The 53,238-nt window shown below is 68.6% G+C and carries 50 protein-coding genes, 1 tRNA gene, 1 pseudogene and 1 riboswitch; of the genes and pseudogenes, 30 read left to right on the forward strand and 22 right to left on the reverse strand.

Annotation, left to right across the window (positions count from 1 at the left end):
• From RMP08_RS06965 to RMP08_RS06985, 5 genes and pseudogenes are all read left to right on the forward strand, one after another.
• Positions 1-379: pseudogene (locus RMP08_RS06965) on the forward strand (hypothetical protein); the annotation flags it as partial.
• Between the two features lie 120 nt (positions 380-499).
• On the forward strand, positions 500-2,524 hold the full coding sequence (locus RMP08_RS06970) for a calcium-binding protein (RefSeq protein WP_310468271.1): 2,025 nt from the start codon (positions 500-502) through the stop codon (positions 2,522-2,524).
• A gap of 64 nt (positions 2,525-2,588) precedes the next feature.
• On the forward strand, positions 2,589-5,246 hold the full coding sequence (alaS, locus tag RMP08_RS06975) for an alanine--tRNA ligase (protein ID WP_310468272.1): 2,658 nt from the start codon (positions 2,589-2,591) through the stop codon (positions 5,244-5,246).
• A 141-nt stretch (positions 5,247-5,387) separates the two neighbouring features.
• Entirely contained in the window at positions 5,388-5,762 is a 375-nt protein-coding gene (locus RMP08_RS06980; protein WP_310468273.1) for a DUF559 domain-containing protein, read from the forward strand.
• Between the two features lie 261 nt (positions 5,763-6,023).
• Positions 6,024-6,512 (forward strand): hypothetical protein, encoded by a 489-nt coding sequence (locus tag RMP08_RS06985; RefSeq protein ID WP_310468274.1) that lies wholly within the window; start codon positions 6,024-6,026, stop codon positions 6,510-6,512.
• 147 nt (positions 6,513-6,659) lie between these two features.
• Here RMP08_RS06985 and RMP08_RS06990 read toward each other — a convergent pair whose 3' ends face one another.
• On the reverse strand, positions 6,660-8,414 hold the full coding sequence (locus RMP08_RS06990; RefSeq protein WP_310468275.1) for a cation:proton antiporter: 1,755 nt from the start codon (positions 8,412-8,414) through the stop codon (positions 6,660-6,662).
• 220 nt (positions 8,415-8,634) lie between these two features.
• Between RMP08_RS06990 and RMP08_RS06995 the strand changes: the two genes are divergently transcribed.
• Positions 8,635-9,816, forward strand: a complete 1,182-nt coding sequence (locus RMP08_RS06995; protein WP_310468317.1) for an FAD-dependent oxidoreductase — start codon at positions 8,635-8,637, stop codon at positions 9,814-9,816.
• On the opposite strand, the gene RMP08_RS07000 is transcribed toward RMP08_RS06995, so the two are convergent.
• Positions 9,813-11,042: an NADP-dependent isocitrate dehydrogenase gene (locus tag RMP08_RS07000; RefSeq protein WP_310468276.1), complete on the reverse strand. Its 1,230-nt coding sequence runs from the start codon at positions 11,040-11,042 to the stop codon at positions 9,813-9,815. The genes RMP08_RS06995 and RMP08_RS07000 overlap by 4 nt on opposite strands.
• A 109-nt stretch (positions 11,043-11,151) precedes the next feature.
• On the opposite strand from RMP08_RS07000, the gene RMP08_RS07005 reads away from it, so the two are divergent.
• Both RMP08_RS07005 and RMP08_RS07010 read left to right on the forward strand, forming a co-directional pair.
• The gene (locus RMP08_RS07005) at positions 11,152-11,883 is read left to right on the forward strand and encodes a phosphatidylserine decarboxylase (RefSeq protein WP_310468277.1); all 732 of its coding nucleotides are present in this window, start codon (positions 11,152-11,154) and stop codon (positions 11,881-11,883) included.
• Positions 11,880-12,671 (forward strand): phosphatidylcholine/phosphatidylserine synthase, encoded by a 792-nt coding sequence (locus RMP08_RS07010; protein WP_310468278.1) that lies wholly within the window; start codon positions 11,880-11,882, stop codon positions 12,669-12,671. Before RMP08_RS07005 ends, RMP08_RS07010 begins: the two co-directional genes overlap by 4 nt.
• On the opposite strand, the gene RMP08_RS07015 is transcribed toward RMP08_RS07010, so the two are convergent.
• On the reverse strand, positions 12,613-12,843 hold the full coding sequence (locus RMP08_RS07015; protein ID WP_310468279.1) for a hypothetical protein: 231 nt from the start codon (positions 12,841-12,843) through the stop codon (positions 12,613-12,615). The genes RMP08_RS07010 and RMP08_RS07015 overlap by 59 nt on opposite strands.
• A gap of 259 nt (positions 12,844-13,102) precedes the next feature.
• Here RMP08_RS07015 and rpsB point away from each other — a divergent pair, with 259 nt between their 5' ends.
• The 11 genes from rpsB (at position 13,103) to fabZ (ending at position 24,042) form a co-directional block, all read left to right on the forward strand.
• Positions 13,103-13,858, forward strand: coding sequence for a 30S ribosomal protein S2 (gene rpsB, locus RMP08_RS07020; protein WP_310468280.1), 756 nt, complete (start codon positions 13,103-13,105; stop codon positions 13,856-13,858).
• A gap of 131 nt (positions 13,859-13,989) precedes the next feature.
• A complete protein-coding gene (gene tsf, locus RMP08_RS07025; protein ID WP_310468281.1) occupies positions 13,990-14,934 on the forward strand; it encodes a translation elongation factor Ts in 945 nt (314 codons plus the stop codon).
• A gap of 205 nt (positions 14,935-15,139) precedes the next feature.
• Positions 15,140-15,862, forward strand: a complete 723-nt coding sequence (gene pyrH, locus RMP08_RS07030) for a UMP kinase (protein ID WP_310468282.1) — start codon at positions 15,140-15,142, stop codon at positions 15,860-15,862.
• A 3-nt stretch (positions 15,863-15,865) separates the two neighbouring features.
• Positions 15,866-16,426, forward strand: coding sequence for a ribosome recycling factor (gene frr / locus RMP08_RS07035; RefSeq protein WP_310468283.1), 561 nt, complete (start codon positions 15,866-15,868; stop codon positions 16,424-16,426).
• Positions 16,427-16,446: 20 nt separating this feature from the next.
• Positions 16,447-17,181 carry a polyprenyl diphosphate synthase gene (gene uppS / locus RMP08_RS07040; protein WP_310468318.1) on the forward strand — a complete coding sequence of 245 codons (735 nt, stop codon included), beginning with the start codon at positions 16,447-16,449 and terminating at the stop codon, positions 17,179-17,181.
• The gene (locus RMP08_RS07045; protein ID WP_310468284.1) at positions 17,178-17,810 is read left to right on the forward strand and encodes a phosphatidate cytidylyltransferase; all 633 of its coding nucleotides are present in this window, start codon (positions 17,178-17,180) and stop codon (positions 17,808-17,810) included. Before uppS ends, RMP08_RS07045 begins: the two co-directional genes overlap by 4 nt.
• Complete coding sequence (locus RMP08_RS07050; protein ID WP_310468285.1) at positions 17,807-18,970, forward strand: 1-deoxy-D-xylulose-5-phosphate reductoisomerase; 1,164 nt, start codon at positions 17,807-17,809, stop codon at positions 18,968-18,970. The genes RMP08_RS07045 and RMP08_RS07050 overlap by 4 nt, the downstream gene beginning before the upstream one ends.
• Complete coding sequence (locus RMP08_RS07055; RefSeq protein WP_310468286.1) at positions 18,970-20,100, forward strand: M50 family metallopeptidase; 1,131 nt, start codon at positions 18,970-18,972, stop codon at positions 20,098-20,100. Before RMP08_RS07050 ends, RMP08_RS07055 begins: the two co-directional genes overlap by 1 nt.
• Before the next feature lie 74 nt (positions 20,101-20,174).
• Entirely contained in the window at positions 20,175-22,976 is a 2,802-nt protein-coding gene (bamA, locus tag RMP08_RS07060) for an outer membrane protein assembly factor BamA (RefSeq protein ID WP_310468287.1), read from the forward strand.
• A 41-nt stretch (positions 22,977-23,017) separates the two neighbouring features.
• Positions 23,018-23,566 carry an OmpH family outer membrane protein gene (locus tag RMP08_RS07065; RefSeq protein ID WP_310468288.1) on the forward strand — a complete coding sequence of 183 codons (549 nt, stop codon included), beginning with the start codon at positions 23,018-23,020 and terminating at the stop codon, positions 23,564-23,566.
• Between the two features lie 53 nt (positions 23,567-23,619).
• A complete protein-coding gene (gene fabZ, locus RMP08_RS07070; RefSeq protein WP_310468319.1) occupies positions 23,620-24,042 on the forward strand; it encodes a 3-hydroxyacyl-ACP dehydratase FabZ in 423 nt (140 codons plus the stop codon).
• On the opposite strand, the gene RMP08_RS07075 is transcribed toward fabZ, so the two are convergent.
• From RMP08_RS07075 to RMP08_RS07090, 4 genes are read right to left on the reverse strand one after another with little or no spacing between them, the layout of a single operon-like run.
• Complete coding sequence (locus RMP08_RS07075; protein ID WP_310468289.1) at positions 24,008-24,736, reverse strand: ABC transporter ATP-binding protein; 729 nt, start codon at positions 24,734-24,736, stop codon at positions 24,008-24,010. The genes fabZ and RMP08_RS07075 overlap by 35 nt on opposite strands.
• Positions 24,733-25,695 carry an iron ABC transporter permease gene (locus tag RMP08_RS07080; protein WP_310468290.1) on the reverse strand — a complete coding sequence of 321 codons (963 nt, stop codon included), beginning with the start codon at positions 25,693-25,695 and terminating at the stop codon, positions 24,733-24,735. The genes RMP08_RS07075 and RMP08_RS07080 overlap by 4 nt, the downstream gene beginning before the upstream one ends.
• Positions 25,692-26,441: a hypothetical protein gene (locus tag RMP08_RS07085; RefSeq protein WP_310468291.1), complete on the reverse strand. Its 750-nt coding sequence runs from the start codon at positions 26,439-26,441 to the stop codon at positions 25,692-25,694. Before RMP08_RS07085 ends, RMP08_RS07080 begins: the two co-directional genes overlap by 4 nt.
• Positions 26,410-28,224 (reverse strand): TonB-dependent receptor domain-containing protein, encoded by a 1,815-nt coding sequence (locus tag RMP08_RS07090; RefSeq protein ID WP_310468292.1) that lies wholly within the window; start codon positions 28,222-28,224, stop codon positions 26,410-26,412. The genes RMP08_RS07085 and RMP08_RS07090 overlap by 32 nt, the downstream gene beginning before the upstream one ends.
• A 97-nt stretch (positions 28,225-28,321) precedes the next feature.
• A riboswitch (cobalamin riboswitch) is annotated at positions 28,322-28,462 on the reverse strand.
• A gap of 103 nt (positions 28,463-28,565) precedes the next feature.
• Here RMP08_RS07090 and rpmE point away from each other — a divergent pair.
• Both rpmE and RMP08_RS07100 read left to right on the forward strand, forming a co-directional pair.
• A complete protein-coding gene (gene rpmE / locus RMP08_RS07095; protein WP_310468293.1) occupies positions 28,566-28,796 on the forward strand; it encodes a 50S ribosomal protein L31 in 231 nt (76 codons plus the stop codon).
• A 4-nt stretch (positions 28,797-28,800) separates the two neighbouring features.
• Complete coding sequence (locus tag RMP08_RS07100; RefSeq protein ID WP_310468294.1) at positions 28,801-29,370, forward strand: GNAT family N-acetyltransferase; 570 nt, start codon at positions 28,801-28,803, stop codon at positions 29,368-29,370.
• On the opposite strand, the gene RMP08_RS07105 is transcribed toward RMP08_RS07100, so the two are convergent.
• The 12 genes from RMP08_RS07105 to RMP08_RS07160 form a co-directional block, all read right to left on the reverse strand.
• Positions 29,329-31,224 carry a DUF2207 domain-containing protein gene (locus RMP08_RS07105; RefSeq protein ID WP_310468295.1) on the reverse strand — a complete coding sequence of 632 codons (1,896 nt, stop codon included), beginning with the start codon at positions 31,222-31,224 and terminating at the stop codon, positions 29,329-29,331. The genes RMP08_RS07100 and RMP08_RS07105 overlap by 42 nt on opposite strands.
• A complete protein-coding gene (locus RMP08_RS07110; RefSeq protein ID WP_310468296.1) occupies positions 31,224-31,796 on the reverse strand; it encodes a LemA family protein in 573 nt (190 codons plus the stop codon). Before RMP08_RS07110 ends, RMP08_RS07105 begins: the two co-directional genes overlap by 1 nt.
• An 84-nt stretch (positions 31,797-31,880) precedes the next feature.
• Positions 31,881-32,321: an SRPBCC domain-containing protein gene (locus RMP08_RS07115; protein WP_310468297.1), complete on the reverse strand. Its 441-nt coding sequence runs from the start codon at positions 32,319-32,321 to the stop codon at positions 31,881-31,883.
• Entirely contained in the window at positions 32,321-32,626 is a 306-nt protein-coding gene (locus RMP08_RS07120) for a metalloregulator ArsR/SmtB family transcription factor (protein ID WP_310468298.1), read from the reverse strand. The genes RMP08_RS07115 and RMP08_RS07120 overlap by 1 nt, the downstream gene beginning before the upstream one ends.
• 60 nt (positions 32,627-32,686) lie before the next feature.
• Positions 32,687-33,877, reverse strand: a complete 1,191-nt coding sequence (locus RMP08_RS07125; RefSeq protein WP_310468299.1) for an acyl-CoA dehydrogenase — start codon at positions 33,875-33,877, stop codon at positions 32,687-32,689.
• Between the two features lie 46 nt (positions 33,878-33,923).
• Entirely contained in the window at positions 33,924-36,050 is a 2,127-nt protein-coding gene (locus RMP08_RS07130) for an outer membrane beta-barrel protein (RefSeq protein WP_310468300.1), read from the reverse strand.
• A gap of 140 nt (positions 36,051-36,190) precedes the next feature.
• The gene (locus tag RMP08_RS07135; RefSeq protein WP_310468301.1) at positions 36,191-37,087 is read right to left on the reverse strand and encodes a hypothetical protein; all 897 of its coding nucleotides are present in this window, start codon (positions 37,085-37,087) and stop codon (positions 36,191-36,193) included.
• Between the two features lie 116 nt (positions 37,088-37,203).
• Positions 37,204-38,895: a M56 family metallopeptidase gene (locus tag RMP08_RS07140; RefSeq protein WP_310468302.1), complete on the reverse strand. Its 1,692-nt coding sequence runs from the start codon at positions 38,893-38,895 to the stop codon at positions 37,204-37,206.
• Complete coding sequence (locus tag RMP08_RS07145) at positions 38,895-39,299, reverse strand: BlaI/MecI/CopY family transcriptional regulator (RefSeq protein WP_310468303.1); 405 nt, start codon at positions 39,297-39,299, stop codon at positions 38,895-38,897. The genes RMP08_RS07140 and RMP08_RS07145 overlap by 1 nt, the downstream gene beginning before the upstream one ends.
• Before the next feature lie 65 nt (positions 39,300-39,364).
• Positions 39,365-40,684 carry a lipopolysaccharide biosynthesis protein gene (locus RMP08_RS07150; protein ID WP_310468304.1) on the reverse strand — a complete coding sequence of 440 codons (1,320 nt, stop codon included), beginning with the start codon at positions 40,682-40,684 and terminating at the stop codon, positions 39,365-39,367.
• Between the two features lie 10 nt (positions 40,685-40,694).
• Complete coding sequence (locus tag RMP08_RS07155) at positions 40,695-42,329, reverse strand: GMC family oxidoreductase (protein WP_310468305.1); 1,635 nt, start codon at positions 42,327-42,329, stop codon at positions 40,695-40,697.
• 232 nt (positions 42,330-42,561) lie between these two features.
• Positions 42,562-42,651 (reverse strand) — tRNA-Ser (locus RMP08_RS07160).
• A 132-nt stretch (positions 42,652-42,783) separates the two neighbouring features.
• On the opposite strand from RMP08_RS07160, the gene RMP08_RS07165 reads away from it, so the two are divergent.
• The 9 genes from RMP08_RS07165 to mazG all read left to right on the forward strand — a co-directional run bounded on the left by RMP08_RS07165 (position 42,784) and on the right by mazG (position 51,246).
• Positions 42,784-43,914 carry a lytic murein transglycosylase gene (locus RMP08_RS07165; RefSeq protein WP_310468306.1) on the forward strand — a complete coding sequence of 377 codons (1,131 nt, stop codon included), beginning with the start codon at positions 42,784-42,786 and terminating at the stop codon, positions 43,912-43,914.
• Between the two features lie 26 nt (positions 43,915-43,940).
• Entirely contained in the window at positions 43,941-45,116 is a 1,176-nt protein-coding gene (locus RMP08_RS07170) for a D-alanyl-D-alanine carboxypeptidase family protein (protein WP_310468307.1), read from the forward strand.
• Positions 45,113-45,739: a dTMP kinase gene (gene tmk / locus RMP08_RS07175; RefSeq protein ID WP_310468308.1), complete on the forward strand. Its 627-nt coding sequence runs from the start codon at positions 45,113-45,115 to the stop codon at positions 45,737-45,739. The genes RMP08_RS07170 and tmk overlap by 4 nt, the downstream gene beginning before the upstream one ends.
• A complete protein-coding gene (locus RMP08_RS07180; RefSeq protein ID WP_310468309.1) occupies positions 45,736-46,707 on the forward strand; it encodes a DNA polymerase III subunit delta' in 972 nt (323 codons plus the stop codon). Before tmk ends, RMP08_RS07180 begins: the two co-directional genes overlap by 4 nt.
• A 47-nt stretch (positions 46,708-46,754) precedes the next feature.
• Positions 46,755-48,266 (forward strand): methionine--tRNA ligase, encoded by a 1,512-nt coding sequence (gene metG, locus RMP08_RS07185; protein ID WP_310468320.1) that lies wholly within the window; start codon positions 46,755-46,757, stop codon positions 48,264-48,266.
• Positions 48,263-49,042: a TatD family hydrolase gene (locus tag RMP08_RS07190; RefSeq protein WP_310468310.1), complete on the forward strand. Its 780-nt coding sequence runs from the start codon at positions 48,263-48,265 to the stop codon at positions 49,040-49,042. The genes metG and RMP08_RS07190 overlap by 4 nt, the downstream gene beginning before the upstream one ends.
• A complete protein-coding gene (locus RMP08_RS07195) occupies positions 49,039-49,806 on the forward strand; it encodes an MBL fold metallo-hydrolase (protein WP_310468311.1) in 768 nt (255 codons plus the stop codon). Before RMP08_RS07190 ends, RMP08_RS07195 begins: the two co-directional genes overlap by 4 nt.
• Positions 49,803-50,390: a TIGR02281 family clan AA aspartic protease gene (locus RMP08_RS07200; RefSeq protein ID WP_310468312.1), complete on the forward strand. Its 588-nt coding sequence runs from the start codon at positions 49,803-49,805 to the stop codon at positions 50,388-50,390. Before RMP08_RS07195 ends, RMP08_RS07200 begins: the two co-directional genes overlap by 4 nt.
• Before the next feature lie 118 nt (positions 50,391-50,508).
• A complete protein-coding gene (mazG, locus tag RMP08_RS07205) occupies positions 50,509-51,246 on the forward strand; it encodes a nucleoside triphosphate pyrophosphohydrolase (protein ID WP_310468313.1) in 738 nt (245 codons plus the stop codon).
• Here the strand turns inward: mazG and hflX are convergent.
• From hflX to RMP08_RS07220, 3 genes are all read right to left on the reverse strand, one after another.
• The gene (gene hflX / locus RMP08_RS07210) at positions 51,234-52,541 is read right to left on the reverse strand and encodes a GTPase HflX (RefSeq protein WP_310468314.1); all 1,308 of its coding nucleotides are present in this window, start codon (positions 52,539-52,541) and stop codon (positions 51,234-51,236) included. The two genes, mazG and hflX, sit on opposite strands and share 13 nt — an antisense overlap.
• Positions 52,538-53,023, reverse strand: a complete 486-nt coding sequence (gene hfq / locus RMP08_RS07215; RefSeq protein WP_310468315.1) for an RNA chaperone Hfq — start codon at positions 53,021-53,023, stop codon at positions 52,538-52,540. The genes hflX and hfq overlap by 4 nt, the downstream gene beginning before the upstream one ends.
• An 11-nt stretch (positions 53,024-53,034) precedes the next feature.
• Positions 53,035-53,238 (reverse strand): helix-turn-helix domain-containing protein (locus RMP08_RS07220; protein WP_310468316.1); only part of this gene is annotated, 204 nt, incomplete at its 5' end.

The following is a 53,238-nucleotide window of genomic DNA, read 5'->3' on the forward strand; positions in this document are numbered from 1 at the left end:
CGCCGACACCGTCCTGCTGTCGACCGCGGTGTTCACCGGTATCGCGGCGGGCACGCTGAGCGCGGCGGCATTCCAGCTCGGCACTGCCGCCAACGACGCCGGCGACCGCATCGTCTACGACAGCGCGACGGGACGCATCTATTACGACGCCGATGGCAATGGCGCGGGCGCGCAAGTGCTGTTCGCGCGGGTTACCGCCGGCACCGCGCTGACCGCCGCCGACTTCGTTGCGCAGGCCCCGGCGGCCGAGGCGGCCAAGACCGACGATGTGCCTGCCGGGCTCGACCTGTGGCGCGCCGGGGGCGGAGCGGGCGATGCGTTCGGCGCGATGACGGCGGGCGAGCGCCCGTACCAGCCGCTCGACTATTTCTTTGCCTGAGCGCACGACAGCGCCGAGCCGCGCGGCGCTAACATGCGATCATCCCTGGGACTGCGGCGGCGCGGTCGCGATTCGCCCGGCGATTTGAACCTGTGAGAGGAATTCTTTGTGCCCAGCCAATTGTGGACCGAATCTGCGACATCGGGCGATGACTTCCTGCTCGGCTTCAGCAACGACAGCCTGAGCGGCGGCGATGGCGACGATTTCATCCTCGGCGACAGCAGCGGGCAATACAACACCGGCACGCTGAACTCGCCGCTCTCGCCATACGGCCTGGACAGTTCGACGGCCCCGTGGTCGCTCGACGAGAACCCCTTCATCGCCAACAGCACGACCACCCCGCACACCTCGCTCTACGTGCTCGCCGATGCCGGCCAGATGCACTTCTCGTCGGTCACGGTCGGGGCCGGCCAGACGATCACCATTGATGTCGACTTCGGCTTCCATCCGATCGGCAGCGACACCGACGTCATCATCGACCTCTACGACTCGCTGGGCACCCTGATCGCGTCGAGCGACGATGAGACGCAGAGCCTCGGCGCAGGGGGCAGCGTCTCGGCCTTCGACCCCTACCTCAGCGTGACCAACACCAGCGGCGCCGCGCAGACCGTGGTCATCCGTTTCCGCGAAGCGGACAACGACCTGTTCGAGGGCGGTGAAACCTTCGTCGCCCATGTCTCCGTCAGTGGGCACGCGGTCGCCGCCCCGACCACGATGGGCAATGACACCATCCACGGCGGTGACGGCGACGATACCATCGCCGGGCAGGGCGGGAACGACATCCTGTATGGCGACACCGCAAACGACACCTTGTTCGGCGGCAGCGGCGCCGATTCGCTGGTGGGCGGGGCGGGCAACGATATCCTCGACGGGGGCAGCGGCACCGACGTCGCATATTACGCCGCCGCCGCCGCCGCGGTGACGGTCAACCTCGGCTTGGCGGGCGCACAGAACACGCTCGGAGCGGGAGTCGACACGCTGGTCGCGATTGAGAACGCCACCGGCTCGGCGTTCGCCGACACGCTGGCCGGCAACGCAGCCGCCAACACGCTCAACGGCTACCTCGGCAACGACATCCTGCGCGGGCTCGGCGGCAACGACACATTGCTTGGCGGGGAGGGCGCCGACGCGCTCGACGGCGGGCTCGGCAACGATGTCCTGAACGGCGGCAACGGCGTCGATGTCGCGACCTATTCCGCGGCGACCGCCGCGGTCAGCGTCAACCTCGCTTTGGCCGGGGCGCAGAACACCCTCGGCGCCGGCAGCGATGCGTTGACCGCGGTCGAGAATCTGATCGGCTCGGGCTTCGCCGACACATTGACCGGCAACGCCGGCGCCAACAGCCTCAACGGCTATCTCGGCAACGACATCCTGCGCGGCGCCGCCGGCAACGATTCGCTGATCGGCGGGGAGGGCGCCGACGCGCTCGACGGCGGGCTCGGCAACGATGTCCTGAACGGCGGCAACGGCGTCGACGTCGCGAATTATGCGACGGCGGCGAGCGCGGTCTACGTCAACCTCGGCATCGCCGCCGCGCAGAACACATCGGGCGCCGGCATCGACACGCTGGCCGGGATCGAGAATCTGATCGGCTCGGGTTTCGGCGACGTGCTCACCGGCAGTTCGGGCGCCAACACACTCAACGGCTATCTCGGCAACGACAGCATCAACGGCCGCGGCGGCAACGACACGCTGGTCGGCGGCGCGGGGATCGACATCTTCCAGTTCGACAGCGCGCTCAACGCCGCCACCAACGTCGACACCGTCACCGACTTCGTCGTCGCCGATGATTCCTTCTATTTGTCGCACGACATCTTCACCGGGCTCGGCGGCAGCACGGTCAGCACGGCCGAATTCCAGCTCGGGGCGTCCGCCAACGATGCCGCCGACCGCATCATCTACGACAGCGCGACCGGCCGCATCTATTACGATTCGGACGGCACCGGCGCGGCGGCGCAGGTGCTGTTCGCGCGCGTCACGCCGGGCACCGCGCTGACCCATGAGGATTTCCTCTCGCCATTGCCCGGCGCGGAAACCGCCCAGGCGCCGGTGCACGAGTCGATCGGCGCGCGCCCGTGGCTGGCGCTGGGCTCGGGGTTCAACGCCGCCGTCGCGCTCCATCACCCCGACTATCTCTTCGCGTGAGGCGATTGGCGGAGGCCGGCGCGGCTCCCTTGCCGCACCGCAGCATCCACCGTAAATCGCCGCGATGACCTCGACCAACGACATCCGCCGCGGCTTCCTCGATTATTTCGATGCGCACGGCCATGCGCGGGTCCCGTCGGCGCCGTTGGTCCCCCACAACGACCCCACCCTGATGTTCGTCAACGCCGGCATGGTGCCGTTCAAGAACGTCTTTACCGGCCTCGAAACGCGCCCCTACGTAACCGCCGCCTCGGCCCAAAAATGCGTGCGCGCCGGGGGCAAGCACAACGACCTCGACAATGTCGGCTACACCGCGCGCCACCACACCTTCTTCGAAATGCTCGGCAATTTCTCGTTCGGCGACTATTTCAAGGACCGCGCGATCGAACTCGCATGGACCCTCCTCACCAAGGAATGGGGCCTCGCGCCCGACCGCCTGACGGTCACCGTCTACCATAGCGACGACGACGCCCACGCGCTGTGGAAAAAGATCGCCGGCCTGCCCGACGAGCGCCTGATCCGCATCGCCACCAAGGACAATTTCTGGGCGATGGGCCCCGACGGCCCGTCCGGCCCGTGCTCGGAGATCTTCTTCGACCACGGCGACCATATCCCCGGCGGCCCGCCCGGCAGCCCCGACGAGGACGGCGACCGCTTCGTCGAGATCTGGAACCTGGTGTTCATGCAGTTCCTCCAGGCCAATGACGAAATCGTCTCGGACCTGCCCAAGCCATCGATCGACACCGGAATGGGGCTCGAGCGGATCGCCGCGGTGCTCCAGGGCGTCCACGACAATTACGACACCGACACGTTTCGGGCCCTGATCCACGCCTCGGAAGAACTGACCCGCACCAAGGCCGAGGGCGAGCAACAGGCGTCGCACCGCGTCATCGCCGACCACCTCCGCGCCGCGGGCTTCCTCGTCGCCGACGGCGTGCTCCCCGCCAACGAGGGCCGCGGCTATGTCCTGCGCCGGATCATGCGCCGCGCCATGCGCCACGCGCATTTGTTGGGTGCGAGCGAACCGCTGATGCACCGCCTCGTCCCCGCCTTGGTGGCGGAAATGGGCGCCGCTTACCCCGAGCTGGTGCGCGCCCAGCCGCTGCTCGAGGCGACCCTCGCCCAGGAGGAAACCCGCTTCCGCCAGACCCTCGTCAACGGCCTCAAGCTGCTCGACGAAGCGACCGCCGATCTATCCGAAGGCGGTACCCTCGCCGGCGAGACCGCGTTCAAGCTCTACGACACTTACGGCTTCCCCTACGACCTCACCGAGGACGCCCTGCGCGCGCGCGGCCTCGCCGTCGACCGCACCGGCTTCGACACCGCGATGGCCGCGCAAAAGGCCGCCGCGCGCGCCGCGTGGAAAGGCTCGGGCGACACCGCGTCGGACGATCTGTGGTTCGACCTCGCTGAGGAGTTCGGCGGCACCGAGTTCACCGGTTACTCGGGCCACGAAGGCGAGGGCATGGTGCTCGCGATCGTCAAGGACGGCGCCCGCGCCGAGAGCGCGTCACCAGGCGAAACCGTCCAGCTCCTCCTCAACCAGACGCCGTTCTACGGGGAAAGCGGCGGCCAGGTCGGCGACGCCGGAAAATTGTCTTCACTCAACGGCTTCACCGGCACTGTTGAGGATACATCGAAGCCCCTCGGCAAGCTCCACGCGCTATTGACCAAGGTCGAAAAAGGCGAGCTCAAGCCCGGCGACACCGTCCACCAGATCGTCGATGCCGACCGCCGCGACCGCGTCCGCGCCAACCACAGCGCCACGCACCTGCTCCACGCCGCGCTGCGCCGGCGCCTCGGCGATCACGTCACCCAGAAAGGTAGTTTGGTCGCCCCCGACCGCCTCCGCTTCGACTTCTCGCACCCTTCGGCGCTGTCGCCCGACGACATTTCCGCGATCGAGGCCGACGTCAACGCCCACATCCGCCACAACCAGCCGGTCACCACCCGCCTGATGACCCCCGACGAAGCCATTTCCGCGGGCGCGATGGCGCTGTTCGGCGAGAAATACGGCGACGAAGTCCGCGTCCTGAGCATGGGCCGCGACATCGAGGCCGATTACTCGGTCGAGCTGTGCGGCGGCACCCACGTCAATGCGCTCGGCGACATCCAACTCCTCAAGATCATCTCCGAAAGCGCGGTGTCGTCGGGCGTCCGCCGCATCGAGGCGCTCACCGCCGAGGCCGCGCGGACCTGGCTGGTCGAGCGCGAGACCCGCCTGCGCGAGGCCGCCGCCACCCTAAAGTCCGCCCCCGACGAAGTCCCCGCGCGCGTCGCCGCTTTGGTCGAAACCGCCCGCCGCCTCGAGCGCGAGCTTGCCGACGCCAAGAAAGCGCTCGCGATGGGCGGCGGCGCGGCCAAGACCGAAGCCGCCGGCCCCGAGCAAATCGGCGGCCACGCCTTCCTCGGGCAGGTCGTCGACGGCCTCGACCCCAAGGGCCTGCGCGGCGAAGTCGACGCGATGAAGCAGCGCCTCGGCTCGGGCGTCGCCGCGCTGGTCGCCATCAACGAAGGCCGCGCCAGCGTCGCCGTCGGCGTCACGCAGGACCTCGCGGGTGACGTCAGTGCGGTCGAGCTGGTCAAAGCCGCGGTGACCGCGCTTGGCGGCCAGGGCGGCGGCGGCCGCCCCGACATGGCGCAAGGCGGCGGCCCCGACGGCGACAAGGCGGAAGACGCGCTGCAAGCGGTCAAGGACGCCTTGGCCAAGGTCACAGCCTAAAAATCCTCCCTGCCGCGCAGCGGTGGGGAGGGGGACCATTCCCCGCAGAGGGAATGGTGGAGGGGCCAGCGGAGCCAAAGGGGAGGGTCCAGCGGAGCCAAAGGTGAGGGGCCAGCAGAGCGAATCGAGGAGGCGCTACGAATGAAAGCCACCCCAGCCTCGATGCGCAACGCAAGATTCCTGCGCCGCGCCATGACCCTGCCCGAAGTCCTCCTCTGGCGCCTGCTCCGCCGCTCGCCCAATGGAATCAAGTTCCGCCGCCAATATGCAGTCGGGCCGTACGTCGCGGATTTCTACTGCCCCGCGCGCAAGCTGGTGATCGAGGTCGACGGGTTCGCCCACGCCACCGGCACGCGTGGCGCGCGCGATGAAGTGCGCGACCAATGGCTGGCGGGGCAGGGGCTGGAAGTGATGCGTCTCCCCGCGCGCGAAGTGCTGGCCGATGCCAGCGCCGTGGCGGACGCGCTGCTGCGCTATTGCGGCACCCCCGGCCCCTCCACCCCTCAGCTGCGCTGAGCGGTCCCCCTCCCCACCGTTTCACGGCAGGGAGGACACCCTTTGCCCAAGGTTACACCCTAAAATCCTCCCTGCCGCGCAGCGGTGGGGAGGGGGACCATTCCCCGCAGAGGGAATGGTGGAGGGGCCACCGGAGCCAAAGAGCGGTGGGGACCGTTCCCCGCAGGGGGAATGGTGGAGGGCCCGACAACCGCAAGCAATTGTTCACCGCTCGGCAATAGGATCGCCGCGACCACCGCTCCCGCCGCAGGAACCCAGCTTATGCTCAGCCTGATCTTCGCCGCCGCGCTGCAGGGCCAGCCGGTCGTGATCACCCCCTCGCCGCCGCCGGTCGTGACCGCATCGCGGATCGCCCGCCCCATCGAGCAATCCGCGGTGACCACGCTCCACGTCCGCGTCGCCGTCGCCGGGCGCAGCCTGTTCGACGACACGCTGCGCGTCGGCCAAAACAGCGGCGCGAGCTTTTCGCAAACCCGCAGCGAGGCACCCGCTTTGCCCTGCGCCGGCTCTCGCCCTTATTCGGGCTCGACGCAGAATTCGCTGAACATCCAGCTCTATGCGCGGGACAATTCGCACCAGGGCCCGGGCTATTCGGTCAATGTCAGCTGGCAGCGCCCGGTCGCCGAGCCCGATTGCTCGGGCGAGGGGACGCGCGGGGTCCAGCTCAACCAGACCGTCCCGCTGGCTCCGGGCGAAAGCGTCACCATCCGCGGCGACGCCGGCCTGACGGTCACGCTCACCCGTCCCTGATCGCCCCCGAATTGCGCAACCGCGTCCCGCCGCAACCCATCCGTTCGTCCTGAGCGGAGGCCGCGGGCCGAAGTCGAAGGGCGCACCCACGGCGAACTCCATTAGCCCTTCGACTTCGCTCAGGACGAACGGGTTATCGCGCGCGAACTAGGTATCCCGCAGCCGCTTTCCGCCCAGCCGCGGCTCCACCGTCATCTCCGCCTCGGCCATGATCTCGCTGCGCAGCTGCGAGCGCTTCTCGTGGATGCTGGCGATCACCGGCCCCATCGCCAACCCGAGATCGACCAGCACCGCCTCGGACAATTGCAGCGACGCCTCGACCGTCTCGGGCACCGCGTCGGTCACCCCCGCCTTGTACAGCGCCGCGGCATGCGCGGTGTCGCGCGCGCGGGCGATGATCGCGAGGTCGGGGAATTGTCCGCGCAGGCGCCGCACCAGCCGCGCCACCAGCACCGGATCGTCCATCGTCAGCACGAGCGCAGCGGCGCGGTCGAGATGCAGCCGGTCGACCAGCTCGCCGCGCGCGACATCGCCGAACAGCACCGGGTAATTGCCCTCGCGCGCGGCGATCACGGCATCGACGTCGCTTTCCACCGCGACATACGCCCGGCCGTGCTCGCTCAGCATGTCGGCCACCATCCGCCCGACGCGGCCGAAGCCGAAAATCACCGTGCGCCCCTCCGCCGCCCCGTCGGGCAACGCATCGGCGCCCTCGCGGTCGACCCGCCGCGCCGCCGCGCGCCCGATCATCGCCAGCAGCGGCGTGACGGTCAGCCCGAGCGCGGTGACCGCCTGCCAGAAGCTCGCCGCATCCTGCACGATGACGCCCGCCGCGGCCCCGGCGCCGAGCAGGATCAGCGTGGTCTCGGACGGGCTCGCCATCAGCAGCCCGGTTTCGGCGGCGACCGCCGGGCGCGATCCCGACCAGCGCAGCAGGCTCGCGGTGACCACGGTCTTGATCGCCAGCACGCTGCCGAGCGCGATCAGCAGCGCCGGCCACTGGCGCAGCAGCAGCGGCAAATCGAGCCGCAGCCCGATGGTGATCAGGAACACCCCGAGCGCGAGCCCGCGGAACGGTGCGGTGACCACCTCGACCTCATGGCCATAGTCGGTCTCGGCGATCAGCACTCCCGCGATCAGCCCGCCGAGCAACGGCGACAGCCCGACCCACGCCGTCGCCAGGCTCGACAGGATCACCACCAGCAGGCTGATCGAAAGAAACAGCTCGGGGCTCTTGGTCCGCGCCGCCTGCGCGAACAACGGCGGCAGCAGCAGCCGGCCCGCGACCAGCATCGCCGCGATCATCGCCGCGCCCTGCCACACGACTTCGCCGAGCCCGGCCAGCGCCGCCCCGCCGAGCGTTCCGAACAGGAACAGCAAGGGCACCAGCGCGATGTCCTCGAACAACAGCATGGCGAAGGCGGCGCGGCCGACCGGGCTGGTGGTCCCCGCTATCGGCACCACCAAGGCGGTCGACGACATCGCCAAGGCCAGCCCGAGCACCACCGCCGCCGACGGCGAATTGCCGAGCAGCAGGAGCAGCGCGCCGATCAGCACCGCCGAGCCGAACAATTCGGCCGCGCCGACCCCGAACACCGCTTTTTTCATCGCGGCGAGGCGCTTGAAGCTCAATTCGAGCCCGATCGAGAACAGCAAAAGGACGATTCCGAAATCGGCGACCGGCGCGATTCCCGCGGGGTCGTTAATGCTTACCGCCTGCAGCCACGGATAGGCGTCCGCCAGTCCGCCGAGCAGGTGCGGGCCGGCGACGATGCCGACCAGGATGAAGCCGATCACCGGGTTGATCTTGAACCGCGCGAAGGCGGGGATGACGATCCCGGCGGCGCCGAGGATGGTCAGCGCGTCGGACATCGCGGGGGTGATCGCCATCGGCTCGGCCATGATCCGCGTTGTGGCAGGGCGCGCCGCGCCTGTCACCGAGCGGCGGTGACGATTTCGCTTTCAATGTAGGATTTCGTCTGTCAGCGTTCTTGGCGTCATGACGTCATCATTCGCGCGCACCGCCTGTCCTTGCTCCTAAAGTCGCAAAAATGGTCGCCTGCTACGGGACAATAGGGGCTTTAAGGCCGTGACAGCCCCGGGGTCAGCGCCCACCGACCTCGTGATTGTCGGCGGCGGCCCCGCCGGAGTGATGGCTGGGCTGCTGTTCGCCCGCGCCGGCTGCACCGTCCGCATCCTCGAAAAACACGCCGATTTCTTCCGCGATTTCCGCGGTGACACCGTCCACCCGTCGACCATGGAAATTCTCTCGCAGCTCGGCCTGCTCGAGCGGTTCCTCGAGCGCCCGCACAACCGCATCAACCGCGCCGAGCTGCGCATCGCCGGCCGATTATGGACGATCGGCGACCTCTCGCACCTCGATACCCCCGCGCCGTTCATCGCGATGATGCCGCAGTGGGATTTCCTCGATTTCCTCCGCGATGAAGCTGCGATTTACCCCGGTTTCCACCTCGCGATGGAGCGCGAGGTCGCCGCTTTCGTCGAAGCCGACGGCCGCGTCACAGGCGTCCGCCTGACCGACGGCTCGGAGCTATCGGCGCGGCTGGTGATCGCCGCCGACGGCCGCTCCTCGATCGTGCGGACCATGCTGCCGGTGGAAAGCCTCGGCGCGCCGATGGACGTGTTCTGGTTCCGCCTGCCCAAGGCGGAGAAAAGCGGCGAAGCGCTGCGCGGTTCGGTCCAGACCGGGCGGCTGATCGTGCTGATCGACCGCGGCGACTATTGGCAGTGCGCGTTCCTGATCCCCAAGGGCAAGGCCGACGAATTGAAAGCGCGCGGCATCGCCGCTTTCCGCGAGGAAGTGGCTGAGGCCGAGCCTGGGCTGGCCCAAAGCGCGGAATCGCTGCAGTCGCTCAACGACCTCCACCTTCTGAGCGTGTCGCTCGACCGCCTGATGCGCTGGCACCGTCCCGGGCTGCTGGCGATCGGCGATGCCGCGCATGCGATGTCGCCGATCGGCGGGATCGGCATCAATCTCGCCATCCAGGACGCGGTCGCCGCGGCGAACATCGTCGCCGGGCCGCTGGCCCGGGGCAGGGACGTCGATCCGCTGCTCGCCAAGGTCCAGCATCGCCGGATGTTTCCCACGCGCATGGTCCAGGCCGGGCAAAAGGCCGCGCAGGACCGCATCATCGGGCGCCTGCTGCAGCCGGGCCCGCCGCTGACGCAAGCGCCGCGCATCGTCCGCCTGCTCGACCGCTTGCCCTTATTGCGCCGAATCCCCGGCCGCCTGATCGGCCTCGGCGTGCGGCGGGAGAGGGTGCGCTCGCCGAAAGCCGCCTAAGCGGCGATCCCCTCGGCGGCCATGGCGGTCTCGAGGTTGGCGCGGATCGCCTCGAAGAATTGCTCGGTGGTCATCCACGGCTGGTCGGGGCCGACCAGGATCGCGAGGTCTTTGGTCATCTGCCCCGCCTCGACCGTCTCAACGCACACCCGCTCGAGTGTCTCGGCGAATTTGACCACGTCCGGCGTGTCGTCGAATTTGCCGCGGTACTTGAGCCCGCCGGTCCAGGCGAAGATCGACGCGATCGGGTTGGTCGAGGTCGCCTTGCCCGCCTGGTGCATGCGGTAATGGCGGGTGACGGTGCCGTGCGCCGCCTCGGCCTCGACGGTCTTGCCGTCGGGGGTCATGAGGATCGAGGTCATCAGCCCGAGGCTGCCGAAGCCCTGGGCGACGAGGTCCGACTGGACGTCGCCGTCGTAATTCTTGCACGCCCACACGAAATTGCCGCTCCATTTGAGCGCCGAGGCGACCATGTCGTCGATCAGGCGGTGCTGGTACTCGATCTTGGCGGCGGCGAACTTGTCCTTGAATTCGCCTTCGAACACCTCCTGGAAGATGTCCTTGAAGCGGCCGTCATAGGCCTTGAGGATGGTGTTCTTGGTCGACAGATAGACCGGCCATTTGCGGTTGTAGCCATAGGTCAGGCAGGCGCGGGCGAATTCGCGGATCGAGTCGTCGAGGTTGTACATCCCCATCGCCACCCCGGCGCCCGGATAGTCGAACACCTCATGCTCGACGATTTGGCCGTCCTCGCCGGTCCATTTCATAGTCAACTTGCCCTTGCCCGGGATGAGGAAGTCGGTCGCCTTATACTGGTCGGCAAAGGCGTGGCGGCCGATCACGATCGGGTCGGTCCAGCCGGGGATCAGCCGCGGCACGTTGGCGATCACGATCGGCTCGCGGAACACCACGCCGCCCAAGATGTTACGGATCGTCCCGTTGGGCGATTTCCACATCTGCTTGAGCTTGAATTCCTCGACCCGCGCCTCGTCCGGCGTGATCGTCGCGCATTTCACGCCGACGCCGTACTGCTTGATCGCCTCGGCCGCTTCGACCGTGATCTTGTCCCCGGTCTCGTCGCGCTTCTCGATGCCGAGGTCGAAATAGATCAGGTCGACGTCGAGGTAGGGCTGGATCAGCCGCTCGCGGATCCATTGCCAGATGATCCGCGTCATCTCGTCGCCGTCGAGCTCGACGAGCGGGGTCTTCACCTTGATCTTGGCCATGCGGCGTTCCTGCGAGCATTTGGGAGGTTGGCCCGCGCCTTAAGCAAGCGGCGGGGGCAAGGCAACGGGGCGGTTGTCGCTTCCCGCTTCGCTCTGTTAGGGAGGCGCCATGCCAGCCATCGACAAGCCCGACAGCCAGTTGACCGCGGTCAAATGGCGCTTTCCGTCCGTCCATCCCGAAGGGCGCAAATACGTCCTGATCGCCGCCGCGATCGCATTGTTCGTCTATTTTGTAATCAGCCATTTCTTCGGCTGGCTGCTGATCGGCGTGGCGATCTGGGTCGCCGCTTTCTTCCGCGATCCGATCAGGGTCACCCCGCAGAACCCCAAGCTGATCGTCGCCCCGGCCGACGGGCTGGTGACGATGATAACGCGGGTCGCCGCGCCGCCCGAGCTGGCCGGACCCGACGGGCTCGACGGTCAGTTCACCCGGGTGTCGATTTTCATGAGCGTGTTCGATGTCCACATCAACCGCTCGCCGATCGCGGGCCGGATAACCAAAATCGCCTATGTCCCGGGCAAATTCCTCAATGCCGACCTCGACAAGGCGAGCGAGGACAATGAGCGCCAGCATTTCCTGGTCGAGGGCAAGGACGGCCTCATGATCGGCTTTACCCAGATCGCCGGTCTGGTCGCGCGGCGCATTCTTGCCTTCGTCGCCCAGGGCGACAGCGTGGTTGCCGGCGAGCGCGTCGGGCTGATCCGCTTCGGCAGCCGCGTCGACGTCTATCTGCCCGACGGCACCGGGACGCGCGTGCTGCTCGGCCAGCGCACGATCGCGGGCGAGACCGTACTCGGCGAAATCGGGGTCGATCCGGCGCTCAGCGGGGCCAGCCAGTGACGCCACCCGGGCGGCAAGTCCGCGGCATCCCGCTGCGCGCGCTCGCCCCCAACGCGATCACCGCTTTGGCACTGTGCTTCGGGCTGACCGGAGTGCGGTACGGGATCGGTGGCGACTGGGGTCGCGCGCTGGGCTGCATCATTGTCGCCGGCGTTCTTGACGGGATGGACGGGCGCATCGCGCGGCTGCTGCGCGCCAACAGCAAGTTCGGCGCCGAGCTCGACTCGCTGAGCGACAATATCGCGTTCGGCACCGCGCCCGCGCTGATTCTGTTCCTGTGGTCGCTGCAATCGGCTCCCAAGTTCGGCTGGACGGTGGCGCTGGCGTTGGCGGTGTGCTGCGCGCTGCGCCTGGCGCGCTTTAATGCGCGGATCGATGCCGGGCCGCAGCCGCACAAGGAGGCCGGGTACAATACGGGGGTCCCGGCGCCGGTCGGCGCTGGCCTGGCGTTCGTCCCGCTCTATCTGTGGCTGATCACCGGTAACGATGCTTTCCGCAGCTGGGTGGTGACCATGCCGTGGACCCTGTTTATCGCCGCGCTGATGATCAGCAGCGTTCCAACCTACACCTGGTCGTCGATCCGCATCCGCCGCGAGTGGCGGCTGTTCGCCTTGGCCGGCGTGGCTCTGTTCGGAGCCGCTTTGCTCAACGAGCCGTGGCTGACCTTGCTTGCGATTTCCGTGATCTATCTGGCGATGCTGCCGTTGAGCCTGGCTGGCTACGCCCGCGTCAAGCGGCGGCGCGCAGCTGAGGCTCGGCCCGCAGGGTCCGCTGCTGGCGGGCGCTAACGCGCTGGCGGACCCGCAGCGCGACGGGGGTAGGCTGTATACGCGACGCGAGCGAGCGCCCGGCTAGCGCAGCGGCGATCTTCGCAAAATTGCCGTCGAGCGTGTCGGCAAGGGCGACGACGACCAGCCACAGCGTGGCGAGAAAGATGAGTGTGGCAAGCGCTGCGATCATTGTCGGTCTTCCCTTATTGAGGCGCTGAACCCGCTGAGTCCTGGTTTGTTCCGGGACGGCTGCGAGTGGCTCGGTTTAGCGGGACAATGTTCTCTTTATGTTCTCGCTTGTCAAGCGGGTCCGTCCGGTCGCCCCTTGAACCCCGCCGCGTCCTCGGCTAGAGGCGCGGCCATCCCACAGGCGGGTCTACATAAACCGGTGCCGGTCGCATGACCGGTCGCTCGGACCCGCCGAGGTTAAACCGGAAGGAGACTATCCTATGGCGACTGTTGTCGTCACGATGCAGCAATTGCTCGAGGCCGGAGCGCACTTCGGCCACCAAACCCATCGCTGGAACCCGCGGATGAAGCCGTATATTTTCGGCGACCGCAACGGCGTCCACATCATCGACTTGTCGCAGAGCGTGCCGCTGTTCGCGCGCGCCCTCGACTTCGTCCAGCAGAGCGTCGCGCGCGGCGGCAAGGTGCTGTTCGTCGGCACCAAGCGCCAGGCGCAGGACGCGGTCGCCGCGGCGGCCGCTGCGAGTGGCCAGCATTTCGTCAACCACCGCTGGCTCGGCGGCATGCTGACCAACTGGAAGACCATCTCCAACTCGATCAAGCGCCTCAAGAGCCTCGAAGAGCAATTGAGCGGCGACACCGCCGGCCTGACCAAGAAGGAAGTCCTCCAGCTGACCCGCGAGCGCGACAAGCTCGAGAAGTCGCTGGGCGGCATCCGCGACATGGGCGGCCTGCCCGACGTCATGTTCGTGATCGATTCGAACAAGGAAGAGCTGGCGATCAAGGAAGCCAATGTGCTCGGTATCCCGGTCGTCGCGATCCTCGATTCGAACAGCGACCCGCAGGGCATCGCCTTCCCGGTCCCCGGCAACGACGACGCCAGCCGCGCCATCCGCCTCTATTGCGAGTCGGTGGCCGAGGCCGCCACCGCCGGCCGCTCGGGCAACGCCCAGGCGCGCGGCGAAGACATCGGCGCGATGGCCGAGCCGCCGGTCGAGGCCGCGCTCGAGGCTTAGTCTGCTTCCTCCCCTCCCGCTCGCGGGAGGGGATCGAGGGGAGGGCCTGCCTTGCAAGGCGTCCAGCCCCTCACGACATTCCCTCCCCCAGCCCCTCCCGCCAGCGGGAGGGGGGCAAAAAGGAAAATTGAATGGCTGAGATCACGGCCGCTGCGGTCAAGGAACTGCGCGAGCGCACCGGCGCCGGCATGATGGATTGCAAGAAGGCGCTGGCCGAAAACCAGGGCGAGATGGAAGCGTCGGTCGATTGGCTGCGCGCCAAGGGCCTCGCTGCAGCCGCCAAGAAGGCCGGCCGCACCGCCGCCGAAGGCCTCGTCGGGGTTGCCGTCGAGGGCACCAAGGGCGCGGTCGTCGAAGTCAATTCGGAAACCGATTTCGTCGCCAAGAACGAGCAGTTCCAGGACTTCGTTCGCACCGTGTCGAAGCTTGCGTTGACGACCGGCGACGATGTCGCCGCGCTCAACGACACCGCGTTCCCGGCCGGCGGCACCGTCGCCGAGGCGCTGACCAACAATATCGCCACGATCGGCGAGAACCAGTCGCTGCGCCGCGCCGCGCTGCTCGAAGTCGGGCAGGGCGCGGTGGTGTCCTACGTCCACAACGCGGTCGCGCCGGGCCTCGGCAAGATCGGCGTGCTGGTCGCGCTCGAGAGCGCCGCGTCGGGCGACGCGGTGCAGGCGCTCGGCAAGCAATTGGCGATGCACATCGCGGCCGCCAACCCGCTGGCGCTCGACGCCGCGTCGCTCGACCCCGCTTTGGTCGAGCGCGAGCGCGGCATCGCGATGGAAAAGGCCAAGGAAAGCGGCAAGGCGCCCGCGATCGTCGAGAAGATGGTCGAGGGCGGGCTCGCCAAGTTCCGCAAGGACAATGCCCTGCTGTCGCAATTGTTCGTGATCGACGGCAAGACCCCGGTCGCCGACGTCGTCGCCGCCGCCGGCAAGGATGCCGGAGCGGACATCGCGTTGAAGGGCTTCGTCCGCTTCCAGCTCGGTGAGGGCATCGAGAAGAAGGAAAGCGACTTCGCCGCCGAAGTCGCGGCCGCTGCCGGCACCAACAAAGCCGAGCCGGTCGCCTGAGCTGCTTCCTCCCTGCGATTTCGCGGGGAGGGGGACCATCCGCAGGATGGTGGAAGGGACCTCCGGAGCAACCAGAACCCCTCCGTCAGCCTGCGGCTGCCACCTCTCCGCCAAAAGTCGGGGAGGATGCTCGCTTGGCAACGGGGCGGGTGCGCCATAGAAGCGCGCTCGCCCCTTTGCATATCGACCAAGGACACGCGCCCGCATGACCCGTCCCCGCTTCAACCGCATCCTCTTGAAGCTGTCGGGCGAGGCTTTGATGGGGACCAGCCAGTTCGGCATCGATCCCGCCGCGGTCGCCGGGCTCGCGGGGGAGATCGCCGCGGCTAAGGGACAGGGGCATGAACTGTGCCTGGTGGTCGGCGGCGGCAACATTTTTCGCGGGATGGCGGCGGCGGCCAAGGGCTTCGACCGCGCCAATGCCGATTACATGGGAATGCTGGCGACGGTGATGAACGCACTGGCGCTGCAGAACGCGCTGGAAAAGCAGGGCGTCGACACCCGCGTCCAGTCGGCGATCCCGATGGCCAGCGTGAGCGAGCCGTACATCCGCCGCCGCGCATTGAGGCACATCGAGAAGGGCCGCATCGTGCTGTTCGCCGCGGGCACCGGCAATCCCTATTTCACCACCGACACCGCGGCCGCCTTGCGCGCCGCGGAGATGGGATGCGACGCCTTGTTCAAGGGCACCAGCGTGGACGGCGTGTACACCGCAGATCCCAAGCTCGACCCCACGGCGACGCGCTTCGACACCTTAAGCTACGACCGCGTGCTGGGCGACAATCTGAAGGTAATGGACGCCGCCGCGGTGGCTTTGTGCCGCGACAATAATATCCCGATCGTCGTGTTCAACGTGCGCCAGCCGGGCAACCTCGCCGAGGTGCTGGCCGGGCGCGGAACCGCGACGGTGGTTCAGAACGGAGACTGACAAATGCCTGCAACGATGGACAAAGCCGATCTGCAACGCCGCATGCACGGCGCGGTCGAGGCGTTGAAGCACGATCTCGCCGGCTTGCGTACGGGGCGTGCCTCGACCGCTTTGCTCGATCCGGTCAATGTCGAAGTTTACGGAGCGACCATGCCGCTCAACCAGGTCGCCACGGTGTCGGTGCCCGAAGCGCGGATGATCTCGGTGCAGGTGTGGGACAAATCGAACGTCCAGCCGGTCGAGAAAGCGATCCGCTCGGCGGGGCTCGGGTTGAACCCGATCACCGACGGCCAGATGATCCGCCTGCCGATCCCCGATCTGACCGAGGAGCGGCGCAAGGAGCTCGCCAAGCTGGTCGGCCAATATGCCGAGAAGGCGCGGATCGCGGTGCGCAACGTCCGCCGCGACGGGATGGAGCATCTGAAGACCGACGAGAAGAAGCACCAGATCAGCGAGGACGAGCACAAGCGGCTCGGCACCGAGGTTCAGAAGCTGACCGACGACACCATCCGCGAGATCGATGCTGTTGCCGATGGCAAGGAAGCGGAAATCCTCGGCAAGTGAAGGTGCCCCAAAAACCGTTCATGTCGAGCGCAGTCGAGACACGCCCCTCGACGTCGCTCGGGACGAACGGAGGTGGTGACGGCCCCCGCCACGTCGCGATCATCATGGACGGCAACGGCCGCTGGGCGGCGCAGCGCGGGCTGCCGCGGGTGGCTGGCCATCGCGCCGGGGCCGAGGCGGTGCGCAAGACGCTGCGCGCCGCGGCCGAGCACCAGGTCGAGGTGCTTACACTGTATGCGTTCTCGTCCGAGAATTGGCGGCGGCCGGAAGAAGAGGTCAGCGACCTCAAGGGACTGCTCGGTTATTATCTCGAGCGCGAGCTCGATGCGCTGGACAAGGAAGGCGTCCGCCTGCGGTTGATCGGGGATTATCGCGCGTTCGGGCCCGAACTGGTCGCGCGGCTCGACAAAGCGGTCGAGCGACTGTCCGGAAACAGCCGGCTGACGCTGGTCGTCGCGCTGAATTACGGCGCCCGCGCCGAACTGGTCGCGGCCGCGAAGAGCCTGGCGGGCCAGCCGGCGGAAGCGATCGATGAGGCCGCGTTCGCGGCCGCGCTCGACACCGCCGGCCTGCCCGAGCTCGACCTTCTCATCCGCACCTCGGGCGAAGTGCGGCTGTCCAATTTCCTGTTGTGGCAGGCGGCTTATGCCGAATTGCTGTTCGTGCCGACGCTGTGGCCCGACTTCGATGAGGCGTGCTTCGCTGCCGCGCTGGGCGAATTTTCCGCCCGCCAGCGCCGTTTCGGTGGCCGGTGAACGACCTCATCACCCGCAGCCTGACCGGCGCCGCGCTGATCTTGCTGGCGCTGATGGCGGCGGTGGTCGGCGGCTATTTCTTCGCCATCCTGGTCGCCGCCGCGGCGACCGCGGTGTTCTACGAATGGATGCAGCTGGTGCGCGGCAAGGGCGCGGCGTGGAGCATCGGCGGGTTCGTCTATGCGCTGTTGCCCGCGCTGGCGCTGCTGTGGATCCGCGACCGCGCCGATAACGGGCTGGGGCTGGTGCTGTGGGTGTTCATCGTCACCTGGGCGACCGACATCGGCGGCTATTTCGTCGGCCGCGCCTTCGGCAAGCGCAAGCTGGCGCCGGCGATCAGCCCGGGTAAGACCTGGGCCGGGCTGTACGGCGGAATGGCGGCGGCGGCGCTGCTCGGCGGCGGCTGGGTGCTGTATGCGGGGCTCGACCGCGCGCTGTTTGCGCTGGCGCCGCTGTTCGCGATCGCCGCGCAGGGCGGGGACCTGTTCGAAAGCTGGCTCAAGCGCCGCGCGGGGGTCAAGGATTCGGGCGACATGCTGCCCGGGCACGGCGGGGTGTTCGACCGCCTCGATGGATTGCTGCCGGTGGCGCTGCTGACCGGCATTGCGGTGATTGCGGGCGCGGTATGAGGCGCACGGTTTCGATTCTGGGCGTGACCGGCTCGGTGGGGAGCTCGACGCTTGATCTGATCGAGCGCGCGCCCGAGCGGTTCGAAGTGGTGGCGCTGACCGCGGCGAGCAATGTCGCGGCGCTCGCCGACGCGGCGTTGCGCACCAATGCCACGCTCGCGGTGATCGCGGACGAAGCAAAGCTCGGCGAGTTGCGCGAGCGGCTGACGGGGAGCGGGTGCACTGCCGCGACCGGGGACGAGGCGCTGCTCGAGGCCGCGGCGGGCGGGGCCGAGTGGGTGATGGCGGCGATCGTCGGCTGCGCCGGGCTGCGGCCGGTGATGGCGGCGCTCGAGGCCGGGCGCACGGTGGCGCTGGCGAACAAGGAAGCGTTGGTCAGCGCGGGCGCGCTGATGACCGACGTGGCGGCCCGCTCCAACGCCGTTCTGCTGCCGGTGGACAGCGAACATAACGCTATTTTCCAGTGCCTTGCTGGAAGCAGGAGCGAAGACGTCTCAAGGTTGCTGTTGACCGCCAGCGGGGGGCCGTTCCGCACGTCGAGCGAGGCTGAGATGCGCGCCGCGACCCCGGCCCAGGCGGTGGCTCATCCCAATTGGTCGATGGGCGCCAAGATCTCGGTCGATTCGGCGACGCTGATGAACAAGGGGCTGGAGCTGATCGAGGCACACCATTTGTTCGGGCTGCCGTCGTCGCGGATCGACATCGTGATCCACCCCCAGTCGGTAATCCATTCGCTGGTCGAGTTCGTCGACGGCTCGATGCTCGCCCAGCTCGGCGCGCCCGACATGCGGGTGCCGATCGCCTATGCGCTGGCGTGGCCCGAGCGGATGGCGACGCCGGCCGAGCGGCTCGACCTCGCGGCGATCGCCCGGCTCGACTTCGCGGCGCCCGACCCGGTGCGCTTCCCGGCGCTGCGCCTGGCGCGCGAGGCACTGGAAGCGGGCGGCACCGCGCCGGCCGTGCTCAATGCCGCCAACGAAGCCGCGGTGGCGGCCTTCCTGGGCGGCGCGATCGGCTTCGCCGACATCGCGGAACTGGTTGCAAAGGCGCTCGAAAACGCCGAGAGCGCCCCGCCGCGCTCGATCGACGAGGTGATGGCCATAGACGGCTCGGCGCGCGCCCGCGTCGGCGCTCTGATTTCCGAAGGCTGCTGCACCTGATGCTTGCCCAACCGCCCCTGTGGTTCATCCTCGTCGCGTTCATCGCGGCCTTGGGGCCGTTGGTGTTCATCCACGAGCTGGGCCATTACCTCGTGGCGCGCTGGTTCGGGGTCGGCGCCGAAACCTTTTCGATCGGTTTCGGCAAGGAAATCGCCGGGTGGAACGACCGCCGCGGCACGCGGTGGAAGATCGGCGCGATCCCATTGGGCGGGTACGTCCGCTTCGTCGGCGACGAGGACGGGGCGAGCCAGCCGGCCGACCAGCAGGCGCTGAGTCCCGAGGATCGCGCCCGCAGCTTCCATTTGAAGCCGGTGTGGCAGCGCTTTTTGATCGTGCTCGCCGGCCCGCTCGCCAACTTTCTGCTGGCGATCCTGATTTTCGCCGCGTTTTTTGCAGCACTCGGCGTACCGCGTACGCCCAATGTGGTGGGCTCGATCCAGCCCGGCAGCGTCGCCCAGCAGGTCGGCCTGGCCCCGGGCGACCGTATTACCGAGATCGCCGGGCAGGACGTCGCCAGCTTCGAGGATTTGCGCCGGATCGTGGTGTTGCGCCCGGGCGAGCAGGTGCTGATCCGGCTCGAGCGCGACGGTGCGCCGCGCCAGGTCGAGGCCAGGCTCGGCGTGCACTCGGAGCGCGATGAATTCGGCCAGACCTTTCGCACCGGACTGCTCGGCGTGATGGCCAGCGAGCGGGTGATGGAACGCATCCCGCCGCTCGAGCTGATACCCGCGGCGACCTCCTATACGGTCGGGCTGACGCGCTCGATGATTGACGGCCTGGCGCAGATCATCACCGGGCGGCGCTCGACCGATGACTTGGGCGGGCCGCTCAAGATGGCGCAGATTGCCGGCCAGCAAGCCAGCCTCGGCCTGTTCGAATTCATCCAGCTGCTCGCGATCTTTTCAATTAATCTGGGATTCATCAACCTCTTGCCAGTCCCCATGCTGGATGGCGGACACCTCGTTTTCTACGCCGTCGAGGCGGTCCGCCGGCGGCCGGTCAGCGTGAAGGCGCAGGACTGGGCATTTCGAGGCGGCCTCGCGCTGCTCCTCGCTTTGCTCGTCTTCACCACGGTCAACGACCTGGATTCGTTCGGGCTATGGGAGCGGCTTGGGCGCTTGATTGGCTAGAGCGCTTGGGGCAGGGGGACAACCTATCGCGGCACGCCTGGCGGCCGGCGAAATTCACAAAGGGCGGGAACAGCGTGATTTCAGGAACGAAGACCAACGGCAAGCGCACGGGAGCGATCCTCCTGGTCGGCACGATCCTGGGCGGCTGGTCCGCGCCGCTATTGGCTCAGGACGCGACCGTCCCCGCGACCGAAGCTCCGGCCACCGAAGCGCCCGCCGCTGACGCCCCCGCCACCGAAGCTCCCGCCACCGAAGCCCCCGCGACCGAAGCGCCCGCCGACCAGCTCGCCCCCGCGCCGGCCGAGCCAGCGCCGGCCCCGGCCGAAACCGCGGCGCCGGCGACTGCCCCGGCAACCACGCCGGCAACCACCACGCCTCCCGCCGCGCAGACGGTGTCGCTGACCGCCGCTCCGCGCTCGGGGACCATCCGCTCGATCGCGGTGCGCGGCCACGAGCGCCTCGAGCCCGAGACCGTGCGCTCCTACGCCAACCTCGCGCCAGGCCAGGAGTACACCGCCGAGACGCTGGATACGGCGCTCAAGGCGCTCTACGCGACCGAGCTGTTCGCCGATGTCACCATCACCGGCGCCGAGACCGGCGATATCGTCGTCAACGTGCGCGAGAACCCGGTCATCAACCGCATCGTGCTCGAGGGCAACAAGCGGCTGAAGTCGGACAAGATCCTGCCCGAGATCAAGCTTGCGCCGCGCCAGATCTTCACGCGCTCCAAGGCGCGTGCCGATGTCGAGCGGATTATCGAACTGTACAAGCGCCAGGGCCGGTTCGCGGCGCGCGTCGAGCCCAAGACGGTCCAGCTCGACCAGAACCGCGTCGACCTCGTGTTCGAGATCTACGAAGGCGACAAATCGCGCGTGCGCGGCATCAACATCATCGGCAACGAGGCGTTCGGCGACGACCGCCTGCGCAAGGAGATGTACACGCGCCAGGCCGGCGGCTTCCTCGGCTTCATGAAGTCCAACGACAGCTACGACCCCGATCGCCTGGCGGCCGACCAGCAGAAGCTCCGGGCCTATTATTTGACCCAGGGCTATGCCGATTTCCGCGTCGTCTCGGCGCTTGCCGAGCTGACCCCCGACCGCCGCGACTTCGTCATCACCTACGTCGTGGAGGAAGGCGAACGCTACAAGTTCGGCGCGATCGAGGCCGAAAGCGAGCTGCGCGACCTGACCGCCGAGCGGATCAAGACGATGCTCAAGATCGAGCCGGGCAGCTGGTTCGATGCCAAGAAGGTCGAAGACGCCGTGACCGGCCTCAACGAGGTCGCGGGCGGCCTCGGCTACGCATTCGCCGACATTTCGCCGTCCTACGATCGCGACGCCGAGAAGCGCCTGATGAACATCACGTTCCGGGTCGGCGACACCCCGCGCGTCTACGTCGAGCGGATCGACATCCAGGGCAATACGGTGACCCGCGACAAGGTCATCCGCCGCGAGTTTCGCTTGAACGAGGGCGACGCGTTCAACGCGATCAAGATTAAGCGCAGCCAGGACCGCATCCAGTCACTTGGCTATTTCCAGGAGAAACTGGAAATCAAGCAGACCGAGGGCTCGGGCCCCGACCGCGTCGTGCTGGGCCTCGACCTCGAGGAGAAATCGACCGGCCAGCTGCAGTTGTCGGCAGGCTACTCGAGCCTCGAGAAGTTCCTCGTCAACGTCGCCATCGAGCAGAACAATTTCCGCGGCATGGGCCAAAGCCTGAGCGCCGCGATCAATTACTCGCGCTACTCGAAGGGCGTGCAGCTGGGCTTCATGGAGCCGCACCTGTTCGACCGCAACATCCTGCTCGGGGGCGAAATATACCGCCGCGACTACAACAGCTTCAACTTCGTCGGCGGCGAGCGCAACACGACCTATTCGCAGACCAGCACCGGGATGGCGACGCGGCTCGGCTTCCCGATCACCGAGTTCATCACCTTCGGCACCCGCTATTCGTTCGTGCAAGACAAGATCACGCTCGACAAGGACCTGTTCTACACCGATCCGGACGGCAACGGGCCGCTCGACGAACAGTGCGACCCGGTGCGCGCCGGCACCTATTTGTGCGATGAAATCGGCAAGCGGATCACGTCGACCGTCGGCTTCTCGATCGCCTATGACGACACCAACAGCATCCGCCCGACACGGGGCCAGCGCGGCGTGCTGTCGCAGGATTTCGCGGGGCTTGGCGGCGACGTTAAATATATCCGCACGCGGATCGACGGGACCAAGTATTTCTCGTTCGGCAGCGGGTGGATTTTCTCCGCGCACGGCGAGGGCGGGATCATCCAGGCGCTGCAGAAGTCGCCGGGGCCCGGGCGCGACGCAATTCGCATCACCGATCGCTTTTTCGGGCCGCAACTGCGCGGGTTCGATATCCGCGGCATCGGTCCGCGGGTGCGGCGCGTGCCCTACGACATCGAGGGCGAGCTGACCTCGAACACCAAGCAGGTCAGCGATGCGCTCGGCGGGCGCGCCTACTACATGGGCCGGCTCGAGCTTGAGGTGCCGGTCAGCGCGTCGATCCGCAACCTCGGCCTGCGCCCGTCCGCGTTCGTCGATGTCGGCTCGGTGTTCATGCTCAAGCAGCCGCGGCTGACCGACGTCGTCGGCACCTGCGTCCCGACCAGCACCACCACCGGTGGCAGCATCATCATTCTCGAGCCCGGCGAGGACTGCCCGGCGGTCGGCTACACGCGCTCGCCCGGGTACAAGGAATTCTATCTCGGCGATTCCGGGCGGCCGCGGTTGTCGGTCGGGATCGGCTTCAACTGGACTTCACCGTTCGGGCCATTGCGCATCGACCTTGCCAAGGCGCTGCTCAAGCAGGACGGCGACGACACCAAGCTCTTCAGCTTCAACGTAGGAACCCAATTCTGATGCGAAACATTATCCTTATCAGTGCACTAGCTGCCACCGCTGTGGCGCTTCCTTCGGTCGCTTCGGCGCAGCGCGCGCCGGCCGCGGTGATCGTCGTGGTCGACACCGACCGCGTCTATCGCGAATGCACCGCGTGCCGCACCGCCCAGACCAGCCTGCAAGGCCAGGTCACCGCGCTCCAGACCCGCCAGCAGACGCTCGCCAACGGCCTGCGCCCCGAGGGCACCGCGATCCAGAACGCGATCACCGCGCTCGCCGGCAAGGCGCCTGACGCCGCGCTGCGCGCCCGCGTCGACGCGTTCCAGAAGCGCCAGGAAACGGCCAACCAGGAGCTCGGCCGCGCCCAGCAGAATTTGCAGTCGGTCCAGGCCAATGTCCTGCGCCAGATCAACGAGCGGCTGAACCCGGCGATCAACCAGGTGATGACCGCGCGCGGCGCCAACCTCGCGGTCGATACGGACGCCACGCTGGCTCGCTCGCAGGGCCTCGACGTCACCGCCGACGTGCTGGCGGCGCTCAACCGCACTTTGCCGTCGGTCAGCCTGACCCCGCTGCCGCAGGCGCAGCAGCAGACCACCCCGGGCCGGTGAACGAGGCTGCGGCAGGGGGCGCCGCCGGCCGTACGCTAGACGTGCGGCAGGTGATGGCCGCCCTGCCGCACCGCTACCCGATGCTGCTGGTCGACCGGGTCGAAAGCCTGGTCGCCGACGAGCGGATCGTCGCCATCAAGGCGGTGACCATCAACGAGGGTTTCTTCCAGGGCCATTTCCCGGGGCGGCCGATCATGCCGGGGGTGTTGATCGTCGAGGCGCTGGCGCAGGCCGCGGGCGTGCTCGCGGTCGAGAGCCTGGGCCTCGCCGGGTCGGGTAAGCTGGTCTATTTCATGGCCATCGAGGGCGCCAAGTTCCGCTTGCCGGTCGAGCCCGGGTGCCTGCTGAAGCTCGAGGTCGAGTTTGTCCAGAAGCGCGCAAGCGTGTGCAAGTTCGCGGGGCGCGCGACGGTCGACGGCAAGCTCGCCGCCGAAGCCAATTTCACGGCGATGATCGCGGATCCGCCGGCGGCCTGACCCGCCAGCCGGTGCCTGACGGCTCGACCCGGAACGCGTCGCCGAATGCGGTCAATTTCAGGATTTCGGAAGGTATCGCGTCTGCGAGCACTTGCCCGCAATCGACCAGCAACGCGCGGTCGAAGCTGGCGAGCTGGGCGAGGTCGTGGAGCGCGACGATCGCGGCGCTGCCGCTGGTTACCGCGCCGCGCAGGATAGCGAGCGTGCGCACCACCCAATAGGGATCGAGGTTGGAGAGCGGCTCGTCGAGCAGCAGCAGGCGCGGGCGCGGGGCCAGGGCGCGGGCCAGCAATACCCGCGCCCGCTCGCCGGTCGAGAGGCGGTCGATTGGGCGACTTGCGAGGTCTTCCAGTTCGAACTCGGCGACCAGCTCGTCGATCCGGTCGGGATCGGGTCGGGGCAGGCCGAGGGCGATCACGTCGCGCGCCGCAATCGGCCAGGTCATAGCGCGCGAGGCGGGGAGGAAGGTCAGCAGGTGGGGGCGCCGCGCGGGGGGCGCCTGGCTCGCGACTTCGCTGTCGATCACCACGCTGCCACCGTCTTTCTCAGCATCGGCGAGGGCTCGCAGCAGGCTGGTCTTGCCGCCGCCGTTGGGGCCGATCAGCGCGATCAGCGCGGGGGCGGGGACGGCGAGGTCGGTCGGGGCGAGGCGCCCGGCAATGGTTACGGCGTGTGCTTCGAGCAATGACGTCATGACGTCACTCCGCGGCGCATGGTGACGACGATCCACAGGAACAGCGGGGTGCCGGCGACGGTGGTCAGCACGCCGACCGGGATCGCGCGGCCGGGCGGGCCGAGGCGCAGCGCGAGGTCGGCGAGGATCATCAGGGTGGCGCCGATCACGGCCGCCGGGAGCAGCGCGCGACCGGGGTGGCCGCGGGTGATCCGCCGCGCCACGAACGGCGCGAGCAGGCCGACGAAGCCGATCGCGCCGCACACCGAGACGCAGGTGCCGACCGCGATCGCGCTGAGTACCACCACCTGCACGGTGATCCGGCGCGGGGCGAAGCCGGTCGAGGCGGCGACATCGTCGCCGAGCGCCATCAGGTCGAGCGCGCGGGCGTGGCGGGCGAGGAATGCGCAGGCGAGCGTGGCGGGGACCAGCGCGGCGGCGGTCTGGGGCAGGCTGCGGTCGACGAAGCTGCCCATCAGCCAGTCGAACGCATCGTAGAAGGCGAACGGGGAGGGGGCGAGCGCGAGCATCAGGCTGGTCGCGGCGCCCGCGGCGAGCGCGATCGCTAGCCCGGCAAGGAGCATCGTCGCGCCCTCGGCCCGGCGCCCGGCGAGCAGCAATAGCGCGAGCAACGCAACCGCGGCCCCGCCGGCGCCCCAGCCGGCCAAAGCGAGCGGGTTGACGATCCCGAACCAATATCCGCCGAGCACCGCGCCCAATGCCGCGCCGCTGCTGCTGCCGGTGATGTCGGGCGAGGCGAGCGGATTGGCGAACAGCGCTTGCAGCGCGGCGCCGGTCATCCCGATCACCGCCCCATAGCCGAGCGCGAGCAAGGTGCGGGGCAGGCGGATTTCGGTCAGCAGCAGGGTGGCGAGGCCGGGGTCGCCGCGCTGGAGCTCGATCAGGGGCGCGGCGGGGAGCAGGAGGTGCAGCGCGGCGAGCAGCGCGGGCATCAGCAGCAAGGGCCACCAGCGTGTCACCGCGCAAGCGCCCGCAGCCGCTCGATCTCGGGGATCATCAGCGGTCCCATGCAGGTCCACGGGCGGCCGTCTGTGACGATCCGCCGCGCCTTGGCCCGGCGCACGACCGGATGGTCGAGCCAGCGCGCGCCGCGCGACACCTGGCCGAGACGATAATCGCTGTGCACCAGCACCTTGGGCGGGTCGATGAGCAAGGTTTCGAGGCCGACCTTGTCGCCGACCGCGCGTTGCTCGAGCCCGGCCAGCCGCAGCCATTGCGCGCCGGCGCCGCCCGGCACGAGGCTGTCGCCCGAGCCCGACAGCCAGATCGTGTCGTGCCCCGTGCGCGGGCTGGCGCGGCGCAAGACGGCGAGGCGGGCCAGCCATTGATTGGCGCGCTGCGGTGCGCCCAGCGCGCCGGCGACGCGGCGCAGGTTGGCGGCGACATCGTCGAGCGAACTCGCCGGGGCGAGGGCGAGTGATCCGATCCGCATCCGCCCGGCGATCAGCTTCGATGCGCGGCCGCCGCCGCCCATCGTCAGCACGAGGCTCGGGCGCGTGACGAGCACCTGCTCGATCGAGCCGTGATTGACGTGGTGCGGCTTGGCACGCTGCCACAGCGGCGATTCGCGGCGGTCCTGCGCGAGATAGCTCACGCTGGCGACTTCGCCTGGACGCGCGAGCAGCAGCAGATACTCGTCCGTGCACAGGTTGAGCGAGGCGATGCGCGCGCTGCTAACGGCGAGCAGCAAGGCGAATGCCGACATGCGCGCTCCTCCCCTCGGTGCGATAGCCGAATACTTCCTGGTAGCGCTCGTCGAAGGCATTGGCGACGCGCGCGAACAGCTCGGCCCGCTCGGTCAGCGCGTACGCCAGGCGGCCGCTCGCCAGCCAGTAAGCGCCGAGGCGGACGGTGGGGGCGGGGAAGAAATCGAAATCGCGGTCGGTGCGCGCGCCGGTGTAGGCGAGCGACGCGCCATAGGTCAGGCGCCCGCCCGCGCCGTCGAGCGCGACTGAACCGCTGTGCTTGGGGCGGCGGGTTTCGCGCACGTCGCCGGGCTCGGACGCGTCGAGATAGGCGTAGTAAGCGGTCAGGCGGAACGGCTTGAACGCGTAGCCGAGCTCAGCCTCAACCCCCGAGCGGCGGCTTTTGCCGGGGCGGTTGGCGGTGGTGAAACGGCCGCTGGGGGCATCGAAGGTATCGATAATCTCGTCGGTGAGGCGCTGGCGGTACCAAGTCAGCGCGCCGTGTAGCTCGCCTTTGCGGTAGCGCAGCGCGGCTTCGACGCCGCGCGAGCTTTCCGGCTGAAGCGATGGATTTCCAAGGAAACTCCCGGGAAAAAAGCCGAACAGGTCGAAGAAGGTCGGTTGCGCGATACCTTCGCCGTAGGACGCCGCGAGCGACCAGCCGCCGCCGAGCTCGCCGAGCAGCGAGGCGCGCAGCGAGGTGGCGTCCTTGAAGCGGTTGAAGCGGTCATGGCGGAGCGCGACATCGCCGACCAGCGGACCGGCCTCGGCGCGCCATTCGACAGTCACTGCGTCGTGGCGGCGGCTCTGGTCCTGGTTGGTCGCGCCGAAATAGATCTGGTCGCGGGCGCGAAAATCCTCGTCCTCGCGGTCGAGTGCGGCGACCAGGGTGTGTGCTGCGCCGGCGAAGGCGAAGCGATGTTCGAGCTGGCCGGCGAACGTCAGGCGCTGCCCGCGCGTGCGGTTGATCTCGTCGCCGGCAACGATGTTGCGGTTGGACGAGCCGAGCAGCGCGATCGACAGATCGCCCGACCAGGCACTGTCCTGCGCTCCGAAGCGGCTCCACAGGCGCCCGGCGAGCAGGCGGTTGCGATTGGTGTCGAGCGTGTCGCGCCGCGCGCCGGTCAAGGCGTCGAGGCCGTCGAACTGGCTTTTGCCGGTGAGCGCCAGCCCCGCTGCGCCGAGCTCGATGCCGGGGCTGACTTGCCAAGTGCCGCGCAGGCGGCCGGAGAGGTTGCGGTAGCCGTCGCGGTCGCCCTCGCCGTTGAAGCTGTCGATGCCGCGTGCACGCTGCCAGCCGAGGCCAAGCGAGAGTGCGGCGCTGTCCGAGCGGATGCCGCCCGAGGCCGACGCGCGGCGGAAACCGAACGAGCCGGCTTCGCTGGCGGCGGCCCAGCCCTGGCGGTCCTCGCCGTCGATCGCGATCACCCCGCCGATCGCTTCCGAGCCCCACAGCGCCGATTGCGGCCCGCGCACGACCTCGATGCGGGAGGCGAGGTCGGCGTTGAGCAATTCGAAGCGCGCGGTGTTGCCGGCGGCGGGGTCGTTGACGCGGATGCCGTCGATGAACAGCAAGGTGTGGTTGGCCTCGGCGCCGCGGATACGGACCTCGGTCAGCGAGCCGGCGGGGCCGGAGGTGGCGATTGCGGCGCTGGGCGTCAGCCGCAGCAAAGCAGGAACCAGCGGCTCGCCGAGGCGCGCGATGCGCTCGGCGTCGAGGACGGTCGCGCTGGCGGCGGTGGCGGCCGCCTCTTCCGGCGTGCGGGCGGCGGTGACGATGATGTCGGTGGCGATGGCTTGCATGGTCGTGTCCCTTCGATGACGAACATGTCGTCACCGAGGGATCCGGCTTGCTTGACGCGCGGCCCGACCCACGCTCCACGGCTGGACCCGGCCGGGAAGACGGACGACGGACCGTGGCAAGTGTCTGACTGGCATCGGCGGGGCCGAGGCTTACAGTTGCGGGCACAGCGCCGGTTTCGCACCGGCTTCCTTCTTGGCCGGCGGCCGTGACCGCCGGACCATGGTCCTGGCCGCGGTGCTACGGCGGGGCGCCAAGCCTTGTCAATTCGGGCCGCCTTCGCTAGGGGGCCGCGACACTTGATGCTGGTCGGAAACCAGCGCCAATCTCAAGGACATCTACGATGAAATCCGAAACCCACCCCGATTATCACATGATCACGGTCCAGATGACCGATGGCAGCAAGTTCCAGACCCGCTCGACGTGGGGCAAGGAAGGCGACACGCTGACCCTCGACATCGACCCCTCGGTCCACCCGGCGTGGACCGGCGGCAAGTCGAGCATGCTCGACACCGGCGGCCAGGTGGCGCGCTTCAACAAGCGCTTCGGTGGTCTCAGCCTCAGCAAGAAGTAACGCCGTGATCCGCTCCGCGCCGGTCCTCGAGACCGAGCGGCTGATCTTGCGCGACTTCACTCGTGCCGACCTCGACGCCCATGCGGCGACGCTGGCCGACCCCGAAGTGATGCGACACCTAAGCGGCACGCCACTTTCTCGCGAAGATTCGTTCCGCCGCCTGTTGCTGGCGGTCGGACAGTGGCCGGTGTTGGGCATGGGGATGTGGGCGGTCGAGCGCAAAGCGGACGGCCAGGTGGTCGGCCATTGCGGCTTTTTCGACATGGAGCGCGAGATGGAGCCGAGCCTGGTCGGCGAGCCCGAAATGGGCTGGATCTTCGACCGCTCGGTGCACGGGCAGGGGATCGCGCGCGAGGCGTGCGAAGCGGCGCTGGCGTGGGCCGAGGCCAATCTCGACGCGCCGTCTTACCCCGCGATCATCGCGCCCGACAATGCGGCCTCGATGAAGCTGGCCGAGCGGCTCGGCTTCGTGCGCGAGCCCGACGGGGTCTACAAAGGCGAGCCGATCGCGGTGTTCCGCCGCCCGGGCCGGCTACCAGCCGCCGCCGCCGCCACCGCCCCCGCCGCCGCCTGACGAGCCGCCGCCGCCCGAGCCGCTGCTCGAGCCGGGCGCGGTCGAGGCGGCGCTGACCGTGCTGGCGAGCGACGCGCCGACGCTGTCGACGAAGCCGCCGGGGTTGTCCCACGCGTTGTGGCTGCCCGAGTACCAGGCGAACCCCTGGCTCCCTTGCGCGGCGGCCGCGGCGAGCACGCCCGAGAAGCGGTCGGCCCAGCGGTTCTCGACCCCCAGCGCGATCGCATAAGGCAAGTATTTCTCGAACAGTTCGGGCGTGTCCTTGGGCGCGGTCATGCGGTCGATGCGCTCGCCCTCGGTGATCGACAGATAGTGGCGGAAGCCGGCGATGCGGTCGAGCACGCCGCGGCCTTCGCGGGTCGGGGCGGCGATCCACCAGAAGGCTGAAATCGCCAGCGGCAGCGCCAGCGCGGGGATCAGCAGCGGCATCCACCAGCCGCTGCTGAGGGCGGAGAAGAACACCGGCAGCCCGGTCGACACCGACAGCGCGGCGAACAGCAAGGCCGCGCCGACCAGCAGGCATTTGCCCGCGGCCTTGCTGTCCCGGATCAGCAGCAGCAGGAGCAAGGTGGTGAGGCTGGCGCCGAGGCCGACCATGATCGGCAACGGCCGCGCGCTGCCGGTGGCGGCGGCGACCGCGGCCGAGGCGAGCCACAGCGCGCTGAGCATCACGGCAAAGCCGGCGAACGCCCAGCCCCAGTTGCGGTTGAACAATTTGCCTTCATAGCCCTTGGCAAAGGCCTCGCGTAACGCTTTCTGCGCGGCGCCGAATTTGGCGTGGTTTTTTTGCTCCATCACGATCGATTCGCCGCTCGTCGCGATCTCGCGGAGCATCGCTTCCTCGGCCTCGGGCAATGGCGTGGCAGCAGCGAGCCGCTCGAGGCGCATCTGATCGCCTTTGAAGAAGCCGCCCTCCTCCTCGACCAGGCGGACATGGCCGCGCACGCCGAGATCGACCAAAGCGGCGGCGAAGGCGCGGTTGTCGGCGCCCATCTTCCACACGTAGCGCATCGCCGCCGGGGTCAAGCCGTCGGGCGGGGAGAACAGCGGCACCACCGGGCCGGCGCGCGGGTTGCGGCCGGCGCGCTGCCACGCGATGTAATAGAAAATGAGCACGCCGATCAGGCCGAGCGCGCCGACGATCAGCGGGCCGTAGTCGGCGATCCACCATTTGGCGCGGCTGGCGGGGTCAGCCTCGGCGACCACGCCTTTGGGCCAGGCGACGGCGACGGTCAGCCCTTCATTGGGGCCAAGCGGGGCGATGGTGCGGAAGCTGATCTCGCCGAGCTTCTCGTCGCTGACTTCGGCGTTTGCGGCGGTCGAGCCTTGGGGGCCAGTGTAAAAGGCGCGCTGGCCGAACGCGACTGGCGAGGGGAGGCGGATGCGCGCCTCGGCGTTGTTGATCGGGAACACCCAGCCGTTGCCGGTGACGTTCCAGTACAGCTCGTCGAAATCCTTGAAGCGGCCGATCTGGCGGGTGGTGCGGTAGCGGATGACGTAGCGGTGCTCGCCCTGGTCGATCATTTTGTCGGGGTTGCCGAGCTTGATGCGGATGCCGTTGGCGATCGCCTCGGTGGTGGCCATTTCTGGATAGCCGTCGCGCTGGGCGCCGAGCAGGGTGAAATCGACGCGCACCGGATTGCCGCGGCGACCGCGGTAGCGGGTCGGGAAATCGCGGTAGATGCCGCGGTTGATGCGGACATTCTCGGCGACGACGTCGATCGTCTCGGTCACCTCGAGCGAGGCGTCGGGCTTGATTTCGACGTCGCTGACGAAGCGCGTGATGCGCTCTTCGGCCGCGGCCGGGACGGCGCAGGCGAGCAGCGCCGCGAGGCACGCGATGAGGCGCAGCATCACGCCGCCGGGCGGGCGAACGAAACCTTGGGCGCGCTGGCGAGGGCGGGGTCGTCGTCCTGGTAGAACGGCTCCTCCGAGAATCCGAACGCGCGGGCGAACACGGTGTCGGGGAAGCTTTGGACCTTGGTGTTCAAGTCGCGGACGGTGGCGTTGTAGTAGCGCCGCGCCGATTGCAGCTCGCCCTCGAGCACGCTGAGCTCGTCCTGCAGCTCGCGGAAATTGGCGTCGGCCTTGAGGTCGGGATAGGCCTCGGCGACCGCGATCAGCCGGCCGAGCATGGCGCTCATCATGTTGTCGGCCTGGGCGGTCGCCTCGACGCTTTTGGCGGTGACCGCGTCGCTGCGGTGGGCAATCACTTCGTCGAGCGTGCTGCGCTCGTGGGTGGCATAGCCCTGGACGGTCTCGACCAGATTGGGGACGAGGTCGGCGCGGCGGCGCAGCTGGACGGTGATCCCGCTGAAGCCTTCGCGGACCAGCGCCCGCAGCCGGACCAGGCCGTTGTAGACGGCAATCGCGTAAATGAGGATCAGGACCAACAGCCCGATCACGACCCAACCGATTATGCTCATGTGCGATTTCCCCCGTTTGCCCGGGGGCGAGCATAAAGCGGGGACGCGGCGGCGCAATCCCCTGCGGCGATGGCCGGCGGCGGGCTAGGGCTGCTCGGCGACGCGCTTGAGTCCGGGGAGGACGAACGAGCTCCAGCCGCCGTCAAGCATGGCATGGATGGCGCGGACGTCCTCGGCCTGGAACTGTTCCCAGCCGGAATGGACGAGGCGGACGGTGGTCGCGGCGGGGCCGGTCTCGACGAGTTCGATGGTCACGCGGGTCTTGGGCGTGCCGGGGATGAACCAGGTGAACTCCATGCGCTCGGGGCTGTCGAGGGTTTCCAGCTCGCAGTGGGTAGCGCCGGTGACATCGCCCGCCGCGCGGCGTTCGCCATTCTGCTGCATGTAGAAAACGGTGCCAATTTCGGGCGCGAAACCGATGCAGCCGAGCCATTGCTCGACCAGCCCCTGGGTGGTCATCGCGGCCCACACCCGCTCGCGCGGGGTGTCGATGTCGATCGCATGGCAAATGTCGGGGAGCGCCATCAATGCTTCCTTTCAGCGAGATCCTTGAGGGTGCGCAGGCGCCCGGCCCACATCCGCCCGAGCCAGTCGGACACAGCGGCAAGCGCGTCGACATCGGCGCGGTAGAGGTTCTCCTGGCCGCTGCGCGCGGCATGGACCAGCCCGGCCTCGCTCAGCACGCGCAAATGCTTGGACACCGCCGGACGGCTGATCGCGAACAGTGCGGTGACCTCATGGACCGCCATCGGGCGCTCGGCGAGCGCGGCGAGGATCGCCCGCCGCCGCTCGTCCGCGATCGCCTTGAACACTGCGTCCTCACGCGCCATCCGTAACTCCTCGGTTACGGCTTAAAGCGTAACCGAACGGTTACGTCAAGCGGTCTTGGATCAGAAAGCGGCGATGCCGGTGATGGCACGCCCCATGATCAGGGCGTGGACGTCGTGGGTGCCCTCGTAGGTGTTGACCGTCTCGAGGTTGGCGGCGTGGCGCATCACCTGGAACTCGGCGCTAATGCCGTTGCCGCCGTGCATGTCGCGCGCGATGCGCGCGATATCGAGCGCTTTTCCGCAATTGTTGCGCTTGATCAGGCTGATCGTCTCGGGGATCAGTTCGCCCGCCTCGAGCCGGCGGCCGACGCGCAACGCCGCCTGCAGGCCGAGCGTGATCTCGGTGACCATGTTGGCGAGCTTCAATTGGACCAATTGGTTGGCGGCGAGGGGCTTGCCGAACTGCTTGCGGTCGAGGGTGTATTGGCGGGCCGCGGCGTAGCATGCCTCGGCGGCGCCCATGCTGCCCCAGCCGATGCCGTAGCGGGCGCGGTTCAAGCAGCCGAACGGGCCCTTCAGGCCCTCGACGTTGGGCAGCAGCGCGTCCTCGCCGACCTCGACCTCGTCCATCACGATTTCGCCGGTGATCGAGGCGCGCAACGAGAGCTTTTCCTTGATCTTGGGCGCGGTCAGGCCCTTCATTCCCTTGTCGAGCACAAAGCCGCGGATCGCGCCGCCGTGGGCGTCGGACTTGGCCCACACCACGAACACGTCGGCGATCGGCGAGTTGGTGATCCACATCTTGGCGCCCGAGATGCGGTAGCCTCCGTCGGTTTTCTGGGCGCGCGCGCGCATGCCGCCGGGGTCGGAGCCGGCGTCGGGCTCGGTCAGGCCGAAGCAGCCGACCAGTTCGCCCGAGGCGAGGCCGGGGAGGTACTTCTTGCGCTGCTCCTCGCTGCCGTAGGCGAAGATCGGGTACATCACGAGGCTGGACTGGACCGACATTGCCGAGCGGTAGCCGCTGTCAACGCGCTCGACCGCGCGCGCGATCAGGCCGTAGCTGACATAGCCCAGGCCGGCGCCGCCATATTCGTGCGGGATGGTCGCGCCGAGCAGGCCGAGCGCGCCCATTTCGCTGAGGATTCCGCGGTCGAAATCCTCGTCGAGGTAGGCCTTGGTGACGCGCGGCTGGAGCTTCTCCTGGGCGTAGCCCTCGGCGGTGTCGCGGACGAGGCGTTCCTCGTCGCTGAGCTGATGGTCGAGGTCGAACGGATCGGCCCAGTCGAACGGCAGGATTTTAGGCTCGCCCACGTATCAAGTCCCCGCGCTGAATGAAGTCGCGGGCGCCTTAGCGAGGTCAGTTGGTTTTCGCCACCCCGCCGCTGCCGCCGAAGCTCTGCTTGAGGGTCAGGCCGAACGACATGTGGCGGTTGCGCTTGCGCAGCTCGAACTCGCCGGGCTCGGGGTTGGTGCGGTTGGGGATGAAGTAGGTCCGTTCGCGGGTCGCGCCGGTATCGAACAGATTGTCGATGTCAAACGTGATCGAGGTGCGCGGGTTGAGGCGGTACTCGACGAACATCGTGCCGAACGGGCCGTCGTTGAAATTGTCGTCGATCTCGTTGTGGCGATAGAAAGCGAAGCTGTCGCGGTCCTCGATCGTCATGCCGTAGGAAAAGGCGCCGGCGTCGCGGCGGATCTCGGCGCGCCATTCCCACTCGGGGTAGAAATCGCTGAACCGGCGTACGCTGTCCGAGATCGGGTCGTGGACGCGGGTGCGCTGGAGCTGGCCGGTCAGCTTGAGGCGGGTGCCGGTGAGGCCGAAGCGCTGCAGCGGGGCGTCAACATTGACCGACACGAAGCGGCGCTTGCCGGTGCCGATATTGCCCGGCGCGCTGAACCCTTCCTCGGTGAGGATGAGATCCTGCAGCATGCTGATGCGGTCGAGCCCGAAGTCCAATTTGAACAGCCCGTCGCCGAGGATCGGTTTTTCGATCGTCCAGCGCAGTTCCCAGGCGCGCTGGGGCAGCAAATTGGCGTTGCCGGCGTTGACGCGGTCGTTGGAGAGCTCGGCGACGCTGATGAAGTCGTAGAAATCGAGCTGGGCGACGGTGCGGCGCAGCGACAGGCGGGTGTGCCAGCCGCCGCCGGGCTTCCAGTCGATCGCGATATTGGGCTTGAAGAATTTGAGCGAGCGCTCGGCTTCGGTGTCGCCGGTCACCACCAGGCGCGACATCTCGTAATTGAGGCCGCCGTCGACGCGCAGCGCGGGCGTCAAATTGCGGCCGACGGTGAAATAGATCTCGCCGCGCTTTTCCTTGACCTTGGCCTGGTCGATCGGGAGGTCGATGCGGACCTTCTCGCCGTCCTCGTCGATGCCGAACAATTCGACGTCGCTGTCGAGGGTGTTGAGCACGCCTTCGATGCCGGTTTCGACCGAGAAGCCGGCGAGGCTGGAGCGAGTCCAGTTGAGCTTGGCGAGGGTTTCGCCCTGCCTGGCCTTCTGTGTCTGCTCGAACCCGCCGACCACGGAGGCGCCGTCATCGCGCCGGCCGTCGCGCTCGAGATAGGCGTCGAAATTGTTGCGCTTGCGGCGGGTGGCGAGGCCGACCAGCTTGATCGCGCCGCCGGCCAGCGGGCGGGTGATGTCGCCGCCCAGCTCGAACACCGGGTTGCGGTAATGCTGGATCAGGCTGTCGTCGCGATCGGGCTCGCCGACCGGCACGACGTGGTTGCGCTGGGTGAGGTCGAAACGGCCCTTGGCCCAGCGCGCGTTGACCCGCAGCGCCTTGTCCGGAGCGCGCTCGAGCGCCCAGCTGGCCGACACATTGGGGTTGCGGTCGAAGTAGCTGTTGACCTTGCGGCGGAACTCATACTCCTCGCCGCTGGGAAGGTAAGACAAGGTGTCGGTGCCTTCCTCGACATTGCGGCTGCGGCCGGTGCCAGCGGACAGATTGATGCTCGAGGCGCCGCGCTTGATCAGCGCCGAGCCCGAGATGTCGCTATTGATGTAGCCGGTCCAGATGCGCCGCCCGACCGCGGTGACATTGGCGTCGACTCCGCCTTCGGCCGACATCCAGATGTTGAGCACCTGGCTCTTGCTCGAATATTCGGCGCCGTAGAGATCGCCGGGGCCGACCTCGACGCGATTGACGCGCTGGGCGGGGATGCGCGCCAGCGTGGTCTCGAGGGTTTCGGCCTTTGAACTGGGGCGGGCGCCGTTGATCACGACATTGCCGGCGGCGCCGGCGAAGCCGCGGGTCTCGGTATTGCCGAGGTCGAGCGAGAAGCCGGGCACGCGGCGCGCGATGTCGAGCGCGGTGCGCGGCGAGAACTGGGCGAAGAAAGCGGCGTCGTAGACGGTGGTGCGGGCGCGCTGGGTGGCGCCGGCGGCGGGCTGGTCGCCCGGCGTCGTGGCCTGGGCGAAGGCGGCGTGCGGAAGTGCTACGGCGAGCATGGCCACCGACGCATAAAGGCACCTACGCATGCTGTTTCCCCGTGTTAGGCACCTAGGGCGGTTAGTGGCGGAAGTGGCGGATTCCAGCCGCGTTCGACCAACCGACAAACGGTTCCGCCAACCGTGGGCGGGCGGCGACCGGCGGTCCGATGGAGGCGCGGAGAGAGTGATCACCGGGCGCGGCCGCGGTCGCCGAACAGGCGTGCCTGGACCAATTCGCTCGCGCTCGGCAGCGCGCCGCGGCGGGCGTGGACCGAGCGGATGAAGGCCGGGGTGACGCCGAAGATGCGCATCTGGACGAGGTCGGATGCGGGGATGCGGCGGTAGCCCAATTTGGAAAGCTCGGCGATGAAGGCGGGGGTGACGCCGTGGATCGCCATCGCGGTGACGTCATCGGCGGCGAGCGCGCGCTCGTTGAGGGAGGCGTAAGCGCGCAGCAGCTCGGGCGTGACGCCGTGGATGCGGAAGGCGACGAGGTTTTCGGCGTCGAGCCCGCGCAGGCGCGGGTAAGCGGCGGCGATGGCGCGGATGTAGCCGGGAGTGGCGCCATGGATGCCGAGCGCGGTCAATTGCTCGAGGCTCGGTTTGGGCAGGCGTGCGGCGGCGAGGGCGTCGAGGTGGCCGCGGCCGACATTGCTCATTGCCAAGGCGAACAGCCGGTCGGCATTGGGGCGGCCGACGCCGCGGCGGGCGAGATCGGCGGCGAACCCGGCGTCGGGGGTGAAACCGCAGCTGCCGCGCCCGGCGCGGCGGGCGGCGGTGCCGGTGCAATCGATGCGCCCGGCCTCGCGCAGCAAAGCGAAACGGACGGGCGTGGCGGCGGGGGCGGCGAGGCGGCGCGGGTCGAGGCCGCTGAGCTCGGACAAAGCGACGCCGCTCGACCAATTGCTGTTGTGGTGGCGGCTGCCCCAGCGGGCGCGGAGGGTCAGCTGGACCTGATCGTCGCGGCGGGCTTCGCGCTCAATCGACCAGGTGATGGCGGGGGCCGCGGCGGCGGCCGGGGCGGGCTCGATGCTGGCCGACAGCGCGGCGGCGGCGAGCACGACGGCGGGAATTGAAATGCGCATTGCAAATCTCCTTGGAGAGTCGGGCGGGGAGGGCGCGCGCCGGGGCTGGCGCCGGTCCGGGGTGGAACGGCGGGGCTGGCGGCGGTCGGGAATCAGGCGGTCAGGCGGGCGTCAGCTCAGGGGTCGTCGCGCTCGCCGTGGATCTTGGCCTGGATCAGCTCGGACGGGCTGAGGTTGCCGCGTGAACGGCGCAGCCGCGCGGCGTAGCTCGGCGAGACGTCGAAGATGCGCATCTGGACGAGGTCGGCGAGCGTGGTTCGGCGCAGGCCGGCGGCGGCGATGCCGCGCGCGTAGGAGACGCTGACCTCATGCACCGCGGCGTTGGTCAATTGGTCGGCGGTGAGGCCGCTGATGCCGAGCCCGTGCAGTTCGCGGATGTAGCCGGGGGTGACGCCGTGGACGCGGAAGCTGGTCAATTGCTCGGTGGTAACCGAGCGCAGCGACGGGGCCGAGGCGCGGATCGCGGCGGCATAAGCGGGGGTGATGCCGAACGGGTTGCCGGGGAGGCCGGCGGTGGCGCGCGCGACCGCGGCGGTGATGTCGGCGGCGGGGTTCCAGTCGGGGTTGACGCGGACGATCACCGGGCCGTCATCGCGGTCGCTGTCGACGTCGTGATCGATGTCGATATCGACGTCGGTGTCGCGGGCATCCTCGGCGGTGTCGACGGCGCGGTCGATTTCCGCGTCGTGGGGGTGGAGCGCGGCGACCTCGGTGGCGGGGGTGGCCGGAGTCAACGGGGTCGGTGCTTGCGGATCGCGTGGGGCGGGGGCAGTGGCGAGCCGGTCGGACAGCGCATCGGGCGGGGTGCTTGGGGCGACCACGCTGAGCGCGGCGACCGGCACCGCCATGCCGGCGGCGAAGAACGCCGCGGCGCTGGTCCAGCGCCAGCCGCCGGGCGCGCGCTGGGAGGCGGCGTCGAGCACGCGGCGGACGCGGCGGGCGAGGCTGCCGCGGCCCGGCGCGACGCCGTGGGCGCCGATCAACAGGCCGTTGCACTCGTGGCGGGCGATGCCGACCAGCAGGCTGGCGTAATGGGTGTCCTCGATGTCGGCGGCGAGCACCGCGTCGTCGGCGGCTTCCTCGCGCAACTGGTGCGCCTCGCGGGCGAGCAGCCAGACCAGGGGGTTGAACCAGAACAGAGCGACCGCGACGCGGGCGAGGAGCAATTTGGCCCAGTCGAAATTGCCGACATGCGCCAGCTCGTGGGCGATGATCGCCTCGGCCTCGTCATGCGCCTCGGTGGCGGCGGCGTTGAGCAGGATGGTCGGGCGCAGCAGGCCCCAGCTGATCGGCGACTTCAATTCGTCGCTGGTGAGCAAGGCGGTGCCGTTCTTGAAGCCCATGCGGCGCTGGGCGTGGGCGAGCGCGCTCAGCCAGTGCGGGTCGACGAGGACGCTGGCGCGGGCTTTGAGCGGCACCAGGCGCAGCAGCGCGATCAGGGTGAGCAGGAGGAGCACAGCCGCAGGGACGGCGTAGGCCACAAGTTGCCAGTCGAGCGCGGGCGCGGCCGCGACGGCTTGCGGAGCGATTTCCGCGCCGGGAAAGGTGGCGGATGCTGCGGCGACCTCGGGCGCGGCGGCGCTGGCGGGAACGTCGGCGGCGGGCTCGGCGAGGAAGGCCGGGCCGGCAACCTCGAGCGCGGGCAGCGCCAACGCCGCGGCCGGGAGCAGCAGCACCGCGAGCAGGCCGAGATGCGCGATCAGGCTGCGGTCGGCGGCCGAGCGGCGGCGCTCGGTCATCTTGAGCAGCAGCAGTGCGCCGCCGGCAATCAGCAGCGACTTGAGCGCGAGGGCGACGACGAACTCCATCACTGGCCTCCCTTAACTTGCTTGGCCTTGGTTTGCTTGGCGGCGCGGGCACGCGCGATCATCGCCTCGATCTGGTCGAGCTCATTGGTGTCGAGGCGGTCGGACATGCCGAGCAAGGCGGTCGCGGCGCCGGCCGGCGAGCCGTTGAAGAACACCCGCACGACATCGCTCAGCGCCGACTTGCGCGCGACCGAATCCGCCACTGCCGGGCTGAACAGGAAGCCGCGCTCGGACTCGGTGCGGCGAACCACCCCTTTGTCCTCGAGCCGCTTGAGCATGGCGCGCACCGCCGAGCCGCTGAGCTGGACGGGGAGGGCGTCGCAAATGTCCGAGACGGCCATCTCGCCATGCTCATAGAGGAGGTCGACAATCTGCCGTTCGCGGGGGGGAAGCTTGCTCAGCACGACTCACCTTTCAACGCTACATTTGTAGTGTGTGCTACATTTGTAGCGCCGGCGTCAAGTGGTTTTTATGAGGCCTTTTCAACGGCTCCGGCGGGGATCGCGGAGCGCATCCAATAGGCCGATAGCAGCACGGTGGCGATCGCCGCGGCGACATAGGCGAGGCCGGCGGCGAACAATTGCTCGCTCGGGAGCAAGCCGAGCAGGACCGCGACGAACAGGAGATTGGCGCCGAGCGCGATGAACAGCGGGCCGGTGGCGCGACCGGCGGCATAGAGCGCGGGGATGACCGCGAACGCCGACACCGAGACGGTGGTAGCGAGCGAGATCAGCAGCAGCACGTGGTGCGCGGCGCGGTACGAGGCGCCGAAGATCGCACCGACAACATATTCGCCGAACAGCGCGAGGAGGACGGTGATCGCGGCGCTGACCGCGGCGGCGATCACGCCCGATTTGAGCACCAGCCGCCTGAGCCGGCGCCAGCGGCCCTCGGCGGCGAGGCGGGCGAGGTCGGGGTAGACGGTCTGGTTGAGCAGATCGATCGGCTTGGCGAGGCCGGTCCCGACTTCCTGCGCGACCTTCATCAGCCCGGCGGGGGCGGGGCCGAGCACCACCCCGACGGCGAAGGTCGACAGATGGCCGGGGATCATCGCCAGCGTCGAGTGGAGGTTGGCGATCGCCGAAAAGCCCCAGATACCCGCGTTTCCAGCGGTCAGGTTGCGCAGCGACGGGCCGAGCCCGGCGAGCAGGCCGCGCCGAGCCGCCTCGCGCCAGCCGAACAGCAAGGCGACGGCGGCGCCGATCAACCCCGACACCAGCCACACCGCGACGAACCCGAACAACGTCGCGCCGAGCGCGGCGGCGACGATCGTTCCGATCAGCCGGGCGGCGGGGGTGATCGTGACATGGCGCGCGAGCAGGTCGAAACGGCCGAACAAGCGCAGCATGCCTTTGGGGGTCGCGATGGCGTTGGCGAAGGCGAGCGGGGCGATGATCTGGGCGGCGAGGACCAGGCGTCCGTCCCACCCGGCCCAGCGGCCGATCACCGGAGCGAGCAGCACCGCCGCGGTTGCCGCCGCGAGCGCCGCGGCGAGATCGAACAAGGTGCCGACCTTGACCAGGCGCTGGAAGGCGGCGCGGTCATTGGCCTCGATATGGGCCACCCCGTAGCGGATCACCGCCTGGTTGGACTGGAAGGTGGCGATGCCGATCAGCAGCTGGATCTGCGCCAGCACAATCGACAGCGCGCCGAACTCGGCGAGGCCGAGCGCGCGCGCGGCGATGGCGAAGGTGGCGAGCTGCATTACCCCGGCGGCGGCCTTGCCCGACAGCAACAGCCCGGCGTTACGCAGCGCGCGGTTGAGGATCCCGCCTTTGACCGCGGTCATCGGGCGGAGATCATGAGACGGCGCGGATGTGCCTTCCCGCCGCCTGCGGATGCTGCAGCCGGCGGCTGACCACCCCGGCGGTGCGGTAGGCCAGCGCCATCAGGGTCAGCGTCGGGTTGGCCCAGCCCGAGGTCGGGAACAACGAGCTGCCGGCGACGAACAGATTGTGCACGCCGTGGACCTGGCCGGAGCCGTCGCACACGCCGCGGCGCGGGCTGTCGGCCATGCGAGTGGTGCCGATGTGGTGATAGCCGCCGATCGGGTGCGCGCTGACCAATGGGTCGAAATGCCAGTCGCGGTCGGGGTCGCTCAGCCACGGCGCGGGCTCGGCGCTGCCGAGGCCGAGGCGGCCGAGCTCGCTGCCGACGGTGTCGACCAATTGCTTGACTGAATGCTTGTCGAGCTCGCTGAGGCGCCAGTCGAGGGCGACGCGCGGCATGCCGAGCGCGTCGGTGTCGCCGGTCAGGGTGACCCGGCTGTCGGGGTTGGGGGCCTGCTCGGCGCGCACCAGCAGCGACAGCTCCATCGCGCCCATCTTGTGCAGCAGCCACGGCCTCAGCGGATCGACGATGGTCTGGAGCGAGGTCAGCGCATGCTTGGTCTTGCGCCACACCGCGCGGCTGAGGCGGGTCGGGGGCAGGTCGTGCTTGACCCGGTTGTAGGCGCGCACGCTGAAGAATTGGGTGGCGTCGGCGGGCTGGCGCGGGGCAAGGGTGAGAGAGGTGTTGAGCATCGCGCCATCGCGCTGTCGCTGGTCCGAGGCGGCGATCAGCGCCGCGAGACGACGCCCGGCGACGCGGTGGCTGCGCCCGAACGCGTTGAGCAGGCCCCAGCTGCGCTTGGTCTCGACGCGTCCGCCGCGGGCATGGGGATGCTCCATGAAAAAGCGCCCGACGAGATCGTGGGAATTGCCGAGGCCCTTGTCCGACAGGCGACGCGAGGCAAGCAGCAGGCGCGGGTTTTCGATGCCGCCGGCGGCGAGCACGAAGGCGCGGGCGTGGACCTTGACCTGGCGCCGCCCGAAGGTGGTCAGCAGCAGATGCTGGACCGAGCCGCCATCGTCGGCGGGGACGATCTCGGTGACGGTGGCGTGGGTGACGATGGTGCAGCGCGGGTCGTCGGCGAGGTCGCGGCATTCGTGGTGGACGAAGCGGTTGGCGCGCGGATCGAATGCCCACAGGCGGATCGCGAGCTTGTCCGCGTCGAATTCCGGCAGCGGCACGCCGGGCCCGAGCGGCTGGTCGGCGGCAGACGGGATATCGCAGTCAAGCGCGCGCCACGCCTCGGCGTAGAACGGCTTGAGCTCATCATACGCCAGCGGCCAGCCCGAGTGCGGCACCCAGTCGCGGGTTTCGAAGTCGATCGGGTCGAGCTCGGCGACGCGCCCGCCCCAGATCGCGGTGGTGCCGCCGAAAAAGCGCAGCCGGGCATGCTCGAGCTCATAATAAGGCAGCCCGATGTTGCCGCCGGCGTTGAGCGCGGCGGTGCGCGGCTCATAATCGAATCCACCCGATTCGAGCAGGGTCACCGAATGGCCGCGCGCGAGCAGGCCGCGGGCGAGGCTGATCCCCGCCGCGCCGGTGCCGACGATGCACACCTCCGCGTTCAGCGTGGCGAGCTCGGTTTGTTCGAGATCGATGTGCATGCTTGCCGTCGATCGGCCGCGAAGCCGCTCCTACTGATACTCCATTCGCGGACCGCCGGAAACGCGCCGGCCCGCGCAAGCCCCCTTACACATAAACGGCACGCCGCGGCGACCGAGCTGCGTTGCGCGCAGTCTGCACCTTTGCGGCGGTGCATACAACGATGGGATGAACCGGAGCAGGCCGAGCGAGCGGCAACGTTGCAGCAATGCCACCATTGCAACGCCTTGGAGGTGGCGGATGGGGTGGGATTCGAACCCACGGTGGGCTTGCACCCACGGCGGTTTTCAAGACCGCTGCCTTAAACCACTCGGCCACCCATCCTTACGTTCATGTCTGTGCGCCTATCGCGGGTGAGGATAAACCGTGCAAGGCGCGCGGTGAACCCGGCTGGCGGTGGCGGCGTTGTTGCGCCTAGGCTGCGGCCATATCAGCCGAAGGGCAGGGAGGCTCGAGTTGCGTTCGATCAGCGGCTGGACAGTGGTGGCATTGGCGGGGGTCGCATTCGGCCCGGCCTCGGCGCAGGTCGACTTGGGGCCGCCGCAGCCGGTGCGGGTCGTCCCGGCGCAGCTGCAGCCGCGGCCGCCGGGCTATACCCAAGTCTATCCGGCGCAACCGTACGCCCCCCAGCCGCTGACCGGCTTTGCCGCCTACAAGGTGCGGCTGGCGGCTCTGGCACGCCAGGCCGGCGTGCGCGAGGCGACCATCCAGGCCTATGTGCCGAGCGTCAATTTGAGCACGCGGGCGATGCAGCTCGATCGCTCGCAGCCGACCGGCAACGTCAATTCACCCTACATCTCGCCGTTCGCGCCGTACCGCGCGCGCCATGTCACCGCGTCGCTGATCAACCGCGGGCAGGCGCGTTACTATGCGCATTGGACGACGCTGCGGCAGGTCGAGGCGCGCTATGGCGTCGACCCGGCGGTGGCGATGGCGATCTACGGGCATGAGACCAGCTACGGCCAGGTGACCGGCAATTTCGACTTGCTCGAAGCGCTGGCGAGCCTGGCCTATGAGGGCCGCCGCCGCGCGTTCTTCGAGGCCGAGTTCGTCGCGGCGTTGAAGCTGATCGACGGCGGCATCGCGCGTTCGCGGCTGCGCGGCAGCTATGCCGGCGCCACTGGATATCCGCAGTTCATGCCCTCGGTGGCGCTGCGGCTGCGCGCCGACGGCGACGGCGACGGCTATGCCAACATCTGGACCAACGAGGCCGACGCCCTGGCGTCGATCGGCAATTATTTGCGCGACGCGGGGTGGAAGCGCGGCCTGCCGTGGGGGGTCGCGGTGCGCACACCATCTGGCCTCAATCGCGCGGCGATCCGCTCGACCCTCAACACCCCGCGCTGCCCGGCGGTGTTCAGGCGCCACAGCCGCTGGCTGACCATGCGCGAATGGCGCGCGCTGGGCGTTGCACCGTATGGCCGCACGCTGCCCGAGGCCGAGATGGCGACGCTGATCGAGCCCGACGGGCCAAGCGCGACGGCGTATCTTTTGACCTCCAACTACCGCACCATCCTCGACTACAACTGCTCGAACTTCTACGCATTGTCGGTGGGGCTGCTGGCCGACGCCATCGCCCGCCGCTGAACCAACACGAGGATTGCCGCCAACCCATGACCCGCGCTTTGCTGCTCGCCGCCACCGCGGCCGTGACCCTGACCACCGCCGCCCCGGCCAAGGCGCCATTGTTCGAGACCCCCGCGCCGATCGCCTATCTCTACGACCTGTCGGCGGGGGCCGAGCTGTTCGCCAAGAACGCCGACCAGCGCATCCCGCCGGCGTCGATGGCCAAGATGATGACCACCGAGGTCGCGTTCGAGCTGATCGACAGCGGGAAACTGGCGCTGAGCAAGACCTGCACGGTGCGGCCCGAGACGTGGCGCGCGTGGCACGGCCCGCAGGCCGGATCGACCATGTTCCTCAGCGTCAACGAGCAGGTCAGCGTGGAGAATTTGCTCCACGGTATCGTCACGCTCAGCGGCAATGACGCCTCGGTGGTGCTGGCCGAGTGCATCGCGGGCACCGAGCAGGCGTTCGCCGAGCAGATGAATGCGCTGGGCAAGACGCTCGGGCTGAAGAACAGCAATTTCGGCAATTCCAACGGCTGGCCCGACGAGGGGCGGACCTACGTCACCGCGCGCGACCTCGCGACGCTGGCGCGGGCGACGATCGAGCGCCACCCCAAGCTTTACAAACAGTTCTACGGGCAGCCGAGCTTCACCTGGGGCAAGACCTTGGGCTCGGGCCAGGCGATCACCCAGGGCAACCGCAACCCGATCCTGGGCAAGGTGCCGGGCGCCGACGGGCTCAAGACCGGCCACACCGACGAGGCCGGCTACGGCTTTACCGGATCGGCCGAACAGAGCGGGCGGCGGCTGGTGATGGTCGTTGCCGGCGCCGACAGCTGGAACCAGCGGATCGAAGAATCGGTGCGGCTGATGAGCTGGGGCTTCGCGGCGTGGACCGCAAAGCCGCTGTTCCAGAAGGGCGCGACGGTCGGCTCGGCGAAAGTGCAGATGGGCGGCGACGATGAAGTCGCGCTGGTGGCGCCGCGCAACCTCGCGGTCGCGTTGCCGGCCGGGTTGGCGGGCTCGACCAAGCTCAAGATCCGCTACCAGGGGCCGGTCCAGGCGCCGATCGCCAAGGGCCAGCATATCGCCGATTTGATCGTGGTGACGGGCGACACCCCGCCGCAGACCATGCCATTGGTCGCCGCCGAGGCGGTGGGCGAGGCCGGTTTCTTCGGGCGGATGTGGATCGGCTTGAAGCAGCTGGTCGGGATGGCGTGAGCGGGCGCGGCAAATTCATCAGCCTCGAAGGCGGGGAGGGGGTTGGCAAGTCGACCCAGGTCAAGGCGCTCGCCGCGGCGCTGCGGCAGCGCGGCATCGCGCTGGTCGAGACGCGCGAGCCGGGGGGCAGCGACGGCGCCGAGAAAATCCGCGAGCTGCTGCTGACCGGGGACGACGGCCGCTGGAGCGCGCGGGCCGAGGCTTTGCTGTTCGCCGCGGCACGCGCCGACCATGCCGAGAAAACCATCCGCCCGGCGATCGAGGCGGGGACCTGGGTGCTGTGCGACCGCTTCGTCGACAGCTCGCTGGCCTATCAGGGCGGCGCGCTCGACCTTGGCATCGCCGAGGTGCGGGCGGTCAATCAATTCGCGATCGGCGAGCTGTTCCCCGACCGCACTTTGGTGCTCGCGCTGGCCGAAGGCGGGGCGCGGGCGCGGGCGCGCGACAATGAGGACAGCGACCGTATCGGCGGGCGGCCCGCGGGCTACCACCAGCGGGTCGACCTCGCTTTTCGCCAGATCGCCGCGGAGGAGCCCGGGCGGGTGCGCATTGTCGATGCCTCGGGGTCGCCGGACGAAGTGACGCGGCGGCTGCTCGACCAGCTCGAGGATCTGCTGCCGTGATTTTGGGGCAGGACAAGGCGCTCGACCAGTTCGAGGCAGCGTGGAGCGCGCGCACGTTGCACCATGCGTGGCTGGTGGCGGGGCCACGCGGGGTGGGCAAGGCGGCGTTCGCGCGGCTCGCGGCGACCCGGGTGCTGGCCGAGGCGGCGGGGCCGGCGATCGAATTGCCGCGGCTGCAGACCCCGCCCGAGCATCCGATGGCGCGGCTGGTCGAGGCCGGCAGCCATCCCGATTTGCGCTGGCTCGAGCGGCTCGAGAATCCCAAGACCGGCGCCCTGGCGCGCAACATCAGTGTCGACCAGGTACGCTCTTTGGGGGAGCTGTTCGGCTCGACGCCGTTCATGTCGGCGTGGCGCGCGGTGATCATCGACGCCGCTGACGACCTCGAGCCGTCGGCCGCCAATGCTTTGCTCAAGATGCTCGAGGAGCCGCCCGCGAACTGCCTGTTCCTGCTCGTCGCGCATGCCCCCGGGCGCCTGCTGCCGACGATCCGCTCGCGCTGCAGAAAGCTTGAGTTTCAAAGGCTTGACGATGACGTCATGGCGTCGATCGTGAGCATCCAGAAGCCCGGGATCGCGGCCGAGGAGCGGGACCGCATCGTCGCCATGGCGGGCGGATCGGCGGGGCGCGCGGCGGCGCTCGCCGACCTCGATCTGGCGCCGCTCGAACAGGCCGCGCTGGCAATCCTGCGCGACGGCGACCCGACCAACGGGCGGCGCGCCGAGCTCGCCGTCGAGCTCGGCCGCAAGGGCGCCGCCGAGCGCTATGCGGCGTTTCTCGAATTGGTCCCGTCGCTGGTGGCGCGGGAAGCGCGCGGGCTCGGCGGGGGGCAGCGCGAGCGCGCGCTCGACGCATATGGCCGGGCACGCGAGCTGACCGCGCTGGCGCCGCGGCTGTCGCTCGACCCGGCGTCGACGGTGTTTCAGATTGGCGGGATCCTCGCCGCGGTGGCCCAGCCGCGCGCTTGAACGCCGCTTCCTTGAAGGCGGCGGCGGGGGAGGCTAGGGCCGCGGCGATGGGCGAGCCGTTCTACATCACCACCGCGATTTCCTACCCCAACGGCGCGCCGCACATCGGCCACGCCTATGAGGCGATCGCGGCCGACGCCATCGCCCGCTTCCAGCGCGCCCAGGGGCGCGACGTGCGGTTCCAGACCGGGACCGACGAGCACGGCCTCAAAATGGCCCAGGCCGCGCGCGCGGACGGCCAGGAGCCGGCCGCCTATGCCGCAAAAATGTCGCAGATGTTCAATGACATGTGCGATGCACTTAATGTCTCGTACGACCGATTCATCCGCACCTCCGAGCCGGCCCATCACCGCGCCAGCCAGGCGATCTGGCAGGCGATGGCGGGCAACGGCGACCTCTACCTCGGGCGCTACGAGGGCTGGTATTCGGTGCGCGACGAGGCGTTCTACGACGACAGCGAGCTGAGCGAAGGGGAGGGCGGGGCAAAGCTGTCGCCGCAGGGGACGCCGGTCGAATGGACCGCGGAGGAAAGCTGGTTCTTCAAGCTGTCGGCCTACCAGCAGCCGTTGCTCGATCATTATGCCGCGAACCCGGAATTCATCCAGCCCGACAGCCGCCGCAACGAGGTGCTGCGCTTCGTCGAGGGAGGTTTGTCCGACCTGTCGATCAGCCGCACCAGCTTTGACTGGGGGGTTAAGGTGCCCGGCAGCCCCGACCATGTGATGTACGTGTGGCTCGATGCGCTTACCAATTACATCACCGGGGTCGGTTTTCCCAACGGCGGCGAGCTGTTCGACCGCTACTGGCCGGCCGATGTCCATCTGATCGGCAAGGACGTGGTGCGCTTTCACGCGGTCTATTGGCCGGCGTTCCTGCTGTCGGCGGGGATCGCGCTGCCGAGGCAGGTCTACGGCCACGGCTTTTTGCTCAGCCGCGGCGAGAAGATGTCCAAGAGCATCGGCAATGTCGTCGATCCGATGGTGCTGGCCGAGCGGTTCGGGGTCGACGCGCTGCGCTATTTCCTGCTGCGCGAGGTGACCTTCGGGCAGGACGGGACGTACAGCGCCGAGGCGATCGTCAACCGCGTCAACGCCGAGCTGGCGAACAGTTTCGGGAATTTGGCCCAGCGCAGCTTGTCGATGGTGTTCAAGAATTTGGGCGGGGTTATTCCGACGGCGGGGGAAGCGGCGGAGGATCGCGCCTTGCTCGCCACCGTCGACCAAGCGTGCGCCGAGGTGGCCGCGCAGTTCGAAAAATTCGCTTTTTCGTTCGGGCTCGAGGCGTGGATGGCGGCGGTGTTCGCGTGCAATGCGTATGTCGATGCGCAGGCGCCGTGGGCGCTGCGCAAGACCGACCCCGGGCGGATGGCGGCGGTGCTGGGGACGCTGGTGACGGCCGTACGGCGGCTGGCCGAGGCGGTGGCGCCAGTGATCCCAGACTCGGCGGCGCGGCTGATTGCGCTGATCGACAGCGGGGAAGGGGGCGTGGCGATCGCCCAGCCAATGCCGCTGTTCCCGCGGCTCGAGCTTGATGCCGACGAGGAAGGCGAGGCGGCATGAGGCTGATCGACAGCCATTGCCACCTCAATTACCCCGGGCTCGCCGAGCGCCAGGGCGAGGTGCTCGATGCGGCGCGGGCGCGCGGGGTGGCGGGGTTCCTCAACATCTCGACCCGCCAGCGCGAGTGGGACGAGGTGATCGCGCTGGCCGATGCCGAGGACGATGTATGGGCCAGCGTCGGGGTTCATCCGCACGAGGCCGATGCGCACCCGGATTTGGGCGCGGCGGCGCTGGTCGAGGGCGCGAAGCATCCCCGCGTGGTGGCGATCGGCGAGTGCGGGCTCGATTATTACTATGACAAATCCGACCGCGCGGCGCAGCGCGAGCGGTTCGAGGCGCATGTCCAGGCGGCGCGGGCGACGGGGCTGCCGTTGATCGTGCATACGCGAGAGGCCGAGGCGGACACGGCGGAGATTCTTTCGCGCGCGGTGGCGGGGGGCGGGGTGAGCGGGGTGCTGCACTGCTTCACCGGCAGCGCCGAGCTGGCCGACAAGGCGCTCGACCTCGGCTTTTTGATCTCGCTGAGCGGGATCGTGACCTTCAAGAATGCGCAGGACTTGCAGGCAATTGCCAAGCGCATCCCGTTGGAATCCTTGTTGGTCGAGACCGACGCGCCGTTCCTCGCGCCGGTCCCGCACCGCGGCAAGACCGGCGAGCCGGCGTTCGTTGCCGACACCGCGGCGTTCGTCGCGAACCTGCGCGGGGAAGCGCTCGAGGCGGTGGCGGAGGCGACCACGCGCAACTTCTTCCGCTTGTTCGCCCGCGCGGCGGGATGAAGGTCCGCATCCTCGGCTGCGGGACGTCGACCGGGGTGCCCAAGATCGGCAACGACTGGGGCAAGTGCGACTCGGACGAGCCGCGCAACCGGCGGCTGCGCTCGTCGATCCTGGTCGAGAGCGCGGGCGAGCGGCTGCTGGTCGATTGCGGGCCCGATTTGCGCGCGCAATTGCTGGGCGCGGACGTGGGGCGGGTCGACGGGGTGCTGATCACCCACGACCATGCCGACCATTGCCACGGGATCGACGATCTGCGGCCGCTGGCGCAGGCGCTGGGCGGGCGGCTGCCGGTTTATGCGCGCGAGGGCGTGCTCGCCGGGCTGCGGGCGCGGTTCGAATATGCATTCGTCCAGGCGGGGATGTACCCGCCGGTGGTCGAGCCGGTGGCGCTCGGGGAGGAGTTGCGCGTGGGCGGGGCGACGGTGCGGTTTGTCGACCAGCCGCACGGCAATATCACCTCGCTTGGGCTGCGCTTCGAGGAGGGCGGCTTTTCGCTCGTCTACGCGATTGATTTCAACGACATGACACCCGACATGGCCGCCTTGTACCAGGGTGCCGACGTGATGATCGCCGATTGCCTGACCCGCCAGCCGCACCCGACCCACGCGCATCTCGATGGCGTGCTGGGCTGGGCGCGTGACCTCAAGGTCGGGCGGCTGTACCTGACCCACATGGGCACCGGACTCGATTATGCGGCGCTGGTGGCCGAACTGCCCGAGTGGGCGGCGCCGGCGCATGACGGGCTGGAGATATGCTCGCCATGACCAACGATCTGATGCTTGGCGGGGTCTATATATTGATGGCGCTGATGCTGGTGGTCGGCTCGCTGATGGCGCGGCGCGAGCCGGCGGCGCGGATGCTGACGATGGCGCTGGCCTGGGTGGCGATCTTCGCCGGCGGGTTCGTATTGTTCACCTTCCGCGATGATTTTTCATACCTTTTCCAGCGGTTGCGGGCGGAAACTACCGGCACGCCGGTGGCCGCGGGCGCCGAATTGCGGATCCCGATGGCGATCGACGGGCATTTCTGGGTCGAGGCCGAGATGAATGGCTCGCCGGTCAAGTTCCTCGTCGACAGCGGCGCGACGGTGACCACGATCGGCCGCGCGACCGCCAACCGCGTCGGCGTGCGCACCGCGGCGACGCCCGACCAGATGGTGCGCACCGGCAACGGGATCGTGCGGATGTCGAGCGGGCGCGCCGAGACGCTGGCGCTGGGCGGTATCGAGCGGCGCGATGTCGCGGTGCATGTCGCCGAAAATGAAAACCTCAACGTGCTGGGGATGAGCTTTCTGTCGTCGCTGACGCGGTGGGGGGTCGAGGGGCGCTGGCTGGTGCTGGTGCCGTGACGATGCCCGATATCCCTGTGCTACTTTACATAATGCATATTATCAGACATCTGGAATTGACTGCGGAAAGGGCCCCCGGGCCCCCCGTCACAGGGCAAACCGCGCTTGAGGCCGTCCGATGAGCCTCGAGCGGCTGGTGGCGATCATGCGGCGGCTGCGCGATCCCGTGAGCGGGTGCGCGTGGGACCGGCAGCAGAGCTTCGCGACGATTGCGCCCTACACCATCGAAGAAGCCTATGAGGTCGCTGACGCCATCCACCGCGGCGACATGGGCGCCCTCGCCGACGAGCTTGGCGACTTGCAATTGCAAGTCGTGTTCCACGCGCAAATGGCGGAGGAATCGGGGCAATTCACCCTCGACCAGGTGCTCGACGGGATTTGCGACAAGCTCGAGCGGCGCCACCCGCACATCTTCGGCGATGCCGCCGAAAGCCCCGGCTGGGAGGCGATCAAGGCCGCCGAGCGGAGCGCCCACCCCGATGACAGCGCGCTCGCCGGCGTCGCGCAGGCTCTGCCCGCGCTCGAGCGCGCGGCCAAGCTCCAGCGCCGCGCCGCGCGCACCGGGTTCGACTGGCCCGACGTGAGCGGCCCGCGGGCCAAGGTCGACGAGGAATTGGCCGAGCTCGACGCCGAGAGCGACCAGGCGCGCCGCGAAGAGGAATTGGGCGACTTGTTGTTCGCGGTGGTCAACCTCGCACGCCATCTGAGCATCGACCCCGAAGAGGCGCTGCGCGGGGCCAACCGCAAGTTCGAGGCGCGCTTCCGGGCAATCGAGACGGCGCCGGGCTTCGAGAACCTGACGCTCGACGAAATGGAAGCTTTGTGGGTCGCAGCGAAAGCGGCTCAGGCCGGCTGAAGCGCCTGGAACCGCGCCCAATCGGCGGGCGACAGCCGCACCGACAAATGAATCTCCCCGTCGCCGAGCTGCTGGTCGAGGACATCGCCGCGCGCGTGGAGCCACGCGATCTGGCTCCCCGCCTTGGTCGGCAGGCTGATGGCGTGGATCGCGGTGCCGTGCTGGAGCCGCTCGGCGACCGCAGTACGCAGTTCGTCGAGCCCCCACCCCGACAGCGCCGAAACCGGCACCACGTCATCGCGCCGCGCCGCCTCGCCGAGCACCGCCTGGCGCTCGTCGCCGGCGAGCAGGTCGAGCTTGTTCCACGCCTCGAGCCGCGGCGGCGCCCCCTCGTCCGCCAGCCCCAGTGACGTCAGCACGTCCTCAACATCGGCCGCCTGCGCATCGTGGTCGGGGTGCGCCATGTCGCGGACGTGGACCAGCAGGTCGGCCGAGGCGACCTCCTCCAGCGTGGCGCGGAACGCGGCCACCAGCTCGGTCGGCAAATCGGACACGAAGCCGACGGTGTCGGACAGGATCGCCTTGTCGAACCCGGGCAGGCGGATTTCGCGCATGGTCGGATCAAGGGTGGCGAACAGCAGGTCTTCCGCGAACACCGCTTCGCCCGTCAAGCGGTTGAATAGAGTAGATTTTCCGGCGTTGGTGTAGCCGACCAGCGCAATCACCGGCCACGGCGCGCGCTGGCGGCGGTCGCGGTGGAGGGTGCGGGTGCGCTTGACCGCTTCGAGCTCGCGCTTGATCTTGGCCATGCGGTCGCGGATCAGGCGGCGGTCGGCCTCGATCTGGGTTTCGCCGGGGCCGCCCAAGAAGCCGAAGCCGCCGCGCTGGCGCTCCAAGTGGGTCCAGCTGCGCACCAGCCGTCCCGCTTGATAATCGAGATGGGCGAGCTCGACCTGCAGCCGCCCTTCGGCGGTCGCCGCGCGCTCGCCGAAGATCTCGAGGATCAGCCCGGTGCGGTCGATCACCTTGGTCTTGGCCTGCTCCTCGAGGTTCTTCTGCTGGACCGGGGTCAGAGCGGCGTCGACGATCAGCAATTTGGCGTCATTGTCGGCCGCCAAAGTGGCGATTTCCTCGACCTGGCCCTTGCCGAGCAGGGTCGCCGGGCGCGGCGAGCGCAGCTTGAACGCGCGGCGCGCGACGACCTCGACCCCGATCGCCGCGGCGAGCCCCGCGGCTTCGTCCAGCCGCGCCTCGGACGAGCGGCGGGCACCGCGCGCGGTGGTTTCCGGCACGATCAGCAGCGCGCGCTCGCCGCGGGCGACGGCGCCGTCGTTGGGAAGGTCGAAGCCGCTCATGCAGCGTCACCCTCCGGCGCATCGTCGCCGTTCAGCTTGAGCGCGTGGGCCGGCTGAAGCGTCGAGATGGCGTGCTTGTAGACCAATTGCCCCTGCCCGCCGCGCTCGAGCAGCAAGGAAAATTGATCGAACCCGGTGACCGCGCCTTCGAGCATCACGCCGTTGACGAGGAAAATAGTCATCGCTGGCGCCTCGCGCGCGGCGGCGGAGAGGAAGATGTCCTGCAAGGCCGGCTTGGCCGCGGTGGCGCGATAATCGGCGCCGTCGAACTCACCCAGCGCATGCGGCATGATGGTCGAGATGGCGTGCTTGTAGACCAATTGCGACACCCCGTCGCGGCGCAGCAGCAGCGAGAAGGAATCGAACCAGGTGATCACCCCCTGCAGCTTGACCCCCTTGACCAGGAAGATCGTCACCGGGGACTTGGCCCGGCGCACGCTGTTGAGGAAATGATCCTGTAAACTGAGCGGTTTGTCCGCCATTCTTTTCCTAATTACTCTTCACCGTCGCGCTTGTCGCCGATGCCGAGCGCCTTCAATTTGCGGTGCAGCGCCGAGCGCTCCATGCCGATGAACGACGCGGTGCGCGAGATGTTGCCCGAAAAGCGGCGGATCTGGATCTTGAGATACTCGCGCTCGAAGCTTTCGCGCGCCTCGCGCAGCGGCGAGCCCATGATCGTCATGGTCGCGCTCGACAG

The sequence above is a fragment of the Sphingomonas sp. genome, assembly GCF_031426035.1.
In the GTDB taxonomy this organism is placed as follows: Bacteria; Pseudomonadota; Alphaproteobacteria; order Sphingomonadales; family Sphingomonadaceae; genus Sphingomicrobium.

What these genes read in the sequence shown, in the direction of transcription:
- alaS (WP_310468272.1), top strand. Translation starts at nt 2,589, where the DNA reads ATGACCTCGACCAACGACATCCGCCGCGGCTTCCTCGATTATTTCGAT.
- RMP08_RS06980 (WP_310468273.1), top strand. Translation starts at nt 5,388, where the DNA reads ATGAAAGCCACCCCAGCCTCGATGCGCAACGCAAGATTCCTGCGCCGC.
- RMP08_RS06985 (WP_310468274.1), top strand. Translation starts at nt 6,024, where the DNA reads ATGCTCAGCCTGATCTTCGCCGCCGCGCTGCAGGGCCAGCCGGTCGTG.
- RMP08_RS06990 (WP_310468275.1), bottom strand. Translation starts at nt 8,414, where the DNA reads ATGGCCGAGCCGATGGCGATCACCCCCGCGATGTCCGACGCGCTGACC.
- RMP08_RS07000 (WP_310468276.1), bottom strand. Translation starts at nt 11,042, where the DNA reads ATGGCCAAGATCAAGGTGAAGACCCCGCTCGTCGAGCTCGACGGCGAC.
- RMP08_RS07005 (WP_310468277.1), top strand. Translation starts at nt 11,152, where the DNA reads ATGCCAGCCATCGACAAGCCCGACAGCCAGTTGACCGCGGTCAAATGG.
- RMP08_RS07015 (WP_310468279.1), bottom strand. Translation starts at nt 12,843, where the DNA reads ATGATCGCAGCGCTTGCCACACTCATCTTTCTCGCCACGCTGTGGCTG.
- rpsB (WP_310468280.1), top strand. Translation starts at nt 13,103, where the DNA reads ATGGCGACTGTTGTCGTCACGATGCAGCAATTGCTCGAGGCCGGAGCG.
- tsf (WP_310468281.1), top strand. Translation starts at nt 13,990, where the DNA reads ATGGCTGAGATCACGGCCGCTGCGGTCAAGGAACTGCGCGAGCGCACC.
- pyrH (WP_310468282.1), top strand. Translation starts at nt 15,140, where the DNA reads ATGACCCGTCCCCGCTTCAACCGCATCCTCTTGAAGCTGTCGGGCGAG.
- frr (WP_310468283.1), top strand. Translation starts at nt 15,866, where the DNA reads ATGCCTGCAACGATGGACAAAGCCGATCTGCAACGCCGCATGCACGGC.
- uppS (WP_310468318.1), top strand. Translation starts at nt 16,447, where the DNA reads ATGTCGAGCGCAGTCGAGACACGCCCCTCGACGTCGCTCGGGACGAAC.
- RMP08_RS07050 (WP_310468285.1), top strand. Translation starts at nt 17,807, where the DNA reads ATGAGGCGCACGGTTTCGATTCTGGGCGTGACCGGCTCGGTGGGGAGC.
- RMP08_RS07055 (WP_310468286.1), top strand. Translation starts at nt 18,970, where the DNA reads ATGCTTGCCCAACCGCCCCTGTGGTTCATCCTCGTCGCGTTCATCGCG.
- fabZ (WP_310468319.1), top strand. Translation starts at nt 23,620, where the DNA reads ATGGCCGCCCTGCCGCACCGCTACCCGATGCTGCTGGTCGACCGGGTC.
- RMP08_RS07075 (WP_310468289.1), bottom strand. Translation starts at nt 24,736, where the DNA reads ATGACGTCATTGCTCGAAGCACACGCCGTAACCATTGCCGGGCGCCTC.
- RMP08_RS07085 (WP_310468291.1), bottom strand. Translation starts at nt 26,441, where the DNA reads ATGTCGGCATTCGCCTTGCTGCTCGCCGTTAGCAGCGCGCGCATCGCC.
- RMP08_RS07090 (WP_310468292.1), bottom strand. Translation starts at nt 28,224, where the DNA reads ATGCAAGCCATCGCCACCGACATCATCGTCACCGCCGCCCGCACGCCG.
- rpmE (WP_310468293.1), top strand. Translation starts at nt 28,566, where the DNA reads ATGAAATCCGAAACCCACCCCGATTATCACATGATCACGGTCCAGATG.
- RMP08_RS07105 (WP_310468295.1), bottom strand. Translation starts at nt 31,224, where the DNA reads ATGCTGCGCCTCATCGCGTGCCTCGCGGCGCTGCTCGCCTGCGCCGTC.
- RMP08_RS07110 (WP_310468296.1), bottom strand. Translation starts at nt 31,796, where the DNA reads ATGAGCATAATCGGTTGGGTCGTGATCGGGCTGTTGGTCCTGATCCTC.
- RMP08_RS07115 (WP_310468297.1), bottom strand. Translation starts at nt 32,321, where the DNA reads ATGGCGCTCCCCGACATTTGCCATGCGATCGACATCGACACCCCGCGC.
- RMP08_RS07120 (WP_310468298.1), bottom strand. Translation starts at nt 32,626, where the DNA reads ATGGCGCGTGAGGACGCAGTGTTCAAGGCGATCGCGGACGAGCGGCGG.
- RMP08_RS07130 (WP_310468300.1), bottom strand. Translation starts at nt 36,050, where the DNA reads ATGCGTAGGTGCCTTTATGCGTCGGTGGCCATGCTCGCCGTAGCACTT.
- RMP08_RS07135 (WP_310468301.1), bottom strand. Translation starts at nt 37,087, where the DNA reads ATGCGCATTTCAATTCCCGCCGTCGTGCTCGCCGCCGCCGCGCTGTCG.
- RMP08_RS07140 (WP_310468302.1), bottom strand. Translation starts at nt 38,895, where the DNA reads ATGGAGTTCGTCGTCGCCCTCGCGCTCAAGTCGCTGCTGATTGCCGGC.
- RMP08_RS07150 (WP_310468304.1), bottom strand. Translation starts at nt 40,684, where the DNA reads ATGACCGCGGTCAAAGGCGGGATCCTCAACCGCGCGCTGCGTAACGCC.
- RMP08_RS07155 (WP_310468305.1), bottom strand. Translation starts at nt 42,329, where the DNA reads ATGCACATCGATCTCGAACAAACCGAGCTCGCCACGCTGAACGCGGAG.
- RMP08_RS07170 (WP_310468307.1), top strand. Translation starts at nt 43,941, where the DNA reads ATGACCCGCGCTTTGCTGCTCGCCGCCACCGCGGCCGTGACCCTGACC.
- metG (WP_310468320.1), top strand. Translation starts at nt 46,755, where the DNA reads ATGGGCGAGCCGTTCTACATCACCACCGCGATTTCCTACCCCAACGGC.
- RMP08_RS07190 (WP_310468310.1), top strand. Translation starts at nt 48,263, where the DNA reads ATGAGGCTGATCGACAGCCATTGCCACCTCAATTACCCCGGGCTCGCC.
- RMP08_RS07195 (WP_310468311.1), top strand. Translation starts at nt 49,039, where the DNA reads ATGAAGGTCCGCATCCTCGGCTGCGGGACGTCGACCGGGGTGCCCAAG.
- RMP08_RS07200 (WP_310468312.1), top strand. Translation starts at nt 49,803, where the DNA reads ATGACCAACGATCTGATGCTTGGCGGGGTCTATATATTGATGGCGCTG.
- mazG (WP_310468313.1), top strand. Translation starts at nt 50,509, where the DNA reads ATGAGCCTCGAGCGGCTGGTGGCGATCATGCGGCGGCTGCGCGATCCC.
- hflX (WP_310468314.1), bottom strand. Translation starts at nt 52,541, where the DNA reads ATGAGCGGCTTCGACCTTCCCAACGACGGCGCCGTCGCCCGCGGCGAG.
- hfq (WP_310468315.1), bottom strand. Translation starts at nt 53,023, where the DNA reads ATGGCGGACAAACCGCTCAGTTTACAGGATCATTTCCTCAACAGCGTG.